General features: G+C 44.7%; 54 protein-coding genes and 1 pseudogene (2 of these 55 cut by a window edge). 31 read left to right on the plus strand and 24 right to left on the minus strand.

Going from position 1 to position 57,671, the window contains the following annotated elements:
• On the plus strand, nt 1-169 hold the end of the coding sequence (locus tag MKY24_RS01310; RefSeq protein ID WP_339201274.1) for an alpha/beta hydrolase-fold protein. 488 nt of this gene lie to the left of the window's left edge; 169 of the gene's 657 nt are visible here — the last part of the coding sequence; its start codon lies off the left edge, out of view; its stop codon occupies nt 167-169.
• 111 nt (nt 170-280) lie between these two features.
• Here the strand turns inward: MKY24_RS01310 and MKY24_RS01315 are convergent, their stop codons facing one another.
• The 4 genes and pseudogenes from MKY24_RS01315 to MKY24_RS01330 all read right to left on the minus strand — a co-directional run.
• The gene (locus MKY24_RS01315) at nt 281-931 is read right to left on the minus strand and encodes a nitroreductase family protein (RefSeq protein WP_339201275.1); all 651 of its coding nucleotides are present in this window, start codon (nt 929-931) and stop codon (nt 281-283) included.
• A 54-nt stretch (nt 932-985) separates the two neighbouring features.
• Nucleotides 986-1,366 (minus strand): nuclear transport factor 2 family protein, encoded by a 381-nt coding sequence (locus tag MKY24_RS01320; RefSeq protein WP_028541911.1) that lies wholly within the window; start codon nt 1,364-1,366, stop codon nt 986-988.
• Between the two features lie 64 nt (nt 1,367-1,430).
• Nucleotides 1,431-2,381, minus strand: coding sequence for a YafY family protein (locus MKY24_RS01325; RefSeq protein ID WP_053324411.1), 951 nt, complete (start codon nt 2,379-2,381; stop codon nt 1,431-1,433).
• A gap of 151 nt (nt 2,382-2,532) precedes the next feature.
• A pseudogene (locus MKY24_RS01330) lies at nt 2,533-2,616 on the minus strand (hypothetical protein); the annotation flags it as partial.
• A 137-nt stretch (nt 2,617-2,753) separates the two neighbouring features.
• Between MKY24_RS01330 and MKY24_RS01335 the strand changes: the two are divergent.
• Nucleotides 2,754-3,542: a DNA/RNA nuclease SfsA gene (locus tag MKY24_RS01335; RefSeq protein WP_023986550.1), complete on the plus strand. Its 789-nt coding sequence runs from the start codon at nt 2,754-2,756 to the stop codon at nt 3,540-3,542.
• Nucleotides 3,543-3,777: 235 nt separating this feature from the next.
• Here the strand turns inward: MKY24_RS01335 and pgmB are convergent, their stop codons facing one another.
• The 3 genes from pgmB to MKY24_RS01350 all read right to left on the minus strand — a co-directional run bounded on the left by pgmB (nt 3,778) and on the right by MKY24_RS01350 (nt 7,906).
• The gene (pgmB, locus tag MKY24_RS01340) at nt 3,778-4,437 is read right to left on the minus strand and encodes a beta-phosphoglucomutase (protein WP_028541913.1); all 660 of its coding nucleotides are present in this window, start codon (nt 4,435-4,437) and stop codon (nt 3,778-3,780) included.
• Nucleotides 4,438-4,461: 24 nt separating this feature from the next.
• Nucleotides 4,462-6,744 (minus strand): glycoside hydrolase family 65 protein, encoded by a 2,283-nt coding sequence (locus MKY24_RS01345; RefSeq protein ID WP_071559477.1) that lies wholly within the window; start codon nt 6,742-6,744, stop codon nt 4,462-4,464.
• A 154-nt stretch (nt 6,745-6,898) separates the two neighbouring features.
• On the minus strand, nt 6,899-7,906 hold the full coding sequence (locus tag MKY24_RS01350; RefSeq protein ID WP_028541915.1) for a LacI family DNA-binding transcriptional regulator: 1,008 nt from the start codon (nt 7,904-7,906) through the stop codon (nt 6,899-6,901).
• A gap of 242 nt (nt 7,907-8,148) precedes the next feature.
• On the opposite strand from MKY24_RS01350, the gene MKY24_RS01355 reads away from it, so the two are divergent.
• Nucleotides 8,149-9,813 (plus strand): PTS transporter subunit IIBC, encoded by a 1,665-nt coding sequence (locus MKY24_RS01355; RefSeq protein WP_160788521.1) that lies wholly within the window; start codon nt 8,149-8,151, stop codon nt 9,811-9,813.
• Nucleotides 9,814-9,818: 5 nt separating this feature from the next.
• On the plus strand, nt 9,819-10,640 hold the full coding sequence (locus MKY24_RS01360; protein ID WP_028541917.1) for an endonuclease/exonuclease/phosphatase family protein: 822 nt from the start codon (nt 9,819-9,821) through the stop codon (nt 10,638-10,640).
• A 23-nt stretch (nt 10,641-10,663) separates the two neighbouring features.
• Here MKY24_RS01360 and MKY24_RS01365 read toward each other — a convergent pair whose 3' ends face one another.
• Nucleotides 10,664-11,863, minus strand: a complete 1,200-nt coding sequence (locus MKY24_RS01365) for an MFS transporter (protein WP_279835009.1) — start codon at nt 11,861-11,863, stop codon at nt 10,664-10,666.
• Nucleotides 11,864-12,066: 203 nt separating this feature from the next.
• Entirely contained in the window at nt 12,067-12,564 is a 498-nt protein-coding gene (locus MKY24_RS01370) for a DinB family protein (RefSeq protein WP_023986557.1), read from the minus strand.
• A 319-nt stretch (nt 12,565-12,883) separates the two neighbouring features.
• Between MKY24_RS01370 and MKY24_RS01375 the strand changes: the two genes are divergently transcribed.
• The gene (locus MKY24_RS01375) at nt 12,884-13,387 is read left to right on the plus strand and encodes a MarR family transcriptional regulator (RefSeq protein WP_053324417.1); all 504 of its coding nucleotides are present in this window, start codon (nt 12,884-12,886) and stop codon (nt 13,385-13,387) included.
• Nucleotides 13,388-13,589: 202 nt separating this feature from the next.
• Here the strand turns inward: MKY24_RS01375 and MKY24_RS01380 are convergent, their stop codons facing one another.
• Nucleotides 13,590-14,519: a response regulator gene (locus MKY24_RS01380; RefSeq protein WP_023986559.1), complete on the minus strand. Its 930-nt coding sequence runs from the start codon at nt 14,517-14,519 to the stop codon at nt 13,590-13,592.
• 5 nt (nt 14,520-14,524) lie between these two features.
• Nucleotides 14,525-15,829 (minus strand): sensor histidine kinase, encoded by a 1,305-nt coding sequence (locus MKY24_RS01385; RefSeq protein ID WP_076159906.1) that lies wholly within the window; start codon nt 15,827-15,829, stop codon nt 14,525-14,527.
• A gap of 211 nt (nt 15,830-16,040) precedes the next feature.
• Between MKY24_RS01385 and MKY24_RS01390 the strand changes: the two genes are divergently transcribed.
• The 10 genes from MKY24_RS01390 (at nt 16,041) to MKY24_RS01435 (ending at nt 27,086) form a co-directional block, all read left to right on the plus strand.
• A complete protein-coding gene (locus MKY24_RS01390) occupies nt 16,041-17,294 on the plus strand; it encodes a cation:dicarboxylase symporter family transporter (protein WP_023986561.1) in 1,254 nt (417 codons plus the stop codon).
• Nucleotides 17,295-17,551: 257 nt separating this feature from the next.
• Nucleotides 17,552-19,063 carry a PAS domain-containing protein gene (locus MKY24_RS01395; protein ID WP_310169019.1) on the plus strand — a complete coding sequence of 504 codons (1,512 nt, stop codon included), beginning with the start codon at nt 17,552-17,554 and terminating at the stop codon, nt 19,061-19,063.
• A 130-nt stretch (nt 19,064-19,193) separates the two neighbouring features.
• Complete coding sequence (locus tag MKY24_RS01400) at nt 19,194-19,556, plus strand: DUF1304 domain-containing protein (protein WP_023986563.1); 363 nt, start codon at nt 19,194-19,196, stop codon at nt 19,554-19,556.
• A 157-nt stretch (nt 19,557-19,713) separates the two neighbouring features.
• Entirely contained in the window at nt 19,714-21,333 is a 1,620-nt protein-coding gene (locus MKY24_RS01405) for an ABC transporter substrate-binding protein (protein WP_023986564.1), read from the plus strand.
• Between the two features lie 72 nt (nt 21,334-21,405).
• Nucleotides 21,406-22,356, plus strand: coding sequence for an ABC transporter permease (locus tag MKY24_RS01410; protein ID WP_023986565.1), 951 nt, complete (start codon nt 21,406-21,408; stop codon nt 22,354-22,356).
• A gap of 4 nt (nt 22,357-22,360) precedes the next feature.
• Nucleotides 22,361-23,206, plus strand: a complete 846-nt coding sequence (locus MKY24_RS01415) for an ABC transporter permease (RefSeq protein WP_013308329.1) — start codon at nt 22,361-22,363, stop codon at nt 23,204-23,206.
• Between the two features lie 58 nt (nt 23,207-23,264).
• A complete protein-coding gene (locus MKY24_RS01420) occupies nt 23,265-24,302 on the plus strand; it encodes an ABC transporter ATP-binding protein (protein WP_053324419.1) in 1,038 nt (345 codons plus the stop codon).
• A complete protein-coding gene (locus MKY24_RS01425; RefSeq protein ID WP_053324420.1) occupies nt 24,295-25,257 on the plus strand; it encodes an ATP-binding cassette domain-containing protein in 963 nt (320 codons plus the stop codon). Before MKY24_RS01420 ends, MKY24_RS01425 begins: the two co-directional genes overlap by 8 nt.
• 49 nt (nt 25,258-25,306) lie before the next feature.
• Nucleotides 25,307-25,765, plus strand: coding sequence for a hypothetical protein (locus MKY24_RS01430; protein ID WP_279835013.1), 459 nt, complete (start codon nt 25,307-25,309; stop codon nt 25,763-25,765).
• 490 nt (nt 25,766-26,255) lie between these two features.
• Nucleotides 26,256-27,086 (plus strand): hypothetical protein, encoded by an 831-nt coding sequence (locus MKY24_RS01435; protein ID WP_279835014.1) that lies wholly within the window; start codon nt 26,256-26,258, stop codon nt 27,084-27,086.
• Between the two features lie 39 nt (nt 27,087-27,125).
• On the opposite strand, the gene MKY24_RS01440 is transcribed toward MKY24_RS01435, so the two are convergent.
• The 3 genes from MKY24_RS01440 to MKY24_RS01450 form a co-directional block, all read right to left on the minus strand.
• Nucleotides 27,126-27,602 carry a L,D-transpeptidase gene (locus MKY24_RS01440; RefSeq protein WP_023986571.1) on the minus strand — a complete coding sequence of 159 codons (477 nt, stop codon included), beginning with the start codon at nt 27,600-27,602 and terminating at the stop codon, nt 27,126-27,128.
• A gap of 459 nt (nt 27,603-28,061) precedes the next feature.
• Complete coding sequence (locus MKY24_RS01445) at nt 28,062-28,232, minus strand: helix-turn-helix domain-containing protein (protein ID WP_339201277.1); 171 nt, start codon at nt 28,230-28,232, stop codon at nt 28,062-28,064.
• Complete coding sequence (locus MKY24_RS01450) at nt 28,229-28,561, minus strand: sigma-70 family RNA polymerase sigma factor (RefSeq protein WP_279835015.1); 333 nt, start codon at nt 28,559-28,561, stop codon at nt 28,229-28,231. The genes MKY24_RS01445 and MKY24_RS01450 overlap by 4 nt, the downstream gene beginning before the upstream one ends.
• A 409-nt stretch (nt 28,562-28,970) precedes the next feature.
• Here MKY24_RS01450 and MKY24_RS01455 point away from each other — a divergent pair, with 409 nt between their 5' ends.
• Nucleotides 28,971-29,105: a hypothetical protein gene (locus tag MKY24_RS01455; RefSeq protein ID WP_339201278.1), complete on the plus strand. Its 135-nt coding sequence runs from the start codon at nt 28,971-28,973 to the stop codon at nt 29,103-29,105.
• Between the two features lie 751 nt (nt 29,106-29,856).
• On the plus strand, nt 29,857-30,180 hold the full coding sequence (locus MKY24_RS01460) for a hypothetical protein (RefSeq protein WP_023986575.1): 324 nt from the start codon (nt 29,857-29,859) through the stop codon (nt 30,178-30,180).
• Nucleotides 30,181-30,370: 190 nt separating this feature from the next.
• Here MKY24_RS01460 and MKY24_RS01465 read toward each other — a convergent pair whose 3' ends face one another.
• Nucleotides 30,371-30,985 carry a hypothetical protein gene (locus tag MKY24_RS01465; RefSeq protein ID WP_339202246.1) on the minus strand — a complete coding sequence of 205 codons (615 nt, stop codon included), beginning with the start codon at nt 30,983-30,985 and terminating at the stop codon, nt 30,371-30,373.
• 804 nt (nt 30,986-31,789) lie between these two features.
• Here MKY24_RS01465 and MKY24_RS01470 point away from each other — a divergent pair.
• On the plus strand, nt 31,790-32,281 hold the full coding sequence (locus MKY24_RS01470; RefSeq protein WP_023986577.1) for a hypothetical protein: 492 nt from the start codon (nt 31,790-31,792) through the stop codon (nt 32,279-32,281).
• Nucleotides 32,282-32,351: 70 nt separating this feature from the next.
• Here MKY24_RS01470 and MKY24_RS01475 read toward each other — a convergent pair whose 3' ends face one another.
• The 3 genes from MKY24_RS01475 to MKY24_RS01485 all read right to left on the minus strand — a co-directional run bounded on the left by MKY24_RS01475 (nt 32,352) and on the right by MKY24_RS01485 (nt 33,778).
• Complete coding sequence (locus MKY24_RS01475; protein ID WP_023986578.1) at nt 32,352-32,816, minus strand: hypothetical protein; 465 nt, start codon at nt 32,814-32,816, stop codon at nt 32,352-32,354.
• A gap of 462 nt (nt 32,817-33,278) precedes the next feature.
• Nucleotides 33,279-33,449 (minus strand): helix-turn-helix domain-containing protein, encoded by a 171-nt coding sequence (locus MKY24_RS01480; protein ID WP_324279560.1) that lies wholly within the window; start codon nt 33,447-33,449, stop codon nt 33,279-33,281.
• Nucleotides 33,446-33,778: a sigma-70 family RNA polymerase sigma factor gene (locus MKY24_RS01485; protein ID WP_339201279.1), complete on the minus strand. Its 333-nt coding sequence runs from the start codon at nt 33,776-33,778 to the stop codon at nt 33,446-33,448. The genes MKY24_RS01480 and MKY24_RS01485 overlap by 4 nt, the downstream gene beginning before the upstream one ends.
• A 361-nt stretch (nt 33,779-34,139) precedes the next feature.
• On the opposite strand from MKY24_RS01485, the gene MKY24_RS01490 reads away from it, so the two are divergent.
• From MKY24_RS01490 to MKY24_RS01510, 5 genes are all read left to right on the plus strand, one after another.
• Nucleotides 34,140-34,697, plus strand: a complete 558-nt coding sequence (locus tag MKY24_RS01490; RefSeq protein ID WP_339201280.1) for a GNAT family N-acetyltransferase — start codon at nt 34,140-34,142, stop codon at nt 34,695-34,697.
• 271 nt (nt 34,698-34,968) lie between these two features.
• On the plus strand, nt 34,969-37,641 hold the full coding sequence (gene ppdK, locus MKY24_RS01495) for a pyruvate, phosphate dikinase (protein WP_339201281.1): 2,673 nt from the start codon (nt 34,969-34,971) through the stop codon (nt 37,639-37,641).
• A 218-nt stretch (nt 37,642-37,859) separates the two neighbouring features.
• On the plus strand, nt 37,860-39,158 hold the full coding sequence (locus MKY24_RS01500; RefSeq protein WP_023986583.1) for a sugar ABC transporter substrate-binding protein: 1,299 nt from the start codon (nt 37,860-37,862) through the stop codon (nt 39,156-39,158).
• 414 nt (nt 39,159-39,572) lie between these two features.
• The gene (locus tag MKY24_RS01505) at nt 39,573-40,301 is read left to right on the plus strand and encodes a LytTR family DNA-binding domain-containing protein (protein WP_023986584.1); all 729 of its coding nucleotides are present in this window, start codon (nt 39,573-39,575) and stop codon (nt 40,299-40,301) included.
• A 433-nt stretch (nt 40,302-40,734) separates the two neighbouring features.
• Nucleotides 40,735-41,838, plus strand: a complete 1,104-nt coding sequence (locus MKY24_RS01510; RefSeq protein ID WP_023986585.1) for a hypothetical protein — start codon at nt 40,735-40,737, stop codon at nt 41,836-41,838.
• 79 nt (nt 41,839-41,917) lie between these two features.
• On the opposite strand, the gene MKY24_RS01515 is transcribed toward MKY24_RS01510, so the two are convergent.
• Nucleotides 41,918-42,754, minus strand: coding sequence for an AraC family transcriptional regulator (locus tag MKY24_RS01515; RefSeq protein WP_068938343.1), 837 nt, complete (start codon nt 42,752-42,754; stop codon nt 41,918-41,920).
• A 137-nt stretch (nt 42,755-42,891) separates the two neighbouring features.
• Between MKY24_RS01515 and MKY24_RS01520 the strand changes: the two genes are divergently transcribed.
• Nucleotides 42,892-44,178 (plus strand): Gfo/Idh/MocA family oxidoreductase, encoded by a 1,287-nt coding sequence (locus MKY24_RS01520; RefSeq protein WP_023986587.1) that lies wholly within the window; start codon nt 42,892-42,894, stop codon nt 44,176-44,178.
• A 111-nt stretch (nt 44,179-44,289) separates the two neighbouring features.
• Here the strand turns inward: MKY24_RS01520 and MKY24_RS01525 are convergent, their stop codons facing one another.
• On the minus strand, nt 44,290-45,126 hold the full coding sequence (locus tag MKY24_RS01525; RefSeq protein WP_023986588.1) for a carbonic anhydrase family protein: 837 nt from the start codon (nt 45,124-45,126) through the stop codon (nt 44,290-44,292).
• Between the two features lie 217 nt (nt 45,127-45,343).
• Between MKY24_RS01525 and adhP the strand changes: the two genes are divergently transcribed.
• The gene (adhP, locus tag MKY24_RS01530; RefSeq protein ID WP_023986589.1) at nt 45,344-46,360 is read left to right on the plus strand and encodes an alcohol dehydrogenase AdhP; all 1,017 of its coding nucleotides are present in this window, start codon (nt 45,344-45,346) and stop codon (nt 46,358-46,360) included.
• 77 nt (nt 46,361-46,437) lie between these two features.
• On the opposite strand, the gene MKY24_RS01535 is transcribed toward adhP, so the two are convergent.
• A complete protein-coding gene (locus MKY24_RS01535; protein WP_013308345.1) occupies nt 46,438-46,803 on the minus strand; it encodes a helix-turn-helix domain-containing protein in 366 nt (121 codons plus the stop codon).
• Between the two features lie 187 nt (nt 46,804-46,990).
• Between MKY24_RS01535 and MKY24_RS01540 the strand changes: the two genes are divergently transcribed.
• The 5 genes from MKY24_RS01540 (at nt 46,991) to MKY24_RS01560 (ending at nt 53,396) form a co-directional block, all read left to right on the plus strand.
• Complete coding sequence (locus MKY24_RS01540) at nt 46,991-48,187, plus strand: MFS transporter (protein ID WP_023986590.1); 1,197 nt, start codon at nt 46,991-46,993, stop codon at nt 48,185-48,187.
• 31 nt (nt 48,188-48,218) lie between these two features.
• Nucleotides 48,219-49,061, plus strand: a complete 843-nt coding sequence (locus MKY24_RS01545; RefSeq protein WP_023986591.1) for an aldo/keto reductase — start codon at nt 48,219-48,221, stop codon at nt 49,059-49,061.
• Between the two features lie 166 nt (nt 49,062-49,227).
• A complete protein-coding gene (locus MKY24_RS01550; protein ID WP_023986592.1) occupies nt 49,228-50,250 on the plus strand; it encodes a LacI family DNA-binding transcriptional regulator in 1,023 nt (340 codons plus the stop codon).
• A gap of 184 nt (nt 50,251-50,434) precedes the next feature.
• Nucleotides 50,435-51,910, plus strand: a complete 1,476-nt coding sequence (locus MKY24_RS01555; RefSeq protein WP_339201282.1) for a sucrose-6-phosphate hydrolase — start codon at nt 50,435-50,437, stop codon at nt 51,908-51,910.
• Nucleotides 51,911-51,977: 67 nt separating this feature from the next.
• A complete protein-coding gene (locus MKY24_RS01560; protein ID WP_013308350.1) occupies nt 51,978-53,396 on the plus strand; it encodes a sucrose-specific PTS transporter subunit IIBC in 1,419 nt (472 codons plus the stop codon).
• A gap of 193 nt (nt 53,397-53,589) precedes the next feature.
• Here the strand turns inward: MKY24_RS01560 and MKY24_RS01565 are convergent, their stop codons facing one another.
• Nucleotides 53,590-54,378, minus strand: coding sequence for an AraC family transcriptional regulator (locus tag MKY24_RS01565; protein WP_023986597.1), 789 nt, complete (start codon nt 54,376-54,378; stop codon nt 53,590-53,592).
• A 179-nt stretch (nt 54,379-54,557) separates the two neighbouring features.
• Between MKY24_RS01565 and pyk the strand changes: the two genes are divergently transcribed.
• Complete coding sequence (gene pyk / locus MKY24_RS01570; RefSeq protein ID WP_023986598.1) at nt 54,558-55,973, plus strand: pyruvate kinase; 1,416 nt, start codon at nt 54,558-54,560, stop codon at nt 55,971-55,973.
• Nucleotides 55,974-56,100: 127 nt separating this feature from the next.
• On the opposite strand, the gene MKY24_RS01575 is transcribed toward pyk, so the two are convergent.
• Both MKY24_RS01575 and MKY24_RS01580 read right to left on the minus strand, forming a co-directional pair.
• Nucleotides 56,101-56,499 carry a hypothetical protein gene (locus tag MKY24_RS01575; RefSeq protein WP_023986599.1) on the minus strand — a complete coding sequence of 133 codons (399 nt, stop codon included), beginning with the start codon at nt 56,497-56,499 and terminating at the stop codon, nt 56,101-56,103.
• A gap of 255 nt (nt 56,500-56,754) precedes the next feature.
• Nucleotides 56,755-57,671 carry the 3' portion of an endospore germination permease gene (locus MKY24_RS01580; protein ID WP_254349149.1) on the minus strand. 205 nt of this gene lie beyond the right edge of the window, so the window shows 917 of its 1,122 coding nt (coding positions 206-1,122); the start codon falls outside the window, past its right edge; its stop codon occupies nt 56,755-56,757.

The following is a 57,671-nucleotide window of genomic DNA, read 5'->3' on the forward strand; positions in this document are numbered from 1 at the left end:
TTCTGTATTTCCAGTGAGCATCGGCCATGAGACGGCGGCATATTTCCAGACCAGGACTTCTCACTCCACATTCAAAACATACCCGACGGATCACGGTGTCTCACCAGATAACCAGCGAGATGTGCTTCAGTGGCTGCGTGAGGATGCGGGGATAAGCTCGAAGATGTAACCAGCCTTGGTATTCGTTTTTTTGTTGTAATAGGATATTAGGCTGGTTGCCTTCTTGCAGAATGAACTAAAAAGAACCATCTTGAGACAGATGGTTCTTTGTCGCGAATACTTAAAAGGATTCATGAATAACTAATTCATTAAGGGAGAAACGTGTTGTTGGACGTGCAGGGGTTGCGGCTACACCAAGGGTGACAATCATGACAGGGACAAACCGCCCAGGAATATTCAGAGCTTCAGGCAGTCCTGCAGGATTAAATCCACCTATTGGACCACTATCGTAGCCTTTCGACTTGGCAGCTAACATGAGTTGCATAGCTGCGAGAGCAGCATTTTTGTTTGCTTCATCCCTAGCGAATTGAGGGCTTTGATAGCCTCCTTCGATTTGGGATAACAAGATGTCTCGCACTGCTTCCGAGATGAATTCTGACTCATAAAGACGGTTATACATTTCTCTGCCAGTTCGGTTTGCCTCAAGATCACCGAGAATGACAACAACAGCAGAAGCATCTGAAATCTGTTGCTGTCCAAAGGCGATCGGTTTGATTCGATCTTTTTGTTCTTGATTCTGGATAACCAAAAAGCGCCAGTGTTGAAGATTCCAGGCTGAAGGAGCTGTCGCGGCAAGTTCAAAAATTTCATTCAACGTTTCTTCTGGGATGATTACGTTTGTTTTATACTCTTTGGTAGCATGTCGTTCACGCAATATTTTCTCAATAACTTCTTCCGCGTTCTCAAAATTAGATGTATTATTTTGGTTCACAGTAGGTTCTTCCTTTCAAGTATCAAAGCTTATTATTTATATAGATCCAATGGTTTAGTGTTTGGATTGAGTTGCAGCGTAAGCAGCAAAAGGTGTTCCATCGTAGATCACTTGAACGGAGGAAATCTTGTTATCCTCTACGACGATGTATTCGGCAACCGTTGCATCCGGAACTGGAATAGTGTTGGAATGATATACGATCACAGCCTCCTTATTATCTCCAAATGCTGTAATGAGTGTTAGTTTGTTAATCATCCGGGCAAATCCTTCTGCAAAATTTTGGAATGATTCTCTACCTTCAAGGTTACCTAAGGGAGAGGTCGTAGTGACTTTGTCCGAAACCAGCGTCATCAGCTTTTCGATATCTTTATTTGCCATCGCTTCAAAATAAGCTTTTGCGATCACCAGTGCATTGTTGTTTTCATTTGTATTCATGTTGAATACCTCGCTTTCAGTTGGAATAATTACAATATACAAGCCTTTTACTGACAACAGTTTGTCAGTAGTTCTTCAACATACTTTCCACTTCTTTTTTGACACGACTTCGAAAGGATTCAGGTTCCAATACTTTAACATTAGATCCCCAGCTCAAAATCCAATGCAATAATTCCTCAGCATATCGAACACGGAAATCTACATAATAGCCATTCGGAAGAAGCTCAGCATGTTCCATAAAATATATTTTTGATTCATCGACTTTATCTGCAACCTCGGGCTTAAATACGGTTCGAATGGTTACATGTCGATCATCTGCCGGACGATACGTATGCAAATTGAAGTCCCGAGGTAATTCGAAACTTTCGATCATTGTACTCACATCACTCATGCGAGATATTTTAAAATGTCGATGCTCTCCTCTGAGATCACACTGAGCCACAAGCAGCCACCCTCCTTGCACAAGAACTAATCCTAAAGGTGCGGCTGTTCGTATCGTTTCACGACTATTCTCCGATTCCGATATTCGCTTCGTATATTTGAAATGTATTTTCTTTCCCTCCATCATGGCAATACGAATCGTTTTTATATTGGATTTTTCCCTTTCACCTAATTCAGGGTCTTCAGATTGAAGTCGAAAACGGATACCACTGCGGATTCGATCAGTTTCATGACGAATGGGGTCAGGTAAGATCACTTCAATTTTTCCCCGAGAGGACTGAGCACTTTGACTATATTGATTATCAAATCGCTGTTCAATGAATTCAGCTCCAAGTAAAAGGGAGACCGCTTCCTCCACCGTAAAGCTAACCGGGGGTAGGAAATACCCTTCAATTAAAGAGTAGCCGTGTCCAGGTGCACCGATAATCGGAACGCCAGATTCACTAAGAGCCTGAATGTCTCGATAAATCGTACGTACACTGGTTTCTAACTTCTCCGCTAGTTCTTCTCCCTTTAGAACCTTCCTACGCTGTAGCTCCAATAAAATCGCTAATTGCCGTTCGGTTTTATTCAATTTCCATCCCTCCTGTGTTTCAGTTGTATTTATAAACCTGATTATTTTTAATCACTATAAAAAAACACTACTGACACTTGTATGTCAGTAGTGTTCTCTCCATCAGAATTTGGTCTATAGAAAGTAATGATTCCCGGTTGTCATCCTAGATTATTATTGCCCCGCGCTTTTTAAACGGAAAGATAATTAAAACGGTATTGAACATCAAAGGTAACAATAGTGCAGTCCTCACCGCCGGAAAATACGTCCTACCATCACCCTCCTGACACACTGTTGTCAGGAGACGAGCAGTATAGTTTTATGAGGGGTACACAGTTCCATGTGGTTTCTGTAGACGATCCAAAATCGCTGAAATGAAGGAGCTTAACTGTAATGGAGAATATAAGCAGTCATTTTCATTTTGCTTCTCCTCTTCTTGAGGGTGTAATTCGAAAAAAGAAAAATCGATTTGTTATGATGGTTGAACTGGATGGGGAGCTACACGATTGCCATTGTCCTGCTACAGGCAGTATAGGAAACATTGTCTTTCATGATATCCCATGTCTTGTTTCGCGTAGTAATGACCCTAAAAGAAAAACACAGTTCACCATTGAAGCCATTTCACTGGATCTACCATCCGTTGAATCGAAGTCATGGATTGGGATTAACCAAAATGCGGCCAATCGGTATATCGAACATTTCATCACAAGTGGTCAATTTAAAGATATGATTGGCGATTTCCAGACAGTCATCCGGGAAACGAAGCTTGGTAATTCAAAACTGGATTTTCTGGTGGATCAAACTTATGTAGAGGTCAAAACGCCATTAACCACTTTACATGTCGAGATGGGCGATCATATTGTAATCAAAAAAAACGCTGAATTTAATTCTTTTGAACGTTTTATCAAGCACATGGGTGAACTCAGTGGAAGTTTATCTATAAATGAACGTGCGATTTTGATTGTTTGTTTAGTTTATGAAAACAATGGATTCAAAGTTGGGAATTCTGGGAAACACAGCGGTTATGTTATGCAAACCGTTCAAAATTCCATCAAAAATGGAGTTGAAATCTGGCAAGTTGATTTACAAATTAATCCCGATGCAGTTAGCCTGACGGGCTATTACAACATTACCAATCAATTTTTAACAGGCGATATTATTTCTGAAGAAATATACAAATAGCTACTGACACACTTTTGTCAATTAAACTCCAATATAGTGATGCTACTGAAGAAAATGATATTTGCTATTCACTTCACCAAGCAACCATTAATTGTTTGTTAAAAAGAGTATACCTTTACAGACAGAAAATAGACGGTGACCTAGCGGCGGATCTCATCTGGTTTTTGGAGCAGACAAAAAAGACCGATTCATTAAGAGTCGGTCTTTATGATCCTTATAATCTTTTTTTGCTTTTTCATCCTCTGATAAAATGTGACTCCAACATGCTCAGAGAAAGCTCGGCAGTAGTGGCTACCACGATATCCGCACCTTGCATTTGCGAAGGTGTTCCTACACCGACCGCAAACATCCCGGCACCCTTGATCGCCTGTATGCCAGCCTGTGCGTCCTCTATACCGATACATTCGGCAGGCTGAACGCCTAGATTTGCGGCTCCGGTGAGGAAAATTTCCGGGTCAGGCTTGCCATGCCGAATGGCGGTAACATCCACCACACTGTCAAAATAGTAGGCTAGCTCCAGCCGCTCCAGGATAAACGTTGCATTTTTGCTTGCAGAGGCCAGCGCGATGCCGATTCGGGCTTCACGAAGTTCTGTCAGTAGCGCTTTAATGCCTGGAAGAATGTCCGAGGGCGTTACAGCTGAAATGAGCCGCTGATACTCCGTATTTTTCCGTGTGGCCAGTTCTTGCTTGCCTTCTTCTGAAAACTTATCGGACAGGTTACCGCGCGCCAGTATTTTGTCGAGCGATTCCGTACGGCTGATTCCTTTTAACTGTTCATTAAATTCCCGATCAAAAGGGATGCTCAGCGCTGCCGCCAAGCTGCCCCATGCTTGAAAATGATATTCTGCGGTATCTGTAATGACTCCGTCCAGATCAAAAATGACTGCTTTCATTTGGTTTCCCCCTGTCTGCCCGATTTATGAAACGCTGTTCGTCATTAACGACTGCCCACTGGTAATGTGCGTTGGCTCTCCATACAGCTCCAGCGTCAGCGGTTCTCCGTCCAACAGGGTAATGATTACTTCATTTTCCTGTACGAGAATACTTAACAAGCGACCGCGATAGTTGATTTTAAACGTATATTTGTTCCAGCCCTGTGGCAGGAAGGGGGAGAAGCTTAATGTTTCACGATACGTTCTCATCCCGGCAAAACCCTGTACAATCGCCAGCCAGCTTCCTGTCATGGAAGTGATATGAAGTCCGTCTTCGGTATCGTTATTGTAGTTATCCAGATCCAGACGGGCCGTCCGCTTATACATCTCGACTGCCTTTTCCTCCATTTTGAGTTCGGCAGCCAGCACGGCGTGAATGGACGGGGACAGACTGGATTCATGAACAGTCATTGGCTCGTAAAATGCAAAATTGCGCGCTTTTTCTTCCAGCGTGAACTGGTCTCCAAAGAAATACAGCCCTTGTAGCACATCTGCCTGCTTAATGAAGCAGGAACGAAGGATTTTATCCCATGACCATTTCTGATTTAGTGGAAGGTTGCTGGGATCAAGGGAGGATACAGGCTGCAAATCCTTATCCATAAAGGTATCGTGCTGTACGAAGACTTCCCGCTCCTCATCATAGGGATAATACATGTGAGTGATGATATCCTGCCAATGTGCAAGCTCGTCAGCCGTAACTGCTAGATGCTCCGATTTTTCTGCTGAAATTTGAGGTAAGACCGATAATGTATATTTCAAAACCCATGCAGCCAGCGTGTTGGTATACCAGTTGTTATTGACGTTATTTTCGTATTCGTTCGGCCCGGTAACCCCGTGGATCATATACTGCTGCTGGCTTTTGGAAAAATGAACCCGGTCGGCCCAGAAGCGGCTAATTTCGACCAGTACATCTATTCCATATTCCCGTAAATAGCTCAGGTCCCCCGTATAGTTGGTGTAATTGTAGATGGCATACGCAATGGCTCCATTACGGTGAATCTCCTCGAAGGTAATCTCCCATTCGTTATGGCACTCCACACCTGTAAAAGTGACCATAGGGTATAGTGCACCCCGTAGCCCTTGCTGGGCTGCGTTATGCTTGGCACCCTCTAGTTGTTGGTGACGGTAAAGCAGCAGATTTCGCGTTACGTCCGGGTCTGCAAGCGCCAGGTACATAGGTACGGCATATGCTTCTGTGTCCCAATAGGTGGCACCGCCATATTTTTCACCTGTAAAGCCTTTGGGACCAATGTTCAGACGGGCATCTTCGCCGTAGTACGTAGAGAACAGCTGAAAAATGTTAAAGCGTATTCCCTGCTGGGCCTCTGTATCTCCCTCGATTTCTACATCGGCTTTGTCCCAACGTCTGGCCCAAGCTGCGACATGCTCCTGCTTGAGCGAAGTGTAGCCTTTGTTCACAGCCTCCACGGCGATGCGTTCAGCTTGTGGAATCAGTGCATCCTTTTCCATATCCCGTGAGGTGGTAACAGCCACAATCTTTTGCAGCTGGATACTGTCGCCCGGAGCGACACTGTATTGATAGTGGCGTGCAGCGTACAAAAAGCTCTCTTCCGTCGTCTGCTGCTCCTGTCCCTCGGTCACAATACCCATGGTAGCGTTTACGGTAAAGCGCGGAATACCGAAGGGATTATCTATAGTTGTTGTGGACAGGCTGATGAATTGTTCTTGAACCTCTCGGGCCTCCTCCAACCAAAAAACCTCATCATAGTTCGTGTCTTCATTCTTCGTATTGCCGTCCAAATAGGGGACAAGCTCTATGGTTAGAGGCTGCTCGCTTATATTCGTTGCTTGGTAATCAATCAGGCATAGCTCACGAGTGGTGAGGCTCAGAAAACGCTCCGTAGTGATACGAACCTGGTCGTTCACGGTGCAGGTGCGTCGCAGGATACCCTGCTTCATGTCCAATTCCTGCACAAAATCGCTGATGTGTGCCGTAAATAAGTCTACTTCCTCTTGGTTTACGATCAGACTGATGCCGATGAAGTTCATGGCATTGATGACCTTGCCAAAATATTCAGGATAGCCGTTTTTCCACCAGCCGACCTTTGTTTTGTCGGGGAACCATACACCGGAGATATAAGTTCCCTGATGATGATCACCTGAATAAGCTTCTTCAAAATTGCCGCGCATGCCCATATAACCGTTGCCTATGGACGTTATGCTTTCCTGTAATCGCATGTGTGTGCTATGTAGAGTGTGTGTTGTCAGCTTCCAACTATCTACGTCAAATAATCGGTTGTAAACCATGATTGTGTACCCCTCTCGGAAAATGAGATCGTTGTTTTAACGAAACCAGTATATGAGCGAGTTCAGTATATAGTGCAACCGTTTGCCCTGTCAACGCAAAAAAACTGATTTTATGGGTTTCCACAAAATCAGTTCTTGTTCATTCCTCAGAGAATCATAGTACCTGGCTGGACTCGCGTTCCACAATTCGGTGGGGAACAATGATGTGTTTGGTCAACTCTTTGGGGTCTTCGATTTTTTCAATCAGGCTTTTGGCTGCCTGATAACCTAGAGTGAAGATATCAATATCCACGGAAGTGAGAGGGGGATTCATCAGCTCAGCCAGCATTAGATTATTGAAGCTCACCATGGATAACTGCTCTGGCATGGACACGCCGAGCTGAGAGAGCATTTTCTGTACTGCCATGGCTACAAGGTCGTCGCTAACGATCATCGCGGTAGGCGGCGGGGTAGCCTGCAATAATGTGCGCATGTCCTCTAGATTAAATGGCTCCCTGACCACGTATTCCTTGGGTAGAGGCAAGCCCGCCTCTCGCAGCGCATCCTGGTAGCCTCGGAGTCTTTCAATATTCACGATCTGTTCATGATCACCGCCAACATAAGCAATGCGCTGATGATTCAGCCCAGTCAAATAAGTGACCACATCCTTAGCAGCCTGGTAGTTATCGTTGTCTACATGGGTAGTTTCACTGACAAATTGCTGAGGCTTACCGATTACGGTGTAAGGTATTTTTTCTTGATGAAGATACTCCACGATGCTATCTTTTTGCTTGGAGTACAGAACAATATAGCCGTCAACACGTCCGGTCCGGCTCATCAGCCTCACGCGGGATAGCAATTCATCACTCGTTTTTCCTGTGACAATGGACAGTGTATAGTTGTGCTCATTCACCCATTCGCTGATCCCGCGAAGGCTTTCCGGAAAGAAGGGATTTTGAAAGATTGCCACATCCGATTCAGGCATAATAATGCCAATCGACTGTGTGACACGGTTAGCTAGACTCTGAGCTGAATAGTTGGGTTCATAGCCAAGCGCCTTCATTTCTTTACGGACACGTGCCTTGGTGGCTTCGCTGATTTTGGGGCTGTCTTGAATGACACGGGATACGGTGGAAGTAGCAACATTAGCACGTTTTGCGACATCTTTGATGGTTACTGCCATCGTCTTCGTCTCCTTTTGCTATCTCAAGCAGGAAATATTATGTTCTATCATACGATATTGCTCGAAAATCAACAAATTCGCGGCTTTTTCGAGTTTTTACATCATCATTAACCAAGATATTTACAATTAGGGTATTGCCAATAGAAAGCGATATCATTATAATAATTGTGCAACCGATTGCATAATGTTTATAGGGTACGAACAACGCTGTACATACTATAAGGGATGGAGATTGAAGGAGCATGAAAAAACTTCTATCATTTGATTTTTGGCAAAAGCTCGGGAAAGCACTGCTAGTGGTTGTTGCTGTCATGCCGGCAGCAGGGATTATGATTTCGCTCGGTAAAGTAGTGGCGATGTTGGCTGGCGATATCCATTTCTGGTTGACTGTCGGCGGGGTCATGGAGAATTTGGGTTGGGGTATTATCAATAATTTACACATTCTATTTGCAGTGGCGATTGGTGGTTCCTGGGCTAAGGAACGAGCGGGCGGGGCTTTTGCTGCCTTAATTGCCTTTATTCTCATTAATATTTCAACAGGAACGATTTTGGGTGTGTCCTCGAAAATGCTAACCCAGGAAGGTGCCACCACCCACACTCTTTTTGGTGCATCCATTCCGGTTAGTGGCTATTTTACCTCTATCTTAGGGGCGCCTGCACTTAATATGGGTGTGTTTGTCGGTATCATCTCCGGATTTGTCGGGGCCGTGGTATTTAACAAGTACTACAATTACCGCAAGCTGCCAGACGCTTTAGCCTTTTTTAACGGTAAACGTTTTGTTCCTTTTGTTGTGATTTTATGGTCTGTCATCGTAAGTTTGATCATGTCTGCCATCTGGCCATTTGTTCAGGGGGGGATTAATCAGTTCGGTATTTGGTTGGCGACTTCGGGAGAGTCGGCTCCTTTTGTAGCGCCATTTGTCTATGGTACACTGGAAAGACTACTGATTCCTTTTGGACTTCACCATATGCTGACTGTTCCTATTAACTATACTCAACTTGGTGGCGTTTACACGACACTTACGGGTTCCGGGGCAGGAAGCGTCGTTGCCGGGCAAGACCCGCTGTGGCTGGCTTGGGCAAGTGACCTGAGTGCGCTTCGTGGTACCGATCCGACAGCCTACAATAGCTTGTTGGAAGGCGTGACGCCTGCCCGCTTCAAGGTAGGACAAATGATCGGTGGAGCAGGAATCCTTATGGGACTAGCGGTGGCTATGTATCGCCGTGTAGACAAAGATAAACGCAGCAAGTACAAGTCGATGATCTTTTCGGCAGCCGCAGCTGTCTTTTTAACAGGGGTAACGGAGCCACTGGAATTCATGTTTATGTTCGTAGCACCTGTGCTGTATGTGGTTTATGCTGTTCTTACCGGTATTGCGTTCGGAATGGCCGACATCATACATTTGCGTTTACATTCGTTTGGTATGATTGAACTGCTGACCCGATTGCCGTTGTCTATAAATGCGGGTTTGGTGCAGGATATTATTAACTTCGTGCTGACTTGTGTGGTGTTTGCGGTAGCAACCTACTTTATCGCTTATTTTATGATCGGTAAATTCAAAATGGCTACGCCGGGAAGACTGGGGAACTATACGGATGAGGAGCCTCAGGGCACTTCCGAGGTGGGGAATACGAAGACAGAAGGTGTGGCAGCTGTTTCCACTCAAAATCAACTGGCTACGGATATCATCAAGACGCTTGGGGGTGAGCAGAACATTGTCGAGGTGGACGCTTGCATGACCCGTCTGCGTGTGACGGTGAAGGATACAGATGCCGTTGGGGACGAAAAGACGTGGAAAGCGCTGGGTGCCTTGGGCTTGATAAAAGTAGATAATGGGGTGCAGGCGGTTTACGGACCGAAGGCCGATGTGCTTAAATCAGATATACAAGACATACTCAACAGGTGATTACTTTGAAGTTGTTAACCTTAAATGCACATGCTTGGATGGAAGAAAACCAGCACGATAAGCTAAAGCAACTGGCTGCTTTTATTGATGAACAGCAGTTTGATGTCATTGCTTTGCAGGAAGTGAACCAGTCCATGGAAGAGACTCCTTTGTCGCCGGACGATTTGGGGGCTTACTATAGCGCAGATCCTGAAGTTGTCATTAAGCGTGATAACTATGCTTATGTGCTGAACGGGCTATTGTCCAACGCCTATCATTGGACGTGGGCTCCCGCGCATGTTGGTTTTGCCAAATACGACGAGGGTTTGGCGATTCTGTCCAAAACACCGATTACAGCTACGGTGAACGAATATGTTTCCTCGCTACAGGATTATGACAACTACCGCTCGCGTAAAATTGTCGGCATTCAAACTGTGGTGGACGGAGTACAGGCCTGGTTTGTAAGTGGACATTATAACTGGTGGAATGATGAAGAATCCTTCCGTGGACTATGGGATCGTACAACCAAAGTGCTAAATTCTTTTGCTCCGACTCCTGTGTTTATGATGGGTGATTTCAACAACGCGGCCGAAGTACGTGGAGAAGGATATGACTATGTACTGCAATCCGGCTGGTCAGACACCTATCCGAATGCAGCAGTACGTGATGAAGGCCACACGGTGATTAAAGCTATTGCTGGCTGGGAAAGTAACGCAGAGCCGCTCCGCATTGACTTTATCTTCTCCAATAAGGCTGCACAGGTTCAATCCTCAACCGTTGTACTGAACGGGAAGACAGGACCAGTTGTATCGGATCATTTTGGGGTTGCAGTTGAGTTAGAGCTGTGATGAAAAGAAAGGAGGCCAGTTGCTTATGCAATTGGCCTTTTTCTTATAGATTTCGACTTGAATCGAATGACATATTGGATAACTATAGCGATCAACACCAAAATCAAATTGTAGTAAAAGGGAGTGTTGATGCTAAACCGTTCCATGAGTGCACCTGCGATGATCGGAGACACAATGGCCCCCAATTCGGACAAAGATACGACGTTGCCGATAAACGAGCTTCTATTTTCCTCAGGAATAACATCCCCTAGTTGCGAGTAAAAGGAATCTAGATAGCTGGCTCCTCCTATACCTCCGATGAACATCGCTAAGTATACGATCCACGGTTCTGTGAACCAAAGAAATAAGATGATTTCCACCATGATCAACAATAGACCGATGATACAAAGCATCAAGCGATCCTTAAGTAGATCAGATAATTTGCCAATAAAGGGTGCTGATATGAAGGTCGATATACCGATAATTGTAAAAGCTAAGCTAATTTCTGCGGGGCTCCAATGGAGCTTGTAGGTTGCATATATGGAGAAGTACGTTAAAAATATAGCGAAAGCACTCATTTCAAGAAAATGAACGGTAGAATAGACAAGTAACTGTTTCGTTAACATGGTTTTTTCTTTGGGTTTCAGAGGGAGCGAATGCTGTTCTTGTGGTTTTAAGGGAGAACTGAGGAAAGTCATTCTTGAAACGGCAACGAAGGATATACAGGAAAAAAAAGCAACGAAATAGAATGGAACGGATAAAGAAAAATAAGAAACAATAGCTCCACTCATAAGAGGCCCTAAAATCATACCGGCACCTTCACTGCTGCTGATATATCCATTGAGTGTGCCTCGATTCTCTGCGGTGCTCATATGGTTGATCGTGACTCTTACAAAGACGGTTAGCCCTATAGCTACCAAGCCTTGGAGGAGTCTCAGTATGGATAGAATGATGAAGCTTGTTGCAATCGGAAACAGGAGCATACAAGCGATTTCGGCAATGAGTAGGCTCAACCCCAAGCGTTTTGCGCCAATCTTTTCATAAATTCGTCCTGCCATGCCTCCACCAAGAAATCTTCCCACATAAAACAGAGAAAATAAAATACTCATGCCGAGTGTAGATATCCCGAATTGCTCTACATAAATAGCAAAGAGTGGAAGGATCATACTCCCACTCATGTTAGCAATAAGGCTGATCACGATCATACAGGCGATATTACGATTTAAATATAAGTGTCTCACCATAACCTCGAAACCTCTCTTTGATCTTGCATCATGGGAACCGTTATTCGGATTGCACCTGATTACGGATAAACGGCTTCAGGTCGAGTTAGCGGGTCCCCATATAGGGTACGCAAGCGAGTTCCTCGTGGTGCCTAAATCCCAATGCAATGATGGAGGTATGAAGCAGCGGATGGGGGAAATCTTGATTAGAGCGTGGTGTTGCCTTAAGCGGGAAAGCCGCCTCCTGGTGGTGGCCAAGCTCCATAAATCCGGCGTAGCAGTACGATTTCACCCAAATGATATGAATTGTGGGAAGCGATATTCCGCAGAAGTCCTGCTTTCGTTTCACCTGGGAAATGAGCTAGTGAATCATCCAGTTGCGCGGTTTCGGCAATCTGCACAGCCTGATCCACGCCCTGTAAAAATTCATTAATAACAGCCTGCCATGCCTCTTCGCTTTGCGGTCCAGTCTCTTCGGGCCAGCTTTCCATGACATTCCCCGGAAGCTGGGGCTTCCGTCCTTCCAAATGCTCCAACATAAATTGCTGCCAGTAAATCATATGCTTCAGCAGTTGGTAAATGCTGTAAGGCATTTCTGCATTTTTCTTCCCTGCCAGCTCGACGTCGATGTCTGGTAAAGCCCGAGCTACTCGAATATGTCCACGTTCCCCGACCAGTGATTTAACCAGTGCTTGACCGAATAATTGGTTTGCATCCGACATGTATCATCATCCCTTCTATGGAGAACTTGTTTCTAGCTTATTCTCATTTTACGATTATACAATTATATTTTTCAAAATGAAAATACCTACTTAGTTTGGAGTGAAACAGAAATAACTTTTAAAAAAGGGTTGATAATCATTCTCAATTTCACTAAAATAAAATTGTTTCAAGGGAAACAAAGTATCTACACTAGATATATTTTGTATATATACGGAAATGTTAAAGGGGAGCTTTCCGTATACATATATTGTTTTCTATGAAACAAAAATGGGCTATAATAAAAGGAGGAGTATGCCAAAGGAGTGACCATTTGTTCGTATGGAGAAAGCGACATCAGTTCAGCATGTTTATGATTTGCTCATTAAGATGAATCACCAGCTGGAGCAGCATCAGCAGAGAGAGAGCATGACTATTCTCGAAGAAATCCACGAGCATTTTGATGGAATTGCTTCGCTCAATCTGACGGATGTGCACGTCATTGACTGTATCGGGAGGCATGAGCCGATTAATGTTACGACATTAGCGGATCGAATTGAGCTGAGCAAGGGTACAGTTTCGAAAGTCAGCACCAAGCTGCTCAAGGAAGGCTGGATTCGCAGAACCCAGCTTAACGACAACAAGAAAGAAATTTATTTTCGGTTAACCCCGTTGGGGAAAAGACTCTTTCTTGTGCATGAACGACTGCATGTTAAGGTACAGCAGCAGTTATTTGAATTTTTAAATCGTTATAGCTCGGAAGAACTGAATGTCTTGAAACGTCTGCTGTCCGATGGTGTAGATCTCTTGGAAGCTATGGAGTGGCAGGACAAGAGTCTGGACTAAAGGGATATCGAATCATCAACGATGGGCACCTGTTAATCTCCAAGTAATAGATACATGGGGAGATGCAGGTGCTTTTCTTTTAATGTCAGCAGTTTGCATAATTCGATTCCCAACGCTCGAAGGTACAATATTTAGACGGACTAACCCGTTCCGATCTATATATTGCTGATTTGTGAATACTCTTGGGATTTATGCAAAATGCTTAGTGTAATAGCCGTTTTGCTTCCATATAGAGCACCTGTACGAACTTTTTCGTATTAATGCGGGCTTGGGACAGTGAAGGCTCCACATTGTTTTGCAGCTCCAGCATTTTTTTGCGAATTTCTGTAAAATCAAAAAATTTGGATGCATAATTTTCAAATTTAGGATGCGTATAGTCGGTCAATCCGAGCGATACTATATGGCTTAGCGTCTGGAAAATAGCGCGGCGGACACGTTGCTCCGATGCTTTGATTTCCTTACTCAGCTCTACTGCTGAGGCTGAAGCCCCCAACCGTTTGGACGCCACATTGGCAAATATATCCTTCAACGGCGGGAACAGATAGGGAGATAGATTGCCTGTTTCCTCCTCATACTGGTCCAGAAATTCCAGCATGTCCAGTAGATCCATACTCCCGGCTTCCCCGATCATCCCCATTTCAGAGAGCAGAAACTGCCCGGAAGTTACGATGTTTCGGGTCGGTTCAATTGTTGCCGTTGGGTTATTCGATGTGAACATCGACAACCCTTGAAGCGTGCGCTGGATATCCGTAATCGATTGCTGCATGCGCAGACGCTCAGCCACCTTATGAATAACTGCAATAATCTCCAGTCGATTCAAAGGCTTGGCCACATAATATTCAATACCGAGCGAGTACGCCTCGCCGATCATGTTTTTGGATTCGATGCGAGAAATCATAATGATTTTGCCGCTGAATTGATCGCCGAGTGCACGCACGGTCTGAATGCCGTCACGAAGCGGCATCAGCAGGTCAATCAGCAATACATCAATCCGGTTCAGCTCCAGGAGGCCGCTATTCACGTAGGTACCATCCTCTGCTTCCCCGATGACTTCCCCTAGACCTTCGTCTTCAATAATATCTGCCAGCATAGAACGAATTCCCTGATCGTCATCCACAATATAAAAACGCATCCGGGCTATCTTCCTTTCTCCGTCAGTTTCCGTAAAGGCAATGTAATTCTAAAAGTGGTCTGTAATCTATCTGTATTCTCTTCTTCATCCTGTTGCAGTTCAATCGTTCCTTCAAGGCTCTCCGCGACCTCACGCACATAAAACAATCCCATACCGGTCGACGGCTGTCCTTCCTCATCATACTTGGTCGTGTACCCTGGTGTGAAGACCGTTTCCCGTTTCCGCTGAGGAATACCCGGACCGTTGTCGGTAACACTAAAGGAAGCTATATCCTCTTTTCCCGGGAGACAACGAATGGAAACGTCGATCCTTCCGTTGTCCTTCATTGCTTCAACCGCATTGGCTGTCAGGTTATTAATAAGTGTCAAAACGGTATAAACATGCAGCTTGGGTAACAAAGGATCGACATCTAGGGTAAAACGAATGGACTTGTCCAGCGATTGCGCATATTTGCTGTTCGTTCGGATGATTAGCTCCCCAAGCTCTTGAGAAGCCATGTAATGGACTCCGCTTTCGGCATCAATCAGCTTGGACAAACCAGCAAAAATCCGCTGGCTGTCTTTTTTAATCTCGTGAACCTGTCCGGAAATACGAAGTGCCTGTCTGGCGTAATGTTCTCTATCTTTCAGAGATTCATCCTGCTGTAGCTCACGGTACAGCTCGTAGCTTTCACGAGTGATTTGTTCTGCATGTGATAGTGTTTTGCCTAACTGGACCGACTCCTCATACAAGTCCGATACAAGGAGTAAAATTCGCTCTGTCTGCTGCCTTTGTGCCTCTTCATGCTGAACCGATTGATTTAACCGAATCATATTATAAAACCCAAGCACGAAGAAGCTGCGGATCATAGCCATGAAAGCTACTTTGCTGATCTTAATGATGTCCCAGAAATCGCCGTCCATGCTCCACCGGACGCTAAGTTCCGACACACTTGCGGCAACCTCAATCCCTACAGAGAGGATGCCCACGCGGAGCGCGCGGTAAGGCTCAGCATTAATGTTAAGGACCTGGAAGAGCAGACCGTAGACCATGTAATAAAAAAAGGTAGGGCCATGTAGTGTCAACAACTCTTCGAAGGGAAGACCGGGCTGAGTGTAATGATTGAGTAAGATGCGAAAGGCCACTACAGCTATCCCTGCAAGCACTCCCGATAATGCAGGCGGAATATGACGAATAGATAACAGAAAGAAAAAAAATACAGGCGTACCAAAGCTGAGACGGAATGTATTAGCGAACGGGTGAATATTCAGCTCACCTGCGAGCGGTACAAATACAAGCATGAGCAGGAAAAGGAGCGTATTCAACTTCATCCATATTCACCTCCTGGGTATTCAATCAGAAAGGCAATGTGAGCTAAATTCACAGGCTCGCCGTTAAAGTTTGTGAATTTATAGAAAAAAATAAATGTGGCTGTAGATAATTGTCGTTTTTTATAGATCAGATTGTAGTATAAATAACATCATTTGAATATTAAGAACAGCATACTGCAAAAATATACAAATCAGCCAGGGGGGACACGAAGTGAAAAAGATTAATTTGACGATGCAAATCTTTATCGGTCTGGCTTTAGGTATTATTATTGGTGCCTTATTTTACGGCAATTCAGGGGTGGAAGTCTACTTAAAGCCAATCGGCGATATTTTCATCCGCTTGATCAAGATGATTGTCGTGCCTATTGTGATCTCGACGCTCATTATCGGCGTTGCCGGCGTGGGAGACATGAAAAAACTAGGTAAACTTGGCGGCAAGTCTATTCTGTACTTTGAGATTGTAACGACAATCGCCATCCTTTTCGGACTGCTTGTTGCCAACTTGGTTCGACCGGGTGACGGCGTGGATATGTCCCACCTGGCCAAGAGTGATATTCATTCCTATGTGGAGACTGCAGAGAAGTCAGGCCATAGCTTTATAGATACGATTGTGCATATTGTTCCTACCAATATTATTCAAGCTCTGGGCGAGGGAGATATGCTGGCTATTATATTCTTCTCCGTACTGTTTGGACTAGGGGTAGCGGCGATTGGTGACAAGGGCAAGCCCGTGCTGAATTTCTTTGAAGGCGTAGCCGACGCCATGTTCTGGGTAACCAATCAGGTCATGCGCCTGGCTCCGTTCGGAGTATTCGCACTGATTGGAACGACAGTGGCCAAGTTTGGATTGGCCTCGTTATGGCCATTATTGAAGCTTGTTTTGTCGGTGTACGGCTCCATGGCGCTGTTCATTGTGATTGTTTTTGGAATTATCGCCAAGCTTTGCGGTACCCGTCTCTGGACCATGATTAAAATTTTGAAAAGTGAGCTGTTGCTTGCATATTCGACGGCCAGTTCGGAAAGTGTTCTGCCTAAGATCATGGAGAAGATGGAGAAGTTCGGATGTCCTAAAGGAATTACTTCCTTTGTTATTCCGATTGGGTATTCTTTTAATCTGGACGGTTCCACCCTGTATCAGGCACTGGCTGCGATTTTCATTGCCCAAATGTACGGCATTGACCTGCCAATCACGACACAAATCACGCTGGTGCTAGTTTTGATTATTTCATCCAAAGGTATTGCAGGGGTGCCGGGTGCTTCCTTTGTCGTTTTGCTCGCTACACTTGGAGCAGTGAACCTCCCGCTGGAGGGTTTGGCTTTTATCGCTGGTATTGATCGCATTCTGGATATGGCGCGTACGGTAGTCAATGTATTAGGCAACTCGCTTGCCGCTGTGGTCATGTCCAAATGGGAAGGCCAATATGATAAAGAAAAGGGCGAAGAATACGTTGCTTCAATTAAATAAGATGCGACGAACTGAATAGTTGACAGAAAGAGCACCTTTGTGAAGTATTGCGAAGGTGCTCTTTTCGTTTCCAGACTTATTAAGACCTTTCCTTTTTCGACATTTTTCGATGTTTTTTGTATGAATATATAGGTATATGGACATAAAAATGATTCTTATTACCTATGCAATTTTAGATTTATTTATAATGATTCTTAATAAAATTCCGATATTAAACTATATCGTTTTATATATTGGCTTAGAAGGGAAGAGCATATATGTTTTTTAAAAAAAATGAGACCGACTCACTTGCTCCTTTAGTAGAAGAAAGCCGCAAACTTTCACAAAGAATACAGCAGAAGGATTATTCCGCCGCAATACAAGTTTCATCCAAATCTTCCGAGGTTCAAGAAATCGCAAACAATGTCAACCAAGCGCTTGAGTCCATGAAAAAGGATGCTCAACATGTTGACATCCGTCTGAAGCTTGTTACCAAGGCTATAGAGATTGGCTTATGGGACATGGAGGTGGTTGCGGGTGATCCCGTCAATCCAAGTAATACGTTCACATGGTCAGAAGAATTTCGTGCTATGCTGGGGTATCAGAGCGAAAAGGACTTCCCCAATGTATTAAACAGCTGGGCATCCCGGCTGCACCCCGAAGATCATGACAGGTCATTGGCAGCTTTGTCAGATCATTTGCTGGATTTTACGGGCAAGACGCCTTATGACGTACAGTATCGTTTGAAGCTGAAGCATGGAGAATACCGCTGGTTCCGGGCTACCGGAACGACGATCCGCGATCAGCAGGGAGTGCCGCTTCGAATTGCGGGTGCTCTATTGGATGTGCACGACCAGAAGATTAAGTCCGAGGAGTTGCAGGCTCTAGTTACAAGATATGATCTCATCAATCGTGTTTTGGTGGAGGCTCCATATGATGTCATTCTGGCTGATGGAGACATTGAGAACCCGGATAATATATTTTGGTGGTCCCAGCAATTCCGCCACACCTTGGGCTTTAAGGATGAGCAGGACTTCCCGAGTGTACTAAGCAGTTGGAGTTCGCGTATACATCCTGACGATGCCGAGCATGCGTTTAAGGCTGTAGTTGATCATTTAAATGACTATTCAGATCGTACGCCATATGACATGGTGTGTCGCTTGCAAAGTAAAAATGGCGAATATCGCTGGTATCAAAACAGTGGAAGAAGCATACGCGATAGCAAGGGAGTGCCTATTCGTATTGCCGGGACCATTCGTGATATCACAGTGGAAAAGGAGAAGCAGGCTGTCGCGGATGAGCTTACGCTCAAAATCCAGCATCTCTCCGATTCCATTACGGAAATGGTGAACGGCGTTAACTCGGTTAGTAACCAGGCGCAGGAGCTGGCAACGGCTCAGGAGCAATCGACAGAGGCAGCGAATCAAGCCAAAGTCAGTGCAGAAGAAACCCAAAACATTTCCAACTTCATTAAAGAGATTGCGAATCAAACAAATCTGCTGGGTCTGAATGCTGCCATTGAGGCATCGCGTGCGGGCGAGCAGGGGCGGGGTTTTGCGGTAGTCGCAGATGAAGTGAGAAAACTTGCCATTCACAGTGCTGATGCAACCGGAAATATCGAGACCAGTCTGGACGAAATGAAGACACTCATCGAGCGGATTTTGCACAATATCGGTAATATGTCTACGCTGACACAGACACAAGCCGCGCTAACGCAGCAAGTGAATGCATCTACGGACGAGATTAACAGCATGTCCAAATCTTTGTTGGATTTTGCAAGAACGATGTAAGGCTTCATGTAGAAATGAGGCCGGGCCTTAGGCTCGGTCTCTTTACTGTTTTTGGAAGATGAACTATACTTTTCGAGAATAGATCTAAAAATCACCTCATAGTAACTTTATGTGGAAAAGAGGAATATACTTGAGCTTACTTAGTTCAATATTGGTCGGAATTGTAGCTCTGGAGCATGTGTACATTCTAATATTGGAAATGTTTCTGTGGACGACTCCGCGGGCGATGCGTACGTTCGGCACCTCGAAGGAGCTGGCGGAAGCAAGCAAATCCTTGGCTGCAAATCAGGGGCTGTACAACGGCTTTTTGGCAGCCGGATTGGTGTGGGGCTTGTTCTATCCGGATACTGTGATCGGGCGGCAAATCCAATTATTCTTTGTCATTTGTGTGGTAGTAGCTGCGTTGTATGGTGCATTAACTGCTAATAAGTCTATTTTATTAAAGCAAGGCCTGCCTGCCATCCTGGCACTGATCAGTTTGTGGATACTCTGAAGACACCCATACCGGGTGTCTTTTTTCTAGATTCGATCACATAATGTCTGGAATGCTAATGACAAGGGGAATAAACAGTTTTTGATCGATTGTAAATCCGACTATTCCGATTTATAATAAATTTATTACATACTAAGAGGACACGGGGGCTAGAGCGATGCGTCGTAATTTGACTGGTGTATTGGTATTAATTGTATTAATGTTGGTTGTAAGTGCATGCTCCGGCGGGAATTCTGGATCTACGTCTGAGACGAATGGGAATACGCCCGATACAGCTACCACAACAGCTGATAACGGACAGCCTAAAGATGGCGGCAGCCTGATCATTGGCGTACAAGCTGATCCGGTGGTGCTGAATCCGAACTATGCGGGTGACCGGGTAAGTCTGACGATAGACCAGGCGATATTCGCACCATTGTTTCAAGTGAACAATGGCAAAAAGACATTTTATTTGGCAGACAGTCTGACTCCTTCAGCAGACAAGCTGACTTATACACTAAAACTGAAAAAAGATCTGACTTGGCATGATGGCGAGAAGCTGACAGCTGACGATGTCGTTTTCACCATTAACAAAATTTTGGACGAGAAGCAGCACAGCTTTTTGAGAAGTAATTTTATGGTTAATGGCAAACCGGTACAGGCGAGCAAGGTTGATGATACAACGGTCGATTTTAAGCTTCCTCAGCCAGCTCCTGCTTTTGAGGCAGCACTGGTACAGGTATCCCCGATTCCGAAGCACATTTTCGAGAATGAAGCGGATATTGAGAAAAGCACGAAAAACAACTCTCCGATTGGATCAGGTCCTTTCAAATTTAAAGAGTACAAAACTGGTGAGTACGTTACACTCGAACGGTTCGATAACTATGTTGGCGGCAAGCCGCATCTGGATTCAGTAACATACCGGATTGTTAAAGATTCGAATGCTGCGAATTTGGCCCTTCAAAATGGTGAGATCAATGTAAACTATCTCGATCCACAAAATGTAGAGACCATTAAGGCAACAGATAAGTTTGACATTTTCCCTTACAGCGAAGGTCGCTTGGCTTATCTGATGTTTAATGAAAACAGTGATACGAAGCAGTTGAACAAAAAAGAAGTGCGTCAGGCGCTTTCTTATGCATTGAATCAGGATGAATTGATTCAGGTATCCTATGGCTCCAAGGATTATGCAGATACTGCGAAATCTGCTCTGACACAGGATGTACTGTATCACACGAACGACGTTGCATTTTTCAATAATGATGTGAACAAGGCGAAGGAGCTGCTGAAATCGGCTGGAGCTGAAGGACTGAAGCTGCGCATTATCATTCCGGGCGGCAACAAGGTACAGGAAGCACAAGCGCTCTATATCCAGCAGAAGTTAAAGGACATAGGCGTTCAGCTGGACGTGAACAGCATGGATTCCTCAGCATGGTCACAAAAGTTCGTCGATACGAATGCCAAGGACTTCGATCTGGCGATCAGCGGCTATATCATGGGGTATGACCCTGATGCATATCGTATTTTGTATAGCACCGGATCGTCCTCCAATTATTCGCATTATTCAAATAAAGAAGTGGATAAGCTGCTGGAAGAGGGCGCGGGTGAGTCGGATACGACTAAACGTGGAGAAATTTATAAAAAGGTACAAGAGCTGCTGGCTGAGGATGCTGTCATCTACCCGATTGCTTACACCAAGACTATTGTAGCCTTCGACAAGCAGTATGGCGGTATTGATCAGGCTGTGTTGAAGCCGGTCGTGATTTTCGAGGATTTGTCCAAAATTTATCACAAATAAGACAGGGTTTTCAAAAATAAGCTGGGCTAACCAGCTTATTTTTTTCGAAAACAGCAAGGGGAAGGGAAACGTATGAGACAACTCATCGCCAGAAGGTTGCTGCAAGTTATACCGATGCTATTTTTTGTGTCCATCGTCTGCTTCGGCTTGATCAAGCTGGCTCCAGGTGATCCGGTTCTCTCTTTTGTTACACCGAATATGCATCTGGAAGACATTGAACGAATGAGGCATAGCTTGGGGCTGGACCAGCCCGCTTATGTGCAGTACATATTATGGCTTAAAAAGAGCCTAACGGGTGATCTCGGCTACTCGCTAATTAATCACCAGCCTGTGCTGGATCAGATTCTCGATCGTCTACCGGCTACAGCCGGGTTAATGGGCGCATCTATCATACTGGCTGTGCTGATTGCAATTCCACTCGGTTTGACGGCTGCGGCTAATCGGAATCGCTGGATCGACAAGCTCATTAATCTGATGTCGTACATCGGGATTTCTGTTCCGCTGTTTTGGCTCGGTATTTTACTTATTTATTTATTTGCGATTTATCTGCACTGGCTTCCGAGTACAGGGATGCGTACCATCGGTACGGATTCGGTGCTGGATGTGATTAAGCATGGAATTTTACCATGTTTTGTACTGGCCTTCGGCTTTCTGTCTGTGTATGTGAGGTACATCCGTTCCAGCACGATTACGCAGCTCAAGGAAGAGTATGTGCAGATTCAATACGCGTTTGGGTCTGGAAAAAGACTGGTTTTGTTTCGACATGTGCTCAAGCATGTGCTGCTGCCCATCATTACGCTGCTCGGAATGTCGGTTGCGGACCTGGTGGCTGGAGCCATTGTGACGGAGACGGTATTTTCCTGGCCGGGCATTGGCTCGCTGGGCATGACGGCGGTAAAAGGAATGGATTATCCCGTCATCATGGGGATTACTTTATTTTCCGCTCTGCTGCTGATCCTGGGTAATCTGCTTGCAGATATCTTATACAGCATTGCGGACCCGAGAATTAAATCAACGAGGTGAATTCATGAATCGGAGCAAATGGCGCAACATCGGGATCGAGCTGATGACGAGCAAAATGGGCGCCGTCGCCCTCATACTATTGATCGTATTCTCGCTGGGGGCGATTTTCGCATTTTTATCGCCGCAGGACCCGAATAAGTTGAACGTGCTGGAGCGTCTCCAACCGCCGGGAGCGGCACACTGGTTTGGGACGGATGATTATGGGCGGGACTATTTTACAAGAGCACTGTACGGTGGACGTGTATCATTGCTGGTAGGTTTTGCGTCCATGATTATTGCGACCAGTATCGGTGCAGTGGTAGGTATTGTGAGCGGATATTTTGGAGGATGGATCGACAATCTGCTTATGCGGGTTTTGGAGCTGATCATGTCGATTCCGTCTTTCTTGGTTATTTTGCTGCTGAGTGTGTTTTTGAAGCCGGGCGTCGGCAATATCATTGTTATTATCGCCCTGCTCATGTGGATGAACATTGCCCGGGTGGTTCGTGCAGAGACAATGACGTTGCGCGAACGGGAGTATGTACTATACGCCAAAGCTTCGGGACAAAGTACGTTTGGTATTATTATGAAGCACATCGTACCGAATCTGATTCCGGTAATTATCGTAGGGGCGACGAACAATATCGCTTCAGCGATTATGATGGAATCGTCACTGAGCTTCCTCGGCTTTGGTGTTCAGCTACCGAACGCTACGTGGGGCAGTATGCTGAATAATGCCCAAGGATATATTGCACAGGCCCCATATATGGCATTATTCCCGGGTCTACTTATTTTACTGACTGTGTTGAGCTTTAATGTTTTGGGAGATGTGTTGCGTGTAGGCTTTGAACCCAAATTAGTAAAACGATGATTCATAGCACAGATCCATTACAAATGGCTCCAGGAGCGACAGGAAGGAGCGAAACACAATGACGGAACATCTACTGTCCGTCGAACAGCTGGAGGTCTCCTTTTTCACTCGTGAAGGGGAAAATCAGGCAGTTCGAGGGGTTAGTTTTCATATTGATGCTGGAGAAACGGTAGGAATCGTAGGAGAATCCGGCAGCGGCAAAAGTGTTACAGCGAAAGCGATCATGTCGATGATCGCCCCGCCGGGCAAGCGGCTGAACGGCGATATCCGTTATCGGGGACAAAGTCTGACCGCCCTGACGGAAAAGCAATGGCGCAAAATACGCGGAAACCAGATTGCGATGGTCTTTCAGGACCCGATGACCTCACTGAATCCGGTCAAAAAGGTTGGCTATCACCTGGTTGAGGTGATCCGCAGACATCGAGGACTGAGCAAGGAAGCGGCTACGCAAGCAGCTGTAGAACTGCTGCGACAAGTAGGCATTACCGAGCCGGAGCGCCGAATGAACCAATACCCGCATCAATTCAGTGGCGGGATGCGCCAGCGGGTGATGATTGCCATGGCGCTCTCGTGCAGCCCGGAGCTGCTGATTGCAGATGAGCCGACTACAGCGCTGGACGTGACGATTCAGGCGCAAATCTTGGAGCTGCTCAAGACGCTGAAGCAGCAATCCGACATGTCGATTGCTCTGATCACCCATGACCTGGGCGTCGTCGCCCAGGTGTGTAGCCGTGTCATCGTCATGTACGGCGGTATGGTGATGGAGGAGGGGCGCGTGGACGATATCTTTTATCGTCCGGGCCACCCGTATACGCAGGGCCTGCTGCGTTCTGTGCCCCAGCGCACGAACGGCTTCCGCGAGCGGCTGGTGCCGATTGAGGGCACGCCGCCAGACCTGCTGAACCCGCCATCGGGCTGTCCGTTCATGGAACGGTGCCCGCATGCGTTTGCCCGCTGTGTGGAGCGGCCGCCGATGGTGGAGCTGCGCCCGGATCAGCGAGCAGCCTGCTGGTTGAACGAGCCGGACGCAGTGCCTGCTGGAGTCTACGAGACGCCCGAAGCGGGGCAAGCGGAAGGGGGGAATAACGGTGAGTGAAGCAAACGATGTATTGGGTGAGCATCAGCCCTTGGTAGAGGTACACCAGCTTAAGAAGCATTTTGTGACCGCAAAGGATTTGTTAGGGCGTAGCTCTGAGGTGCTCAAGGCGGTGGATGGCGTGAGCTTTCAAATCAAGCGTGGTGAGACGTTCGGACTGGTCGGTGAGTCAGGTAGTGGGAAATCAACGGTTGGACGCTGTCTGACACGGTTATACGATTATACAGAAGGTATGGTACGCTTTGACGGTCAGGATATTTCCAAGCTGAACGACAAACAGCTCAAGCCGCTGCGTCGGCGCATTCAGAGCATTTTTCAGGACCCATATTCCTCTCTTAATCCGGGTATGAACGTGCTTGACCTGATCGGTGAGCCGATGGATATTCACAGATTGCATCAGGGGAGTGAGCGTAAGGATGCTGTAGTGGCTTTGCTTGAAAAGGTAGGGCTGAAGCGGGAACATCTGTATCGCTACTCGCACGAGTTCAGCGGCGGGCAGCGCCAGCGGATTTCCATCGCTCGTGCTCTCTCCGTGAACCCCGAGTTCATCGTCTGTGACGAGCCGATTTCGGCACTCGATGTGTCCATCCAGGCGCAGGTCATTAACACGCTGGAGGATCTCCAGCAGGAGTTCGGGCTGACGTACCTGTTCATCGCCCATGACTTGTCGATGGTGCGGCATATTTCAGACCGAATCGGTGTGATGTACCATGGGCGACTGGTAGAAGTAGCTGATGCAGATGAGTTGTATGAGCAGCCCGCTCACCCTTATACGCAGGCGCTGCTGTCCTCCATCCCTGTGCCTGATCCGAGAGCAGTCGGAGAGCGGGAGGGACTGGAGGGGGGCTTGGCCCAACCAGACGGCTCATTAGTATGGGACAAGGATAACAACAGTGCAACCGAGCTGAGAGAAATCAGTCCCGGCCATTATGTAGCATACCCGGTTAACCGTTAGGGTTAAGAGCGGTTGTACGATGTGCATGACCCAAAGGAGGTAAAAAACGATGACTGAATTGACGAAAAGAGTACGTATTTCCCAATGGGACGCACTCTTGCTGGAATCATTACGCTCTTTAGGCTGGTCCCAAGACGAATTAATCCGTCGGGTGCAGCAAAATGAGCTGCCAACGGACGGACCATCCGATTTTGATTATACAGAGCTTGTCACCGGGCTGGCGTCCAAAGAGCCGGAAGTGTTTGTCAGCGCGGTAACGGACGGATATCAGATCAAGTACAATACGATCCGGGGCATCCGTTCGTGGATTGCCGTTGCGTTCGGGCGGGAGCCTGAGCTGTCACTGGAGGAAGGAAGCGAAGCTGTTACATCCGAACTGACGAAGGCTGAGTATGATCGGCTGGAGGGAGTGCTGTCGTTAGGCTGGTTCATCCAGGAATTACGTCCCGCGGCTGGCGAGACTTCAGGATTATACCGAATTGTACCTGCTGCACAGATTAAAAGTTGACTTTGTAGGGCTCGTTCTGCAAAATCAACAGAAGTGGAAAATGTCCAAGGTGAAAAGGCTACAGCCGATAACTGATGTACTTAGAGAACTTTATTTGAAGTCAGGGAGTCAATGTGCTTTTCCTGATTGTGTTAAACGGATTGTGATTGTGGATATGGATTTTACTAAACTAGATAAGTAACGGTAAGGCTGGGCGGTTGCTCAGCTTTTTTCTTTACGCATGGAGTCGGTATGTCTGTAATCCCGTGAAAGCGCGCTTGCCAGCCCCAATGTCGTCCAACCTTATGGCGGAATGTTTGACTTGGGATGGTCTGCTAGAGCGGGCGAAAGTATCACCCTTGCCTTAACGTTTTCCAATTGTTATGTAATTATTTTCAATAAACAAGAAACAAATTCACGATTTTCACGTCTATGTATATAGATATAGTTTTAGGAAAACCTTGGATCAAGACCTGTAGAACAATAATTTTTTTACAAAGGAGCAATTAAAATGAAAAATCTAAGATTAAAATACGCTACTGCTTTCCTGTCGAGTGTAGTGCTTGTGGGAAGTGTAAGTGGTTTTTCTATTGCCAATGCTAATAGTACATTACGCCCTAATACGTATGTTCAAAGTTCAGTTAATGCTGTAAATCCATCTGTGTATCAGTCCATAACTAAGTTTAAAAAGAGCGAGACCCCAAATCAGTTGATTTGGAAGGAGAACAACATTTCGTTAGTGGCAAAAAAAATTGAGCTAGAAAATGCACCAAGTTCTGAGAAAAGTGTTATTACATCAATAACGATCAAAAAAGGAGAAAAGAGTTATACCATTAAAACAGATGGATATAATGATAAACTGCGTGATATATCGAGCGCAGTATTATCTCCTTCTAATACATGGTTGGCTATACAGGCACAGCGGAGTGCAGGAGATACGTTACTACTGATCAATCTTAAAACCGGAAAATCTACCATTGTAAATGATCTTTTAAAGGCTAAAGGCAAAAAAAATATAGAATCAATTACTGCTTATAACTGGTCACCTAAAGAAGATCAAATTGCCTTTTCGTACGGTGATACATCAAGCAGCTCCATAGCTATATATAACACAAATAAGGATGCCTTTATATATCTTCCTAGGGAAACGGATTACATCAGCACAAGTCTGATTTTATGGCATAAAAATGGGAAAAATTTAGACTATATAAGTGAGTATCCATCTGACCAAAAGAAATTATACAGATACTCAATGGACAGCAAAAAAGTGAAACCTATTAAAAAAATTAGCCAGAGAGAATTTCAACAATGGTTCAAACTTGATAAATACAAATCAAATTAATACAAAAAAGGGCGGAGTTTTACCTCCGCTCTTAATTTTTTAGCTTTCGCTTATTGTGATCTTACCAGAACTACCGTTTTGCTCAAGAACTTGAATTAGTGCTCTTTGATCGCTGTTAGTAAGTCTAATGCAACCGTATGTTGGACGCAAAGGATACCATGTTAAAGATGTGCTCTTAGCAGGGTCTCCGCCATGAATCATAATTTCGTCGCGGCCATTATTTGTAGCAGTCAGGAAGTTTCCACTTACCGCTTGATTCAGCCACACACGCTTATAAGGACCATAAGAGTAGTCAGAATCACCTTTAGCATAAACAATTGTTTTCGCGACACCCGTAGGAATGTCTGCATATTTAAGTCTCCAGTTCGTATGATCCTGACCGTTTTTTGCATCATTTGATCCGCGGCCTAAAGCTTCTACAGGTCCAAATACCAAACTGCCACTATCATTATAAACTTTCAGTGTTCCTTTGTAATCTCGATTAGATGGAAAATTAGCAATAATGTGATAACCCATTGTTAAACGCCTCCATTAGTTTAGTTGAGAGTGGATTTGATGGAGTCGCTAACATCTAAATGGCTCCACATTCTTTGATGTTAGTCTTCAATTCCCTCTCACTTATGTAGGTGATTTAAGGCTGTGAATTACAACCAATCGTGAAAAATGCGAATACATAAAATTTTTTCAATTCATGTACTTTGCTCGATTATCCCCTACACTTATATAGGAGTTGGGGACTGTAACTACACAACCTGAATATGAACTTTTTCTAGATCGAGAAAATCCCTCTCTAAATTTGAATAGCCCCTCTAGCTAGAATAGATCCTGGGATAAACCTTTGGATTATCCTGTATAATTTAAAATTATGCTCAAGATGTGAGAAGAGTTGAGGAGTATATTCCAACTCGACCACAGCAAAAACTAAATAAGCTGCCTCCGGTAGAGTAACTGGAAGCAGCTTATCGCTAAGGACTCTTATTTTTTCATGATAAACTCAAGAAGTTCGGTTTTCATACTCTGGATGGCATCCTCTTTTGGCATAAGGATAAATTTACTTAATCGTTTAATATCTGGATCGAAATATTGGAAAATTGCATTCATAGCCTCTACATCGGATTTGGTTTGGGCAAGTTCTACTAATTTCATAAACTCATCATCTGACATAAATCGTGAAGCACCTTCTTTTTCCATTTGTTCACCGCCTGTTGTGTAATATGTAGTTCCTTGGCAACTTGGCCTTCCTTTTTATCGTTTATGTAAATTTCATAGATGACCTTTTTGCCTACCTCAGACCTTAGTCTATTAATGTATGATTTCATCATTATTTTGTTATCAGATTCTTCCGAAAACGAGGTTTGAAAGAGATTAGGCTTGGATTCTAAAGAAATTTCACGTTTCCGATTTCGTTTTGTACGATACTGCATTCTCCAAGCAATTCTATAAAGCTCGCGTCGGTAATCTTCGATAGCACCCATCGGAAATTTCCTCCCTTATGTTCATATACGTACATATAAGGTAGGAGTTCTCAAAATCAATATAACAACCAATTTATAGAATCAATTTTCTTTTTTTAGCGAATATAATAAAATTTTTAATTATTTTGGAATTATCTGAAATTGCCGTGCAGAAACCCCTAAAATTCCGTGAAGAACCCGGGCGATTATATCGGCTTGTGTTGGTTCTTTTTTTGTTGGAAAAGTGGGGTGTATCATCCATCTGGAAGTAAATACTCCAAATATCGGTGGGTATCGACGAAAAATTTGGTATTTAACAGTGAAGAGGCTACTCATGAAATGACTGTAGAACAGGCGTTTATAAATACGTGGAGGAATTTGAAGGGCGTCAACCAATGAAAGTGGATCAATTTGAATAGGTGATGAGTGTATGGACTTGAAAGATCATGTTTTAAAGCACATAAATCATATAAAGGTATCTGATGCATCTGGCTCAGAAAAACTGGTGGTTGCAGGGGGATATATCATGGGATGGTTAGCAGAGGGCGTAAAAACGAAAAATTGACTTGACCATTCAGGAAGTTACTATAGTTGATGTTGATTATAGTGGGTCAACCATGCGGATCAACAGTAGGTATCAATCTCACGTTTAGTTGTGAAGAGTGAAAGAAAAGATTCTTCATTGAATCCAGCAGTGCTGGTTATGTAGGTATATTTATGTATAAAATGATATATATTTTTTCTTTTCTAGGCTTAATTCAAAAGGTTCATTAAAAAAAAGCGAGCATCTTGCAGCTGTTGGTATATAACTTGTGCCGTGTCGTTTAGGTAATCAGACAGAAGAAGTATTTCGTCCCATACATGCTGTGTAAATTTGAGATGTAGCAGCTCCACATTTTTGTCCATTGTATGATGATCGGACAACAGGTAGGTGAGATCTTTAACTGATATGATTTCATCCATTATAAATACCGTCTTTCATTGGTTATTATTTAGAATTAGATATTTTTACGCCAATCGGCATAAAAATTTTGTGAAGAGTCAGGATACTTTTAAAGGATTACGATACGACCCAAACTATCCAAGGGTCTAATGATTCCCGTGGTTTTCACCCTGTCCACCTCCGTTATTTGATCCAATAATACCAATATATCTTTAATTTTGCCTTTGCTAATAGGCTAAATTTACACAATTTGATTTGCTGAGATCAAAAAGAGAGGCAGGGGCTGTCTCTCTGAATGGTATGATATTAAAGTAGCATCTAATTGTACATTCCAGTAAGATATATTTAAAATTTATGTTAGAAAGAGGTAATTATGTTAAAACATCATTTTTCAAAAAAATTGAGACAATCCATTGGAAAGGGAGAGTGTTTTTCTTTAATTCGATGGATGGTTATCTTGTTACTAGCTTTAAGTGTTTCTTTAGCTATGGCTGTTTACGGGATCTTATCAATAGATCTACCGAATTGGATAAAGCCACTGCCACCAAGCAACTGGATTGGATTTTATGGAAGTATGTTCGGGGCATTCCTCAGCGGATCGGTGACCATATTTATTTTTAACGAAACACTTAGAGAAAATCGGAAGACGAATAGTGAAAATAAGCGAGTCCAAAGTTTACCGCTGCTGAAGCTATGAAGGTGTTATTGATATTGCCGGTTCGAAACATAGTGTATAAAAACTTCAATCTAGTCGTTTCGTTTAGAGATATTTTAGGGAATCACTACCATCAAACTTATAAACTAGGTTTCTCCAGCAACGATGGTCTTCCTATATTAACCTTAAAATGTACCACATCACCCATGTGGAAGACTGATAAAAAAGATTCCTATTTCGTACATACGGAGTGACTTAAAAAAAGAATAGTACAAAGGTCTGTACTGCATAAAACAAGGGAGTAACGCCGAATATATAAAAGCGACCATAGAAGGTCGCTTTTTACATTTAGACAAATTGAGTAGCTCTGTAGAAGGGCTAAGCGAATTGTATATTCTTGCTGATAAATCCCTGTTGAATTAATCCTTTTCTTCATCTTTCTTTCAATCCCCCATATGTCTTTCACCAGCGGCGGCCACAGCAGGTGGGGAATATCCTGGTACGTGCATTCTGCGATCCCTGTTTTCTTGGAGTAATTGTCCAACTCCAATTTTGCAAGGAGCTTGTTCGGACCGATTCCAGCTGCGGACGGTAATCTAAGCTGCATAAGAATATCTTTCTGGATACGTTGAACTGCTTCGAGTGTTGTCCCGTGTAGGTGTGCTGTGGCATCTAAGGTAATCCAACTCTCATCAACGGAATATGTAGAAATAGCTTCAGTCGGTACGTACTGGTTTAGTAATTTAGTAATAGTCATAGATGTGTCCAGGTACAGTCCCATCTGAGCATTTACCATCTGGATACGCGGATCGGGAGGGATTTCATATAGTCGGTTTCCTGTCCGGATACCGAATTGTTTTTTAAAGCTGGAGAAGCCACAAGAATTACGGAGCCGGGGCGATTATTATCGCCTACAACTGCTAAGAGGGTAGTAAGTGGGCCGAGCCCTCTGTCTACAGCTTCAATGGAAGCATAAAAGACTGGCAATAAATACAGGCGACCTCGTGATGGGGAAGTTTTGAGTAGTCAATCATGCTGTACCCCCTCTCAATATAGAACATTTGTTCTTGTGAATATATCACGAAAGTCCTTAGTATATTCATTATAATTTTTTCCTTTTTGGCGATAGAGTAAGTGTCATACAAGGTAAGGGAAATATTTAAAATCTTTATGCCGCAAACCAATGCCGATATTAACAAGTAAAACAAGCCCCAAAAAACCTAGACAATCTAAATACCAGAGTATGGAATATGTATGTAGTTATTGTATAATAATTGTAAATACAGTGAGAGGAGAGAACATGCTAAAGAATCCAAATTTCCTTATTTTAATAATTTTCTTGGCTACATTAACAGTGCGAATTGTATATAATAATCCACCCATTATATTTATGACTGGTTGATGGGTATATACGCTATCCGTTTGATTGGCCGGACGTTGTACGAAAAATACCAGAATAATCATAGGACCAGTAATGTAACCGATACGATTGTAGAAGTGATTATGGTTATGATTTCAGTCAAAATTGTTCTGTTTTTATTTATGTCACAAGAAACATGGATGCATAAGTTGCTTTTTTTAATCGAAGAATCCTATTTTCTCATTTTATACTTTTAAAAGAAATCATACTAAAAAATAAGGAAGTGAATTGATGAAGAATCGAACTATTAAGATTGCAGTTGTTATTGTTTTAGTACTAGCATGGGGCATTTATGGCACTTATTATTTTTTGAATTTAAATACCTCTATTCAAAAAGCTGTGTTGGATCAGGTCGATATGGATAATGTCTATCTTCAGATTATAAGAACGCACACTAAAATTACTAATGAACCAGTCGATTATAACGTGCATGTGATGGAAAAGAGTGGAGTTAAAGCAATTTTGGATCAATTATCTGGCATTGAGCTTAAAAAAACAAGCGGAATGAATAACGGGGATAAAGTTCCTTTTTACTATACTATTATCATCCGCCCGAAAAGCAATCAGGATTCAACATTGAAGTATGAAATTACATTTAAGAATAATAAGTTAGTATCTATCTTTAATCAGGAAAAAAATTATAGGCAGGAATATATGATAACAAACGAATTCGACTACCACTCGTTCAAAAATTCAATCGATAAACTTTTCCAGAAGGAGTAGTTAGTTTGTATGAAAAAAGGTCGGTTGTCAAACTCAACCGACCTTTTTCTCAGTTATTTAGGAATCAGTCTTAGAAAACTTCCCATCCATTTCCGGAGTGTGCTTTTTGCACAACGCCATTACCCGAAATAAAACGGATAACGGTACCGTCTTGTAGAGTGTACTCAAGGAACGGGAATTTAATCTGATAAAGATCGTATCTTCCACCGTAAAGGGCAATTTGAGTGTTGATTTTATCAATGCCCGCAATACCGTCGCTAATGACATTTTCGACTGTCGAACCCGTGCCTGAGGCAAATAGCGTAGAGGCGAGGGAAGCAATTCCCATTGCTACCCCTACTGGTGTACTTGCAACGAAGACCAGCCCCAGAACCGTAGCTGTTATTCCTGTCAGCCCTGCTACGATTGCAGCTGTGTTGGCAGAACCACCTCTGAAATTACCGCTCTCTAATGCGACACGTTGTGCTTCACTCATTTTTAGTAATTGATACGGACTTGCCGTTACTGTTGCTGCATACTCTCGTGATCTTGCCATAATATATCAACCTCCTGATTTTTTGTGAGGAATTGATGGAGTCGCTGACATCTAAATGGCTCCACATTTATTTGATATCAGTCTTCAATTCTCATTCACTTATGTAGGTGATTTAAGGCTGTGAATTACAACCAAATCGTGAAAATTACGAAGACATGAATCTTCTCTTATTCATGTGCTTTGCTCCGATTATCCCCTACACATATGTAGGAGTTGGGGGCTGTAACTACACAACCTGAACATGCATTTTTTTCTGGATAAAGAAATTCCCCTTCTGAGCCCCTTAGAATATATATTGGAATACCCCGCTGGTTTATCCAATATAATATCCGAAATATGGGTAAGGAAAAATAAGAGTTGAGGAGTGTGTTGGATTTATTTTACAACAGACCTCAACCACAGCAAAAGCTAAATAAGCTGCCTCCAGTAGAGTAACCGGAAGCAGCTTATCGCCAAGGACTCTTATTTTTTCATGATAAACTCAAGAAGTTCGGTTTTCATACTCTGGATGGCATCTTCTTTTGGCATACGGATAAATTTACTTAATCGTTTAATATCTGGATCGAAATATTGAAAAATTGCATTCATAGCCTCTACATCGGATTTGGTTTGGGCAAGTTCTACTAATTTCATAAACTCATCATCTGACATAAATCGTGAAGTGCCTTCTTTTTCCATTTGTTCACCGCCTGTTGTGTAATATGTAGTTCCTTGGCAACTTGGCCTTCCGTTTTATCGTTTATGTAAATTTCATAGATGACCTTTTTGCCTACCTCAGACCTTAGTCTATTAATATATGATTGCATCATTATTTTGTTATCAGACTCTTCCAAAAACGAGGTTTGAAAGAGATTAGGCTTGGATTCTAAAGAAATTTCACGTTTCCGATTGCGTTTTGTATGATACTGCATTCTCCAAGCAATTCTATAAAGCTCGCGTCGGTAATCTTCGATAGCACCCATCAAAATTTCCTCCCCTTGTTCAAATACGTACATATAAGGTAGGAGTTCTCAAAATCAATATAACAACCAATTTGTAGAATCAATTTTCTTTTTTTGGCGAATATAATAAAATTTTGAATTATTTTGGAACTATTTGAAATTTCCTTATAGAGAGCCTCTAAAATTCTGTGAAGGGTATGGGCGATATGGGAAGCTACTAGAAGACCAAGTGTATGCTGGTATGGATGACGAGCAGGAGCAAAAAGAATCATGTCTGGCAAGCGGAAGGAACCGCTGTTGCAAAAAAGAACAGGTGAAGTCAGACGCTCATTTTTTATGCTATATTTTATACATAAGGAAAATTTGAGAGTTGAGGTGCAGCATGACATCAATGACTATTGTCAAATCATCCGTCACACCAGAATTAATGGCTTTTCAGGCAAGCACTGAAGATCAGGCTGAGGTTCAGGAGTTAATTTTAAAGACGGCCAGATGGCTGCACAGCAAAGGCTCCACGCAATGGGGCAACTTACTTAAAGGAAAAGATGATCACAACTTGGGCGGCGCTATTGCACGCGGAGAAGTGGTTATTTTCCGAGCATCAGAGGATCATAGCCTGGCAGGCGCAGTGATCTTGCAGCAGCAGCCCAGTGCATGGGACCGTAAGTTGTGGGGACTAGACGAAACGGATTCTGAAGGAGGAACCTCAGTATATCTGCATCGTTTGGTTGTGGATCGCGATAGCACCGGGAAGGGGCTAGGCCGTGAGCTGATGCAATGGATTGGACAAGGCATCCACTTCACAGGCAAGGATCGAATCCGTTTAGACTGTATTGCGGGCAATGACAAGCTTAGCGAGTTTTACAGACAATGCGGTTATACGTATATAGGCGAAACGAACGGCTATAATATTTTTGAAAAGATGCTAACAGAGATGTAGAAAAATAAAATCTGAGCTGAGCAAAGGGACGTCTAAACAGATGTCCTTTTTGTTTTTTTAAGTCGTGTCATTCTATCCCGATATACGTCTAATTCCGAATTAAAGTGTTTTATAAATAAGTTTATTCATTAATTAAAACATCATAAATGAATGTTATAGGTATATATTACGTCATATATATTGAAATTTCCTCCTGATTTGTGTTACAACTTTAAATAGACATATAGATTAATTCAGGCATGTATCTCGATAAGTGGAGGGAATGAATTTAATGCTGAAAAGAGTGTGCTCATTTAACGAAGGTAAGTTGGGGATGAAAGCGCTACTAGGAGGAAAAGGCGCTAATCTCGCGGAAATGACGACACTGGGTCTCCCGATCCCTCCCGGCTTCACGGTGACCACCGAGGCGTGCCGAGCCTACTTTGCTTCAGGCGGCAAGCTTCCGGAGGGCTTATTGGGGGAGATCGTAATCGCCCTGCACGACATTGAGGAAGCGCAGTCGGCTATATTCGGAGATACGGAGCGGCCTTTGCTGGTATCTGTCCGTTCAGGCTCGGTAACCTCAATGCCCGGTATGATGGATACGATTCTGAATCTGGGTCTGAATGATGAAACCGTGCGTGGATTGGCAGAACAGTCGAGAAATGAAACCTTCGCCTATGACTGTTACCGCAGATTTATTCAAATGTTCGGCGAGGTCGTGCTAGGGATAGACTCCATCCATTTTAATCAGCTTCAGGAGCAGAGCAAGCAAACTAACGGGCGTGTCAGTGACCAAGAGGTTAGCGCAGGAGAATGGAAGGAACTGATCGCAAATTATAAAGATCTTGTCGCAGAGCGGAGTGGACAGCCGTTTCCACAGGATGTGTATCAGCAACTGCAACTGGCGGTGGAGGCTGTATTCCGCAGTTGGAACAATATGCGTGCCAAGGTTTACCGGAAGGCTTTCGGCATTCCAGATGAACAAGGAACAGCAGTGAGCATTCAGGCCATGGTGTTTGGCAATCTCGGCAACGATAGCGGAACCGGAGTGCTCTTCACTCGCAATCCCTCCACAGGTGTGAAGGAACTGTACGGTGAGTATATGGTAAATGCTCAGGGAGAGGACGTCGTGGCAGGAATAAGAACGCCTAACCCTATTCCACAACTTTTGGAAGAGCTGCCGCTAGTCTATGATCGTCTGGAAGAGCTGGCCTCATTGCTGGAGTGTCATTACCGGGATATGCAGGATATCGAATTTACGATTGAAAAAGGCAATTTGTATCTGCTACAGACGCGCAGCGGCAAAAGAACGGCGCAGGCGGCTGTAAAAATAGCTGTGGATCTGGTGGAGGAAGGGATTATCAGCAAAGAGGAGGCTATCCAGCGGATCGAACCGTCCCACATGGACCAGCTGCTGCATCGCTCCATTGATACTTCCACACCGCTGGAGGCAATTACCCAAGGTTTGCCAGCCTCGCCTGGCGCAGCGAGTGGGCGTATTGTATTCGACGCGGATACGGCAGTGAACTGGACTAAGGATGGGCAAAAAGTCATCCTGGTCAGTGTGGAGACCTCACCCGATGATGTTCACGGAATCATTGCCGCCGAAGGGGTGCTGACGAGTCGAGGTGGGATGACCAGCCATGCTGCTGTGGTTGCAAGGGGCATGGGTAAACCCTGCATTTGCGGCTGTGACGCGCTGAGCATTGATCTGAGCAGTCGGAGCGTCAGTATCGGTACCCTGACCTTTCAGGAAGGGGAGGATATTTCACTCGATTCGACCACCGGACAGGTGTACCAAGGCAGTCTGTCGCTCAATGAGCCGATTATTACACCGGAGTTACTGAAGCTGCTGGAGATTGCGGACGGCATTCGGACGTTGAAGGTCTACACTAATGCGGATACGCCACTCGACGCAGTCAAAGCCCGTGAATTTGGAGCCGAAGGCATCGGGCTATGTCGGACGGAGCATATGTTTTTCTCTGGCAATCGTCTACCTATCGTTCAGGCGATGATTTTGGCCGATGATCAGGAGGAGCGGATTCTTCATTTGAATCGTCTGCTCCAAATGCAACAATTTGACTTTGAGGCTATGTTCAGTGCGATGGACGGTTTACCGATGACGATTCGCCTGCTGGACCCGCCGTTACATGAGTTCCTGCCGAATCTGGAACAGCTTCAGGAGCGACATCGGGAGCTTGTGCTTTCCGGCGGCCATGCGGAGGAGCTCCAACGTCTTAAAAGCACTATCTCCAAGGTTCATGAACTACGGGAAATTAACCCTATGCTGGGTCTGCGCGGTGTTCGGCTGGGCATTCTGTTTCCAGAGATATACGACATGCAGATTGAAGCGATCTTTAAGGCCGCGGAAGCGGCACTACGCAGGGGCGTGGATGTGAGACCGGGGATTATGATTCCGCTGGTCGGTCACTCCAATGAACTCAAGCAAATGAGGGAACTGGTTGATAAGGTAGCCGTTCAGGTGCTTAGCGAGGAATTTAAGTGGTTCAAGTATCGGGTGGGCACCATGATTGAGGTTCCAAGAGCAGCCCTGCTGGCAGATAGCGTGGCCCAGTACGCGGACTTTTTCTCCTTTGGAACCAATGATCTGACGCAAATGACCTTTGGTTACAGTCGAGATGATGCTGAAGGTAAATTCCTCGGCTCCTATATGGAAAAAAACATACTGGAAACGAACCCTTTTCAGGTGTTGGATCAGGATGGCGTAGGCAAGCTGATCGAATGGGCTGTTGTCAAAGGCAGGGCAAAAAAGCCTTTTCTGGAGACAGGTATCTGCGGCGAGCATGGCGGGGATAGTGAGTCTATTCTCTTTTGTCACCGCAGCGGACTGGACTATGTCAGTTGCTCACCGTACCGGGTGCCATTTGCCCGCATTGCCGCTGCCCAAGCAGCTTTGCTTGTCAGAGCGGAGCAACCTGAGGGAACGTTGTCCGCTTTGTAGCTTATTAGCATATTCAAGGCAGCCTTGCTTCAAAGGCTGCCTTGTTCGTTTTACAGCAACATTGATATGCAGATCTCGTCGAGAACAATAAATTTTATATAGAAATGAAAATGGGGATATCGTGTCTCGCCCTCCTACATATGATGATAGGGAAAGTTTTGTAAGCGTTTCAAAAAAAGAAGACATACAACCAAGTGAAGCTACAGGAGGCGGTTAAGGTGGACAATTACATGAGCTGGATAAAGATTGGATTTTTCCTCAGCGTTCTGTTTTTGCTTGCAGCGGCATGCAGTACCTCTCCCAAAATAAAGAACACAGACGGGCAAAAAGTGCGGCTTACGATGCTGGCTTGGGGTAATCCTGCGGAGGTGAAGGTGTATCAGCGGGCGCTGGATGCATTTGAAAAGGAAAACCCATATATCGAGGTTAAGCTGGTGCCTGTGCCGGGAGACCAATATGAGCAAAAGCTGCTGACACAGCTTCAGGAAAGTCGCGGACCGGATGTGTTTTATGCGTATGAACCGACGATTGCGCGTTTGATCGGGGCGAAGCAGGTGCAGCCTTTGGGTGAGTTTTTAAATAGTGATGCGAGTGATGTGAAGGCTGAGGATTTTCCGGAAGGATTGTGGGGACCGGCAAAGCGTGACGGGGAAATCTATGGGGTCACTCCCGACTCCAACCCGATGGTCATGTATTACAACAAAAAGGTATTTAAGGAAGCAGGCGTGAAGACGCCGCAAGAATACTATGACGAAGGCAAGTGGAACTGGGATGCTTTTGAGGAGGTTACATCCAAGCTGAAGGCAGCTGGAAAGCAGGGTTATATTGCGGAAAACTGGTGGGCTCACTGGTATTCATGGGTGTGGTCGAATGGCGGTCAGATCTTTGATGAACAAGGCAAATATGTGCTGGACCACAATGAAAAGGGCAAGGAAGCCTTCAGTTTTATGTACGATATGGTGAAAAAGGGAAATGCGGTATATCTCGGCTCGCTTCCCAAAGGGCAAGGGACTGACGCGATGTTCATGTCCAATCAAGTCGGCATGCTGGCGGCGGGAAGATGGCTGGAGCCCTTGTTTAGTCAAAATAAAAGCCTCGACTTCGATTATATCTACTGGCCATCCAATACCGGTAAGAATGAGCCCGTCGCCATTCCGGTTGCCTATGTAGCTGTAAACAAAAATAGTCCGCATGTGCAAGAGGCCATGAAGCTGGCAGCATTCTACGTCTCTGTGAAGGGGCAGGAGGCGCGGCTAGTTGAAGGCGGGAATGCCATGGGTACACTTGCTGCGGCAGATGAGAGCATTAAGAAAAAGGCGACAATTGAGCATTCAAGCTATTTGACTGAGGGATGTAACATAGGGCATGCTCATGGATCTGCACTGGCCTATGATGCTCAGGTGCCGGGGTTGAACTCGGATATCACGGAAACCATCGACCTGATGTTCCTGGGCAAGCAGGATGCTGCGGCAACCATTGAAAAGTTGAATCAGATCATATCCAAGGCGGTCAAGTAGGCACGGGATGGGCCGTGACCGGGGAGGAAGGTGACAAGATGCAGAAAAAGCATCAAGCGCTGTGGGGCTGCCTTTTCATTGGCCCCCAGCTTCTGGGTCTGTTAAGCTTTTGTTAAAAATTGTTTTCCAGGTTCTGATTAGTTACCCCTTAAAAAGTCAGAGTTTCGCCTTAAAAACAAGCAAGGAATTCGAGTCGCCCATGTAGAAGTTGTTGTTGTCGAGGGAAAAAAGATTCCAAATAAGTCGTCTCGTGCTACGCCGTATTATGAAGGAAACCCGTCTGAAGATGAATTGCCCGTCCCCGTCATAGAATCACATATCAAGCAATTCGGTAAAGCGCCGCAGGCTGTAGCCACCGACCATAAATTTTCAACACTTGTATCTTAACTGTACAAATGAAGGAAGTGGTATGCCGTGAAGGTCGTAATTTGTGAAGACGAATGTTATTGGCGCGATGCGTTAAAAGCGTCTATATCTCGGTGGGCTTTAAATAAAAATATAGAGCTGCAATGTGCTGATTTTTATTCGTCCCAGAAATTAATTCAATATCTTAATGCTCACATAGATATAGACGTAGTTTTGCTCGATATTTCGCTAAGTAGTGAAGAAGATATTGATGGGATGACTACAGCAAAGCATATCCGAAAAATGGGCAATCGGGTACCTATCATTTTTGTTACCGTTGATTCTGCTCGTGCTATTGACGGATATTTAGTGGAAGCAATGGGCTTCTTGAAAAAACCTATTGACGAGAAGCGACTTTCGCTATTTTTGGATAGAGTAGTGAAGCAAAAAAAACCGGAGCGAGTGTTCACTATCATAGCAGAGTCCACCATAAATAGTGTTCGTCAAAGTGATATAGTTTTTGTGGAAGTGAATAATCATACGATAATCTATCATACAACAAAAGAGGAAATCTATCTTAGAGGAACCTTAAACAAAGTGATGCAGTTATTAGGCTGTGAAAATTTTATCCAGATACATAGGTCGTATGTAATTGCAAAATCTAAAATCTACAGAGTAAAAATAACTTATCCATATTCCGTCGATATTTTTAATGGTCATGAGATTACCAATCTCCCTGTGAGCAGGAATTATATTACTAACCTGCTTGAGGTATATTCAGATGATGTATTGCAGTGAATATTATAAATACAGTATGCTTTCTTGAAGTCTTTTGAACGAAATGTAGCGTCGTACTGATACCCTTGGCGTAATCAGTCCTATCATCAGAAAGGCATGCCCAAATTAATGAAGGGTGCCGCGAAACAGCTAATTTACAGCTGGTTTGCGACACCCTCTTTTAGTTGTCCGGACGGAAATTTACTCGTATTTCATGCTGTTTACGACATCAACATACTATCTACGCCAGTCCATTGAAATTTCTTCTGTACTATTTAATAATCTAGACACAACAGAAGAAACGATTGACTCATATTCAAAACTACGAAAGGAGAATGCGAGTGATATAGACTTTTACGTTATGCATCTTAGAGATGATCATGTACATGACTTCCTAGAACGAAGCTTACTAATTTTTTGAAAATAAGTATCTCAATCGTGAAAGGAGTACATTATGAAATTTGTCAGAAAAAGTGTTAGTTTTATTTTGGCAATACTGCTCATGTACAGTGTTTCAGTAGTTCCCTCTTTCGCGGCAAGTGAAACAACGTCGCAAGCGGCTAAGGAAGAGACGAAGAAGGCAGAAATTCAATCCATGTCCTCGATACCGTATTCTGCAATGGATACTCAAAAATTTGAAAATCTAGATGAAATATCTCCGGACGAAGCGAAAAAGATTTCCACAGATTCAACCCAGAGCAGAACCGTTAAACCGCAAAGCGCATGGGGTATCTCTGAACCTGTATTTGTAGGAGATGGCACTCTCAGTGATTCATTTGATAGCTACGCGGTTTCTCTCACTGCAAAGCAGCTATCATTCCTAAAGCTGGATTCCAGCAATCCAAATCTGTTGGCTATTCTGTACAATGTCAATGCCAACGGCTCGTTAGGCAGTTCTACTGGATGGGGTGTTAAAGCAAACGGAGGTCAAGCATACATTAATATCCCGGCAGGTAAATATGCGATTGTAATTGGTTCTGCGACAGGTGAAGAAAAAGGCAGCTATAAATTGATGTGGAATGCTTCCAATCCATCGGGTGCCTCTGCCATTATCAATTGTACAGCTGACCTTTCCAGAGTCGTATTGTATTATGATCTTTCAACGATCCGCAGCAACGGAGATAATATCTTAACGGGACTCAATTGGGAAAACCACGAAACTTGGTATACCCCAAATGGGTATTCCGCTAGAGATATGAGCATTTCAGTAGCTGAAGTAAAGGGCGTATATTTGGGGTCGTTCTCCAGTAGTGCACCCTATTCTGCTCCAAATGCATTACTGATTGAAATCAATAAGGGGTCATGGCTGTATAGTAACAGCTATTATCGTAATGTAAAAGGAGATGTAACCCATATTATGGATTACACCGATCCTTCGGGTCTTCAAACTCCGAGAACCTTTGGAACAGGGGAAGCCGATTTTTCGTATGGTCCTAATTACATCGTTATTAATTTGGATACATTCCAGGTTTGCGAGTTCTTAAGTCCATTCAATTATTTTTATACTTCAGATGGTGGCCGCACCTATTCGCTTACCAAGCTACAAAAAATATCTTAAATCGAAATCTTCATCATTGTCTAAAAGCAAATTATTGAAGGCATCACCTTGATGGGAGTTAAGGAGTAGGGGCATTCCTCTACTCCTTTTTGTATTTTTTTCGGTACTGTAGCGGGGTGTGCCCGGTAAGATGCTTGAATACACGACCAAAGTGAGCAATGCTGTCAAAGCCCGTTTTTTCAGCAATGGAGGTTACTTTCCAGCTCGTTTCTCTCAAATACGCACGAGCCTGCTGCACCCGCACATCCTGAAGATATTCTACTAAAGTAAAACCTGTTGTCTGCTTGAAAATACGGCACAAATACGTGCTGCTAATATAAAAATGCTCAGCCAGCTGATCTAGCGACAGGCTCTCGTCATAATGAGCATGCAGGTATGCAATGACCGAGTACACGCGCTGCTGCTTTTCGCTACGTTCCGGTGCAATGGTATCGGCAGTGGCCGATTGTATGCGCCGGATGCGGATAAGGAGCTGGAGTAGCAAGCTTTGGAGATATAGTTGGCGGTAGGCATGTTCTTGGTGGTATTCATCTAGCATTTGCCGGAATAGATGCTCCAGCTCGCATTGTTCTTCCGCGGAGGGGCGAAGCAGAAAGCTTTTTTCTGGCAGAAGAAGCTGGTTCTGATCGCTGGAGGGAGAGACATTCATTGACGAGGCTGCAAATTCTTCATCAAAGTTAATCAAAATCCGTTCATGGCTACCACTACCCTTGTTACTCGTACGGTGAAAATCATGTTTGCTGATCCAAATCAGATCGCCCTTCTGGAGCGCGTATACCCGCTGATTAATGTAGTAGTAGCGCTCTCCTGCCAGCAAATAATAGATTTCGTGCGCTTGGTGGACATGGTCGGCAGACATGCTGAATGGCACCTTCCGCAGTGCTTGCTCGATGGCAAAACGGGGTGTAGCGATCATATCGATAGTCTCCTTTAATAAAAAATGCATAAGGATAATATATGTACACTTTACGGGAAAAATCATAATAAAAGCGAAGATTTTGCTCTTTCTTATACTATAAAATAAAAGCAATTCATGTAAAGGGTGTGAACCAATTGGCTAAAATCAAATATGCACTTGTGGGTACTGGAGGAAGAGCCGAATTTTTTTACGGTGAAGTTGTTACCGTTTTCAAAGATACCTCGGAGCTGATCGCGTTCTGTGACGTCAATCAGACGAGAATGGATTATGCCAATCGGCTGTTGCAGGAGAAATACGAGCATGAGCCGATTCCGACCTATAAAGCTCACGAGTTTGATCGGATGATCGCGGAGACGAAGCCAGATATCGTCATTGTCACGACCATTGACCGGGTGCATCATCGGTATATTATCCGGGCGATGGAGCTGGGCTGTGATGTCATTTCCGAGAAGCCGATGACGGTGGATGAAGATAAATGCCAAGACATTTTGGATGCCATAGACCGCACGGGACGGAAACTGCGCGTCACCTTTAACTACCGCTATGCACCACACAATACGAAAATCCGTGAGGTCATCATGGACGGAACGCTCGGAGAGGTGCTGTCGGTCAATTTCGAATGGCTGCTGAATACACAGCATGGCGCCGATTATTTCCGTCGGTGGCACCGGGACAAGCGCAATAGCGGCGGTCTGCTGGTGCATAAATCGACGCATCATTTTGATCTGATGAACTTTTGGCTTGGCTCAAAACCGGAGACGGTGTATGCGATGGGGGATCTGAAATTTTACGGACGGGAAAATGCGGAGCAGCGTGGCGTGACGGAGTTTTATCAACGGGCTTACGGCAGCAAGGCAGCGAAAAATGACCCCTTTGCGCTACATCTGGACCGTAACGAACATCTAAAAAGCATGTATCTGGATGCTGAGCATGAGGATGGCTATGTGCGGGATCAAAGCGTATTTGGCGACAATATCAGCATTGAAGATACGCTGAGTGTCATGGTGAAGTATCAGAACAAGACGGTGATGAACTATTCACTGAATGCTTACATGCCTTGGGAGGGCTTTATCATCGTATTTAACGGCACGACGGGACGGATGGAGGTTCGGGTATCCGAGCAATCCTATGTTAATTCCGGCGGCAGCAAGGCAGATGAGGGTGCACTAAAAGAGAAGACCATCACCATCTATCCCCACTTTGCAGCACCTTATGAGGTCGAAGTGGAGGAAGGCCAGGGGGGGCATGGCGGAGGAGATCCAGTTATGCTGCGTGATATTTTTGATAAGCCAGCAGAGGATCGGTTTCATCGTGCGGCCTCACATATCGACGGTGCATGGTCCATTTTAACAGGCATCGCCGCCAACCGTTCTATGCGTACAGGTCAGCCGGTGAAGGTGGAGGAACTGGTGCGCTTGTAATGAGCAGTAAATTTAATACCGAAAAGCCCCCTCTAACTAGATGAATAGAGGGGGCTTTTGGGTTGTATTTATATATAGAATGCACCTTACATCTTACGGCACTTTATTTTATTATTTATCGGCAGTCAGTTCCCGGGTTCCCAGCTGTTGTACAGGACGATGGTTATCGGGGAAAATGGCAGCAAACTGGTTGATTTGGTCTGCGGACATTTCAATAGGCTGCTCCAGCACTGTCCAATTGACATGTTCTGTGCATGGCGGGGTAGTCAGCGATCCGTTGTAACGAACGGAGTGCAGGTCTTTTGGCAGCAGCGTAGCGAGATTTATTTCTTCATCCAGAGCTGCTTCTTGGGAAATATCTTTCGGCAGTTTGGACCAGATGCGGTTGAAAGCCTTGTTTTCTTTGCCACTTTGGATAAGGACCCCTAAGACTGCTGTGCTTCCGTTGTCGCTTTGATGGACAAAATGAAGCTCCATTTCAGCATTTTTACCATCTATTTGGTGTTCGCTCGGGTGATGAAAATGAAACTGCTTTAAAGTGAATTTAGTACCGTCCAGCACGATGTTATTGTTGGCATCGGCAACACTGATTTGCACAGTGTGCCCATTATTTAAAATGGATGCTTTCGTATTGGTGTAATGAACTTGCAGAGGTTGCTGCGTTTGCGATGCTTCAAGATGGGTATGCTCTATATTGACAGGAGATTGTTCGTGGCCGTTACCACAAGCAACAAAATCTTTTTCCAGCTCTCCCCAATGCTCGGGTCCCTCTTCTCCTGCATAGGACCAGTGTGGGCCTTTCTGAACAACTGCATGAGCGTTGTTAGCCGATGAGGATGAAGTGCTGGTGGTACTAGAAATGGCGGGCTGTGAATTGCATCCTGTTACCGACACGACCAAGATAATGGCAAATATGCTGAACAGGCAACCTTTCCAGTTTTTTTTCATGTTTCTTTATCCTTCTTCCAAATAGAGTATGTGAAACTTTTTACATTGTAAATTATTGTACAAAGTTCCTACAAGGGTCCAAGGACTTAGAAAGAAGCGTTTTTCGATTAAATAGTTTTAAGTTAGATTTATATTTGTCCTTTTTGGGCAAAAATTACTATAATAATGAAGTGTGCATTACAAAATAATTCCATATCTAATTAAAGGAGAGATCTACATGAAAGCAGCAATTGTTACAAAAGACAAGAAAGTCAGTGTAGAAGAGAAACCTTTACGCTCCCTGAAGCATGGGGAAGCGTTAGTCCAAGTCGAATACTGTGGAGTTTGCCACACAGATTTACATGTGAAAAATGCAGATTTCGGTGATGTCACAGGCAGAGTTCTGGGGCATGAAGGTATTGGAAAAGTCATTGAATTAGGCGAAGGAGTAACCAGTCTTAAGATTGGTGATCGCGTAAGTATTGCCTGGATGTTTGAAAGCTGCGGTCACTGCGAATATTGCCTAACCGGGCGGGAAACGCTGTGTCGTGAAGTTAAAAATGCCGGATATACGGTAGACGGTGCAATGGCAGAGCAATGTATTGTCACAGCTGACTACGCGGTCAAAGTACCAGATAGTCTTGACCCTGCCGCTGCAAGTAGTGTAACTTGCGCAGGGGTTACAACATATAAAGCAGTTAAAGTAAGTGAAATCAAACCAGGACAATGGATCGGTATCTTCGGCATTGGCGGCTTGGGTAACCTGGCTGTGCAATACGCCAAAAATGTATTCAATGCTAAAGTTGTAGCCTTTGACATTAGTGATGAAAAACTAGAACTGGCTAAACAAATTGGTGCTGACTATATCGTTAACAGCATGAAAGAAGATCCGGTCGCCCGAGCTAAGGAGTTAACAAACGGTGCTGGTCTGGACGCAACCGTGGTTACTGCTGTTGCCAAAACACCTTTCAACCAGGCCATCGACGTTGTAAAGGCTGGCGCGCGTGTTGTAGCTGTAGGTCTTCCAACTGATAAGATGGATCTGGACATTCCACGTCTGGTTCTGGACGGCATTCAAGTTATTGGCTCCTTGGTCGGCACTCGTGAAGACCTTAAAGAAGCGTTCCAGTTCGCTGCAGAAGGTAAAGTCGTCCCTCTTGTACAAAAACGTCCGATCGAAGACATTAATGAGATCTTCGAGGAGATGGAGCAGGGCAAAATCCAAGGACGCATGGTCATCGATTTCACAAATTAAAATGATGTCCAATTCGTAACCCTTGGAATTCGGAGAGAGAAGCGCCTGCTGATGTATTGCAGGCGCTCTTTTTGGCTTTACAGCTTATTCAGAATGTTATCTTCCAAAACCGCAGACTTATCCCCGTATTCTTTAATAATATGTCTTTCTCCCCAAGCACAAAGAGAATCTAAAATGCCTTTCAGACTACATCCATATTCACTAAGCTCGTACTCCACTTTGGGTGGAACCTGATTATAGCTAATCCGATTGACAATGCCGTCTTCCTCTAATTCACGAAGCTGCTGAGTCAGCATTTTTTGTGTTATGGAAGGCATCATCCGTTTTAATTCGCTTGTCCGCATCTTTCCATGTGTCAAATGACACAGAATCACGCATTTCCATTTCCCGCCGATCACCTCTAACGTCGCCTCAACAGAGATGTTGTATTTTTTCTTCCCCAATGCAGATCCCCCCATGTGTATCACTTCTGTTATACATACCTTAACAGCCTGTTTTAATCAAAAAGAACTTTATCTAGGGTACTTTTTAGTACCTATATCACTAAAAAGTACGTACTGTTCATATTTGCTTGAATAACTCATAATAACATCTGCTGGTCGAAGATTTCTATAGATAGGAGTGAAAAACATGTCGCCAGAATCAAAACGAAGTATCTGGCCATTACTGGCTCTAGCCGTAAGCGCCTTTGCGATTGGAACAACCGAGTTCATCAGCGTGGGACTACTTCCCCTGATTGCTGAAGACTTGCATATATCTGTAACGATGTCTGCACTAACTGTAACGCTATATGCATTAGGGGTTACCATCGGGGCACCTGTCTTGACTTCATTAACATCAAGTGTTCCCCGTAAAACGTTGCTGCTGTGGATCATGATTATATTTATTGCAGGTAATAGCCTCGCTGCGGTCTCTAGCGGAATTGCCTTGCTGCTGATTGCACGTGTGATCTCAGCGTTCGCCCATGGGGTGTTCATGTCTATCGGTTCCACCATTGCGGCCGATCTTGTGCCGGATGATCGGCGAGCGAGTGCTATTTCCATTATGTTCTCCGGGTTGACCGTAGCCACAGTCACAGGTGTACCTTTGGGTACCTACATTGGGCAGCAATGGGGTTGGCGGGCTGCATTTATGGCGATTGTGGTCGTCGGTGTAGTGGCACTCATCGCCAATCTGATTCTGCTGCCATCTACGCTGCGCAAAGGGAACAAGACTCCTTTCCGCGAGCAGGTCAAACTGGTTACCAATGGTCGCTTGCTACTCGCATTTATCATTACAGCTTTGGGGTATGGAGGCACATTTGTGGTGTTTACTTATTTATCTCCATTACTTCACGACATAACCGGATTTCAACAAAGTACGGTAACGTTTATACTTTTGCTGTATGGAATTGCGATTGCCATCGGGAATGTTATTGGCGGAAAAGCAGCCAACCGCAAGCCGCTTTCAGCTTTGTTTTACATGTTTTTGATTCAAGCAGTGATCCTTTTTCTCCTGTTGTTCACGGCACCTTTTAAAACGGCAGGACTGATTACGATCTTCTTTATGGGATTGCTTGCGTTTATGAACGTGCCCGGGCTACAGGTATATGTAGTCATGTTGGCCGAAAGGTTTGCACCCAAAGCTGTCGATGTTGCCTCTGCTGTTAATATTGCAGCTTTCAACGCAGGGATAGCCATCGGAGCTTATGTAGGCGGGATTGTAACGGATTCACTCGGTCTCATTCATACGGCCTGGATCGGGAGCATTATGGTTTTCGTTGCGGTTCTGCTCACAGGTTGGAGTCGTATGCTCGAAAAAAGGGATACAACCACCATTACAGGTTAAAGCTTTTAAAAAATAGAGAGGAAGATACAAAATGACACAAAACTTACAAAGCACAACATTGTTAAACAATGGAGTTCACATGCCTTGGTTTGGCATTGGGGTATTTAAAGTGGAAGAAGGTTCGGAGCTGGTCGATGCTATAAAGGCTGCTGTAAAGCATGGCTACCGCAGTATAGATACAGCTGCAATCTATGCGAATGAAAGCAGTGTAGGGCAGGCTATTCAGGAAGCCCTTCAGGAAAATAATCTGTCCAGAGAAGATCTGTTCGTCACGTCCAAAGTGTGGAATGCAGATTTAGGCTATGAAGAGACACGAGCAGCTTATGAAGCCAGTCTGGACAAGCTGGGTCTGGAATATCTGGATCTATATCTGATTCATTGGCCAGTTCAAGGAAAGTATAAAGAAGCTTGGAGAGCGTTGGAATCCTTGTATAAAGAAGGACGGATTAAGGCGATTGGAGTCAGCAACTTCCAGATTCATCATTTGGAAGATCTCATGAAGGATGCTGAAATTAAGCCAATGATCAATCAAGTGGAGTTCCATCCACAATTAACCCAAGCCGAGCTGTTGCAATTCTGTCAAAAGAACGACATTCAAATGGAAGCCTGGTCCCCGTTAATGCAAGGCCAATTGCTCGATCATCCGGTACTGCAAGACATAGCGACCAAGTATGGCAAATCGGTGGCGCAAGTGATTTTACGCTGGGATGTGCAGCAGGGAGTTGTCACCATTCCCAAGTCTACCAAGGCGCATCGGATCGTCGAAAATGCCGACATTTTTGACTTCGAACTGACGCGCGAGGATATGGATCGAATTCAGGCGTTAAATGCCGATCTTCGAGTAGGTCCAGATCCGGATAACTTTGATTTTTAAAATTACGTTCATTATGATACGCCGTTTCCTTCTTCAGAAGGGACGGCGTTTTGTGCATGATGGGTCTGGAGCCACAGCAATCCAATCCCGCCATATGGTATTATAGGGTTATGTGAAAAGAGACGTTTTGGAAGCATATGAATATGAAAAATCTCCGGGGGACTTCATGAATAAGACGATTGCAGATATAGCCCAAATGGCTGGTGTATCCAAGAGCACGGTATCCCGTTTTTTGAACGGCGGGTCTGTCAGCGTGGATACGAAACGTAAAATTGAAAAAGTGGTTAAAGCCACGGGGTATGTGCCCAATGCCTTTGCCCAGAGTCTTAAGGCGAAGCGGACCAACATTATCGGCACCGTTGTGCCGCGTCTGGATTCTTTTGCGACATCCCATACGTTGATGGGGATTGATGAGGAGCTGCGTTCTCAGCATTATCAGATGCTGATCTCCAATACGAGCCAGGATGTACAGCGTGAAATTGAAGCTATTTATGAGCTGGGCCGACAAAAGATTTCGGGTATCATTTTGCTGGCTGCTCAAATCACAGACGACCATCTGACCGCGATTCGTGACATCGGTATTCCGGTGTTGCTGGTGGGCCAGCAGCACGAGCAGCTTCATAGCCTTATCCATGATGACTATCGTGCAGGATATGATATCGGCACGTACGTTTTGTCACAGGGACACCGCGAAATTGCCTACGTTGGTGTTACTGAAAAGGATGTTGCCGTCGGTGTGCAGCGCAAGGAGGGCTTTAGGCAGGCTGTTCGCGATGCATTGCCTGCTGAGTCTCATACGGACGATGCGATGCGAGCAGCAGGGTATGATATCAGATACTATGAGACCGGATTTAAAATGTCCGATGCACGGATTGCTGCATCCGCCATTTTGGACCATTTCAAGCCATCGTTAATGGTGTGTGCTACGGATAATATCGCGCTGGGCGTAATCAATGCGGCTTATTCCAGAGGGATTGTCATTCCGTCGGATTTGTCGGTAACTGGCTTTGGGGGATACGATATTACGGAGGTCATTCACCCTGCCCTGACAACCGTTCAATATCCGTATATGGAGGCTGGACGTGTAGCAGCGCAAAATATTATGCGGCTGGTAGAACATAAATCGGTAGAAAAAGTGACGGTCATGAATTATTCCCTTATCGAAAGAGAAAGCGTTGACAAACGCTGAACAAGTGGATTATAATTTCTTCGAAACCGGTTCCATAGCATTCGGGCACAAATGGAATCGGTTGCAAATCCATGGATGAGTATATTTTTTTAATCGCATGGGAACCGGTTCCGATAGAATGTTTTTTTCATTGATTTGGAACCGGTTCCTGAAGCGAAAGTTTTAATAAAAATGAGGTACACCTATGAAAATGACAAGAGAACAAAAGTATCGAATGATCGAGCAGGCAGAGCCCGGTGAAATAGCCAGCTTGGAGGAGAAAGTGGAGCAATGTCACTGGCGGCAGGCGTTTCATATCCAGCCACCGACAGGTTTGCTCAATGACCCCAATGGCTTTTCATATTACCAAGGTGAATACCACTTATTTTATCAGTGGTTTCCGCTCGGAACGGATCATGGGATGAAATACTGGTATCATCTGAAATCCAAAGATTTGGTCACATGGAATAGTGCGGGCATTGGTATTGCACCTGGGGATTATTTTGATTCGCATGGGGCTTATTCGGGCAGCGCACTGGAGCATGAGGGCAAGTTATATATGCTGTATACGGGAAATGCACGAGATGAAGATTGGATCAGACATCCTTATCAATGCATGGCTGTTATGGACGATAAAGGTCACATTACTAAATGGGAGCACCCCGTTATTTCCAATGTGCCAGAAGGGTATACAGACCATTTTCGTGATCCCAAGCTATGGAAAGACGGCGATAGCTTTTACTGTGTGATTGGTGCCCAGAGAACGAATTTAACAGGCTGCGCCGTCCTCTACCGATCAACCGACCTTCGTACGTGGCAGTTCGAGGGAGAATTGTGCACAGGCCTGGAATCGTTTGGCTACATGTGGGAATGTCCAGATTATTTTGAACTGAACGAAGCGGGGGTCTTGATCTTTTCTCCTCAGGGCTTGGAGCCTTCTGGGGATGAAAATCACAATATTTATCAATCGGGCTATGTAATCGGCAAGCCGTTGGATACCGGGACAAGAAGACTGGAGCACGGTGCATTCCACGAGCTCGATAGAGGCTTTGACTTCTATGCGCCACAGACGATGATTGACCCACAGGGGCGGCGTATTATGGTGGCATGGATGGGCCTGCCGGATATCGAATATCCCACAGATCCGAACGGATGGGCTCATTGTCTGACATTACCAAGGGAGCTTACGCTTCATGAGGGCAAACTCTTGCAGCGGCCGATCCCTGAGCTAACTACGCTACGTAGAAATCGTGAGGATCGGGTAGCTGACACGTTATTCTCAGAGAGCAAAACCTATGAAGGATTTACAGGTACGGCCTATGAGCTGATCTGTGAGGTAGATCTTTTGAGCGCTAAGGTGTTTGGTATTGAATTCCGTGCGAGTGAGACTGAGAAAACGGTGATTAAATATAATGCCGTCAGCCGCAAACTAATATTGGACCGTTCGCAATCAGGTGAGCCTGTAGCCACTTCGTATGGTGAGGTACGGCAGTGTTCATGGGATAAAGATCATATCAAACTACATTTGTTTGTAGATACGTCTTCAGTTGAGATTTTCGTCAATGATGGGGAAGAGGTGTTCACCAGTCGTATTTTTCCGCATCCAGAGAGTGACGAAATACGCTTTTTTGCCGACAAGGGAGAGGCTCTCTTCCAGGCGGTAAAATGGGATTTTACATGAGTAGGCTAAAACATCAAGTGGTTCGTTAATCATCAAACATAACGGAATGAACGAGAGGATGAACATCATGGCGGAAAACAGAGAAATAGCTAAAGAAGTGATCCAGGCAATCGGTGGGCAAGAAAATATTGCATCTTTTGCTCATTGTGCGACGCGCTTGCGAATTATGGTGCATGACAAGGAGAAGATTGATCAGAAAAAAGTTGAGGAGATCGACAAGGTCAAGGGTGCTTTTTTCAATTCCGGGCAATATCAGATTATTTTTGGTACGGGTACGGTAAATCGAATTTTTGAAGAGGTCGAAAAGCTTGGCGTAACCGGTTCATCTAAAGAAGAGGTGAAGAGTCAGGCGAAAAAAGAAGGAAACGTCTTCCAACGCTCCATCCGTACCTTTGGCGATGTGTTTGTACCGATTATTCCTGTACTGGTTGCTACGGGGCTGTTCATGGGGCTACGTGGCTTGCTCACTCAGCCGCAAATTCTCGCTCTACTCGGCATGACGCCACAGGACATTTCACCCAATTTTCTATTATACACACAAGTATTAACGGATACGGCCTTTGCTTTTCTGCCAGCGTTAGTCGCATGGTCAGCCTTTAGAGTATTTGGTGGCAGTCCAGTGCTGGGTATCGTTCTTGGTCTGATGCTGGTAAACCCGGCCTTGCCCAACGCTTATAGTGTTGCGGACGGCTCAGCTCACCCGTTGACGATGTTCGGATTCATTCCTGTGGTGGGCTATCAAGGCTCAGTATTGCCAGCTTTCTTCGTGGGCTTGATCGGAGCCAAGCTGGAGCGGGCGCTGCGCAAACGGGTGCCTGAAGCGCTAGATCTGATTCTTACACCGTTTTTAACACTGTTAATCATGATCACTTTGGGATTGTTTGCCATCGGTCCGATTTTCCATTCACTCGAAGAATGGGTGCTGCACGGAACAACGTTTGTGCTGGATTTACCTTTCGGTATTGCAGGGATTGTCATCGGTTTCTTGCATCAGATTATCGTCGTTACAGGTGTGCATCATATATTTAATTTCTTGGAGATTCAACTGCTTGAAAAGAACGGCGTAAACGCCTTTAACGCCATCATTACCTGCGCTATGGCTGCTCAAGGTGCTGCCTGTCTGGCGGTTGGACTGAAAACGAAGAATAGCAAGCTGAAAGCGTTAGCACTTCCTTCCTCGTTGTCTGCTTTTCTAGGGATTACGGAGCCGGCTATTTTCGGGGTCAACCTGAGATACATGAAGCCTTTTGTCATGGGCCTCATCGGTGGTGCGGTTGGCGGTTTTATCGCTTCGGTCTTCCATTTGGCGGCTACAGGTATGGCAGTTACGGTCATTCCGGGCACGTTGCTCTACATGAATCATCAGCTTCCGCTTTACATTTTGGCGAACTTGGCTGCTATGGTGGTAGCATTTGTCCTGACCTGGATGTTTGGCTATAACGATAAAATGTTGGAAGAGGTCAAAACAGCGGGTTCCTCCAATTAACACCACCCAAGTAATGCGAATACACGCAGATTTATACGCGTAAGCATAAATATGATGGTCGTTCTACATGGAACGCTCTTGGTCCCTAGTGAAAAAGGGCTACTAGAGCAGGGTTCCAGGTGGAGCGACCATTTTTATTAACTAAGGATTTTGCAAAATCCTGAACTATGAAATTCCGCTCCAGATCATCAAACTAAACGATTGAGGAACGTTCATCCAGAAATTCGGACGGCGAGCATCCTGTCAACCGTTTGAAGATTCGATGAAAATAGGAAACATCACTATATCCCACATACTCCGAAATTTCACGAATCGTTAGCCGGGACTCGGTCAGCATGTAGATGGCGGTTTTAATACGTTGTGTATGTACATGCTCACTGATCGTTTGGCGTGTTACCTCACGCAGCAGCGTCGCGGCATAATTGGGGGTTTTACGGATGGCGTCGCCAAGCTCCTCCTTGGTTACCTTTTCCCGGTAATGGTTCTGGATATACTGTTTCATATGTTCTACATGTCGCTCTCGATCGCAAGAAATGGCGCCTTTGTCCCATTCCTGATTCATATATATCATGGCCTCGGTCAGCAGACAGTCAGCCATCATGGTGTAGTAGCTAGGGTGTTCAGTCCATTGAAAGTACATCGATTTGATCCGTTCATGCAGCATATCGTAGCATCCAGGTTTGATCAACAACGGCTTGTCAGTATTCAGTATGGGAAGTGTGCTGTTCGTACATGTTTTGCGACAATGTATCACATACTTGGTATGAAAAAGCGTAGGAATGCTCTTGCCATAGTAATCCAGATGACCGGGTAAAAGCAGTGTTTCACCCTTACCGAGAATGAATTTGCAATCGTTCACCCAATATACACATTTGCCAAAGGTGACCAAAATGAACAGTAAGTCATCGTTGTCGCTATTTGCACTAGCCTTTTCATACCAGTCCACACCGTTGTCCTGCCGTATATCCACCAATGTAATCACGAAACTCACTCCCCGATGTCTTCAATATTCATTATACTGTAGTACATTCATCATACTATAGTTCATAGTCTTGGTGCACGGGTACAGGTAGAATAGAGCCATATAAGTTTAATGTAGATAGAGAAGCAAAGTGGAATAGAAAACCATACAGTAAAGACATTCAGGAGGATGACATTACTATGCTTAAAACGAAAATTATTTGTACTATGGGACCTGCCTGTGACTCCATTCATTTGTTAAAAGAAATGATTCAGGCTGGTATGACTGTAGCCCGCTTGAATATGGCTCACGGTGAACTGGAAGATCACGTTAAACGTATCGAAAATGTGCGGCAGGCTGCGAAGGAAATGAATACCTTTATACCTGTCATGATGGATATTAAAGGACCAGAAATACGGATTGGCAAGCTGAGAGAGGCATCTTGTCTGTTGAAACCAGGTAGCCAGCTCATTCTGACCACAGAAGAGATTCTAGGGGACGAGCATCGTATTTCAGTGAATTACCCGGATATGCCGAAGGACATCAAACCAGGCGACCGCATTCTCATTGACGACGGTTTGGTTGATCTGACTGTAACCTCCATCGAGGGTACGGAAATGATTTGTAATATTGTAAGCGGCGGTATTTTGAAGCCGAGAAAAGGTGTAAACCTGCCAGGGATTCATACAACCCTTCCAGGCGTGACGGAGCGAGATGTGAGGCACATCCAATTTGGGGTGGAGCAGCGCGTTGAGCTTATTGCGGCTTCTTTTGTGCGTAAAGGCGACGATATCCGTGAAATCCGTGAGATTTTGAAGGGACATCATGCTGAGCATGTACAAATTTATTCCAAAATCGAAAATGCTGAAGGCATGGAAAACCTGGATGATATTATCGAAGCTTCCGATGGCATTATGGTAGCCCGTGGCGATCTGGGCGTCGAAGTGCCGATTCAAGATGTGCCTGTGATGCAAAAAGAAATGATAGACAAGTGTAATCTGGTCGGCAAGCCCGTTATCGTAGCTACCCACATGCTGGAATCCATGCAGGTGAACCCACGTCCGACGAGAGCCGAAGTTAGTGACGTGTTTAATGCTGTTATGCAAGGAGCCGATGTTGTTATGCTGTCGGGCGAATCTGCTGCAGGTAAATATCCTGTCGAGTCTGTACGGACCATGGCCGCTGTAGCTGCCAGAGCAGAATCACAATTCGATTATCAGGAGCAGTTCGATAAGCGCAGAGCACGTCAAAGCACCAACATTACGGAAGTGATTAGTCAGGGAGCGGTGAGTTCGTCCCTGGAACTGGATGCGAAAGCGATTATTACGTCGACTGCCAGCGGATTCACGGCACGTATGGTATCCAAATATCGTCCGAAGGCACCTATTATTGCGGTTACTCCGAATAACACGGTATTCGCTAAAATTTGCCTGTTATCCGGTGTGTTCCCGATCAAAGGGGATAAAGTAGCTACAACGGATGAAATGTTCGAATCCTCCATCCGTAACGCGCTGAATGCAGGTTATATCCATAAAGGGGATACTGTAGTTCTGTCGGCAGGTGTTCCAGTCGCTGAGGCAGGTACTACGAACTTGATCCGAGTATATCAAGTGTAAGTTAAAACAAAATATAGACAAGCCAAAAGGCGCTCATCCCATCGGGGAGCGCCTTTTTGACATGAATTCGGAAGCACCTCTGAGGGGTCATGGACTACGGCGTAAAGCGGGCCAAGTGTGTCACTGCTTACAGCCCGAACACACTTTTAGCAACGACCTGTGTCAATTCTGCCTTATGGGCTTCGTATTGCTCAGGCGTAATGCTCTTATTGGCCAGTCGTTGATCCAACTGCTCCGTTAACTGAGCTACCTGTAAATCAACAACAGCCTGTGCGTCCTGTTTATTGGATTGTGCAATATCTGCCAAGGTTTGACCGTTATATAACGCATCATACAATTGCTCATCCGAGGATGCGCCCAGTGTTTTCAAAAGTTCATCATCCTTGGAAGCTTCATTATCCTGTACCTGAGGGGCTCTCTCTGGAGCCAGTGTAGCAGCATTAGCCCGACTTCCCCAAGTAGAAGACTGCCCAATAGATAACGCCAGCAACAGTGTACAGATGACCATAATTCGTTTTCGATTCATAAGTGTAAATCTCCTTTGTGTTTCATTCAATTTCTGACAGGGTGGAGTTTTATATGGATATCCAACGGGAGTAATGTTTATGCCTTTAGCCGATCCGGCTTATGTAGTTACCAGATTCTAATATACATCATACACACCCAATCTTAGCGCCAGCTTAATACTCGTTTAAAATAAACTAAAAGAGGAGGATGTAAACAGGTAACAGCAAAAAAATTTCACCGATGCTCGTAGGAGGGCTCGTACGATGGATGTGATCTATCCTTCGGTCCCTATTTTTTTCTTTGACCAGATTTTTCGTATCCCATGCATACAGAGCAGCAGGAGAGGCAGAAAAAGGCCCATAGATAAGGAAAAAGGTGTCCATATTTTTGCATCCCAGGATTGCTGGTATGGGACATTTGGGTATATGATCACCGACATGACGATCAGGATCATTCCGATAGGGAAGATCAGCGGACGATCATCTTTTAGATTAAAGATTTGGCTAATGGCTATCATAATCGATTGCATATACAGAGCCAGCCTGAAAAAGAGCGAAATAAACCACATAGCGGCCATGATCGCTTCAATACGCTGAAGAAAATTTCCAATGTTTATTTTTTGGGCTAATGAATAGCTCGGATACATACTTCTTGCTGTTAATTCATGGCCGAAAACCAAAACGGCCAATACAATGACCACAACCAGAATCAACCCGCCAATCAGTCCCCCTGTTAAAAAAGCCCTGCGCGCTTGATCGGGCTGATCGACAAACGGAAAAATCATTAGAAAAACAATATGGGTCAGAAACGCAATACTAATAAAGGACAAGGCGGCAGACCAAACGGGTCCGCCTCCCTTCTCCAGCATCGGTTGGGCGTTCTCCAGTTTGATATTGGATACGACTAAAATGACAAAAGCTGTATACAGCAAAATGAACAAGGGAAACAATAGTTCAGCAGAACGGGCTACCGTTTCCAGTCCCAGGCGCACGCCCATCAATACAATGAGCGCAAAGAGGATGTTGACCGCTTGCATCGGCGTTTCCGGCATCATTTGAGTAGTCAAAAAATTCCCCGAATCATACAACACCGCAGCAGGACCCCCCAGAAAAAACATAACCATAAACAGCAGAGCAACAGACTTCCCCAACCACTTGCCCAAAAGGGTCTCCATGATTTCAATCAGGGTCA

Origin of the sequence: Paenibacillus sp. FSL P2-0322 (genome assembly GCF_037975315.1) — a bacterium.
In the GTDB taxonomy this organism is placed as follows: domain Bacteria; phylum Bacillota; class Bacilli; order Paenibacillales; family Paenibacillaceae; genus Paenibacillus; species Paenibacillus polymyxa_B.

Excerpts from the sequence above, each read along its gene's own strand:
- MKY24_RS01550 (WP_023986592.1), top strand. The coding sequence starts at position 49,228 with ATGAATAAGACGATTGCAGATATAGCCCAAATGGCTGGTGTATCCAAG.
- MKY24_RS01350 (WP_028541915.1), bottom strand. The coding sequence starts at position 7,906 with ATGGCAGTAACCATCAAAGATGTCGCAAAACGTGCTAATGTTGCTACT.
- pyk (WP_023986598.1), top strand. The coding sequence starts at position 54,558 with ATGCTTAAAACGAAAATTATTTGTACTATGGGACCTGCCTGTGACTCC.
- ppdK (WP_339201281.1), top strand. The coding sequence starts at position 34,969 with ATGCTGAAAAGAGTGTGCTCATTTAACGAAGGTAAGTTGGGGATGAAA.
- MKY24_RS01455 (WP_339201278.1), top strand. The coding sequence starts at position 28,971 with ATGGACTTGAAAGATCATGTTTTAAAGCACATAAATCATATAAAGGTA.
- MKY24_RS01405 (WP_023986564.1), top strand. The coding sequence starts at position 19,714 with ATGCGTCGTAATTTGACTGGTGTATTGGTATTAATTGTATTAATGTTG.
- MKY24_RS01355 (WP_160788521.1), top strand. The coding sequence starts at position 8,149 with ATGAAAAAACTTCTATCATTTGATTTTTGGCAAAAGCTCGGGAAAGCA.
- MKY24_RS01380 (WP_023986559.1), bottom strand. The coding sequence starts at position 14,519 with ATGCGTTTTTATATTGTGGATGACGATCAGGGAATTCGTTCTATGCTG.
- MKY24_RS01435 (WP_279835014.1), top strand. The coding sequence starts at position 26,256 with ATGAAAAATCTAAGATTAAAATACGCTACTGCTTTCCTGTCGAGTGTA.
- MKY24_RS01480 (WP_324279560.1), bottom strand. The coding sequence starts at position 33,449 with ATGAAATTAGTAGAACTTGCCCAAACCAAATCCGATGTAGAGGCTATG.
- MKY24_RS01540 (WP_023986590.1), top strand. The coding sequence starts at position 46,991 with ATGTCGCCAGAATCAAAACGAAGTATCTGGCCATTACTGGCTCTAGCC.
- MKY24_RS01450 (WP_279835015.1), bottom strand. The coding sequence starts at position 28,561 with ATGGGTGCTATCGAAGATTACCGACGCGAGCTTTATAGAATTGCTTGG.
- MKY24_RS01545 (WP_023986591.1), top strand. The coding sequence starts at position 48,219 with ATGACACAAAACTTACAAAGCACAACATTGTTAAACAATGGAGTTCAC.
- MKY24_RS01385 (WP_076159906.1), bottom strand. The coding sequence starts at position 15,829 with ATGAAGTTGAATACGCTCCTTTTCCTGCTCATGCTTGTATTTGTACCG.
- MKY24_RS01560 (WP_013308350.1), top strand. The coding sequence starts at position 51,978 with ATGGCGGAAAACAGAGAAATAGCTAAAGAAGTGATCCAGGCAATCGGT.
- MKY24_RS01365 (WP_279835009.1), bottom strand. The coding sequence starts at position 11,863 with ATGGTGAGACACTTATATTTAAATCGTAATATCGCCTGTATGATCGTG.
- MKY24_RS01320 (WP_028541911.1), bottom strand. The coding sequence starts at position 1,366 with ATGAATACAAATGAAAACAACAATGCACTGGTGATCGCAAAAGCTTAT.
- pgmB (WP_028541913.1), bottom strand. The coding sequence starts at position 4,437 with ATGAAAGCAGTCATTTTTGATCTGGACGGAGTCATTACAGATACCGCA.
- adhP (WP_023986589.1), top strand. The coding sequence starts at position 45,344 with ATGAAAGCAGCAATTGTTACAAAAGACAAGAAAGTCAGTGTAGAAGAG.
- MKY24_RS01410 (WP_023986565.1), top strand. The coding sequence starts at position 21,406 with ATGAGACAACTCATCGCCAGAAGGTTGCTGCAAGTTATACCGATGCTA.
- MKY24_RS01490 (WP_339201280.1), top strand. The coding sequence starts at position 34,140 with ATGACATCAATGACTATTGTCAAATCATCCGTCACACCAGAATTAATG.
- MKY24_RS01440 (WP_023986571.1), bottom strand. The coding sequence starts at position 27,602 with ATGGGTTATCACATTATTGCTAATTTTCCATCTAATCGAGATTACAAA.
- MKY24_RS01555 (WP_339201282.1), top strand. The coding sequence starts at position 50,435 with ATGAAAATGACAAGAGAACAAAAGTATCGAATGATCGAGCAGGCAGAG.
- MKY24_RS01525 (WP_023986588.1), bottom strand. The coding sequence starts at position 45,126 with ATGAAAAAAAACTGGAAAGGTTGCCTGTTCAGCATATTTGCCATTATC.
- MKY24_RS01395 (WP_310169019.1), top strand. The coding sequence starts at position 17,552 with ATGTTTTTTAAAAAAAATGAGACCGACTCACTTGCTCCTTTAGTAGAA.
- MKY24_RS01460 (WP_023986575.1), top strand. The coding sequence starts at position 29,857 with ATGTTAAAACATCATTTTTCAAAAAAATTGAGACAATCCATTGGAAAG.
- MKY24_RS01335 (WP_023986550.1), top strand. The coding sequence starts at position 2,754 with ATGGAGAATATAAGCAGTCATTTTCATTTTGCTTCTCCTCTTCTTGAG.
- MKY24_RS01575 (WP_023986599.1), bottom strand. The coding sequence starts at position 56,499 with ATGAATCGAAAACGAATTATGGTCATCTGTACACTGTTGCTGGCGTTA.
- MKY24_RS01345 (WP_071559477.1), bottom strand. The coding sequence starts at position 6,744 with ATGGTTTACAACCGATTATTTGACGTAGATAGTTGGAAGCTGACAACA.
- MKY24_RS01475 (WP_023986578.1), bottom strand. The coding sequence starts at position 32,816 with ATGGCAAGATCACGAGAGTATGCAGCAACAGTAACGGCAAGTCCGTAT.
- MKY24_RS01510 (WP_023986585.1), top strand. The coding sequence starts at position 40,735 with ATGAAATTTGTCAGAAAAAGTGTTAGTTTTATTTTGGCAATACTGCTC.
- MKY24_RS01415 (WP_013308329.1), top strand. The coding sequence starts at position 22,361 with ATGAATCGGAGCAAATGGCGCAACATCGGGATCGAGCTGATGACGAGC.
- MKY24_RS01485 (WP_339201279.1), bottom strand. The coding sequence starts at position 33,778 with ATGGGTGCTATCGAAGATTACCGACGCGAGCTTTATAGAATTGCTTGG.
- MKY24_RS01470 (WP_023986577.1), top strand. The coding sequence starts at position 31,790 with ATGAAGAATCGAACTATTAAGATTGCAGTTGTTATTGTTTTAGTACTA.
- MKY24_RS01420 (WP_053324419.1), top strand. The coding sequence starts at position 23,265 with ATGACGGAACATCTACTGTCCGTCGAACAGCTGGAGGTCTCCTTTTTC.
- MKY24_RS01370 (WP_023986557.1), bottom strand. The coding sequence starts at position 12,564 with ATGTCGGATGCAAACCAATTATTCGGTCAAGCACTGGTTAAATCACTG.
- MKY24_RS01430 (WP_279835013.1), top strand. The coding sequence starts at position 25,307 with ATGACTGAATTGACGAAAAGAGTACGTATTTCCCAATGGGACGCACTC.
- MKY24_RS01515 (WP_068938343.1), bottom strand. The coding sequence starts at position 42,754 with ATGATCGCTACACCCCGTTTTGCCATCGAGCAAGCACTGCGGAAGGTG.
- MKY24_RS01375 (WP_053324417.1), top strand. The coding sequence starts at position 12,884 with ATGGAGAAAGCGACATCAGTTCAGCATGTTTATGATTTGCTCATTAAG.
- MKY24_RS01445 (WP_339201277.1), bottom strand. The coding sequence starts at position 28,232 with ATGAAATTAGTAGAACTTGCCCAAACCAAATCCGATGTAGAGGCTATG.